General features: G+C 71.7%; 52 protein-coding genes (2 of these 52 cut by a window edge). 23 read left to right on the top strand and 29 right to left on the bottom strand.

Annotated features, from left to right (window positions below; genetic code table 11):
- Together ACT3SP_RS08510 and ACT3SP_RS08515 are read left to right on the top strand one after the other, a co-directional pair.
- A protein-coding gene (locus ACT3SP_RS08510) for an AAA family ATPase (RefSeq protein WP_444586839.1) crosses the window boundary here: on the top strand, positions 1–316 show its 3' portion. Its footprint begins 152 nt before the window's first position; the window shows 316 of its 468 coding nt (coding positions 153–468); its start codon lies beyond the left edge, outside the window; it ends in the stop codon at positions 314–316.
- Positions 317–341: 25 nt separating this feature from the next.
- Positions 342–1109, top strand: coding sequence for an SDR family NAD(P)-dependent oxidoreductase (locus tag ACT3SP_RS08515; protein ID WP_444586840.1), 768 nt, complete (start codon positions 342–344; stop codon positions 1107–1109).
- 87 nt (positions 1110–1196) lie between these two features.
- Here ACT3SP_RS08515 and ACT3SP_RS08520 read toward each other — a convergent pair whose 3' ends face one another.
- Together ACT3SP_RS08520 and ACT3SP_RS08525 are read right to left on the bottom strand one after the other, a co-directional pair.
- A complete protein-coding gene (locus ACT3SP_RS08520; protein WP_444586841.1) occupies positions 1197–1742 on the bottom strand; it encodes a DUF1990 family protein in 546 nt (181 codons plus the stop codon).
- A 72-nt stretch (positions 1743–1814) separates the two neighbouring features.
- A complete protein-coding gene (locus ACT3SP_RS08525; RefSeq protein WP_444586842.1) occupies positions 1815–2102 on the bottom strand; it encodes a DUF5701 family protein in 288 nt (95 codons plus the stop codon).
- Here ACT3SP_RS08525 and ACT3SP_RS08530 point away from each other — a divergent pair.
- The 3 genes from ACT3SP_RS08530 (at position 2044) to ACT3SP_RS08540 (ending at position 3414) form a co-directional block, all read left to right on the top strand.
- Entirely contained in the window at positions 2044–2475 is a 432-nt protein-coding gene (locus ACT3SP_RS08530; RefSeq protein ID WP_444586843.1) for a helix-turn-helix transcriptional regulator, read from the top strand. The genes ACT3SP_RS08525 and ACT3SP_RS08530 overlap by 59 nt on opposite strands.
- Before the next feature lie 160 nt (positions 2476–2635).
- Complete coding sequence (locus tag ACT3SP_RS08535) at positions 2636–3178, top strand: hypothetical protein (protein WP_444586844.1); 543 nt, start codon at positions 2636–2638, stop codon at positions 3176–3178.
- Positions 3179–3222: 44 nt separating this feature from the next.
- Positions 3223–3414: a hypothetical protein gene (locus tag ACT3SP_RS08540; protein ID WP_444586845.1), complete on the top strand. Its 192-nt coding sequence runs from the start codon at positions 3223–3225 to the stop codon at positions 3412–3414.
- An 11-nt stretch (positions 3415–3425) separates the two neighbouring features.
- On the opposite strand, the gene ACT3SP_RS08545 is transcribed toward ACT3SP_RS08540, so the two are convergent.
- Positions 3426–4235 carry a DUF5701 family protein gene (locus tag ACT3SP_RS08545; RefSeq protein ID WP_444586846.1) on the bottom strand — a complete coding sequence of 270 codons (810 nt, stop codon included), beginning with the start codon at positions 4233–4235 and terminating at the stop codon, positions 3426–3428.
- A 102-nt stretch (positions 4236–4337) separates the two neighbouring features.
- On the opposite strand from ACT3SP_RS08545, the gene ACT3SP_RS08550 reads away from it, so the two are divergent.
- Positions 4338–5390 (top strand): phosphotransferase family protein, encoded by a 1053-nt coding sequence (locus ACT3SP_RS08550; RefSeq protein WP_444586847.1) that lies wholly within the window; start codon positions 4338–4340, stop codon positions 5388–5390.
- Positions 5391–5737: 347 nt separating this feature from the next.
- On the opposite strand, the gene ACT3SP_RS08555 is transcribed toward ACT3SP_RS08550, so the two are convergent.
- A complete protein-coding gene (locus tag ACT3SP_RS08555; RefSeq protein ID WP_444586848.1) occupies positions 5738–6835 on the bottom strand; it encodes a 3-deoxy-7-phosphoheptulonate synthase in 1098 nt (365 codons plus the stop codon).
- A 331-nt stretch (positions 6836–7166) separates the two neighbouring features.
- The gene (locus tag ACT3SP_RS08560; RefSeq protein ID WP_444586849.1) at positions 7167–8309 is read right to left on the bottom strand and encodes a methyltransferase; all 1143 of its coding nucleotides are present in this window, start codon (positions 8307–8309) and stop codon (positions 7167–7169) included.
- 276 nt (positions 8310–8585) lie between these two features.
- Between ACT3SP_RS08560 and ACT3SP_RS08565 the strand changes: the two genes are divergently transcribed.
- The 3 genes from ACT3SP_RS08565 to ACT3SP_RS08575 all read left to right on the top strand — a co-directional run bounded on the left by ACT3SP_RS08565 (position 8586) and on the right by ACT3SP_RS08575 (position 11733).
- Positions 8586–10529, top strand: a complete 1944-nt coding sequence (locus tag ACT3SP_RS08565; protein ID WP_444586850.1) for an aconitate hydratase — start codon at positions 8586–8588, stop codon at positions 10527–10529.
- 132 nt (positions 10530–10661) lie between these two features.
- Positions 10662–10874 carry a CsbD family protein gene (locus ACT3SP_RS08570; protein WP_444586851.1) on the top strand — a complete coding sequence of 71 codons (213 nt, stop codon included), beginning with the start codon at positions 10662–10664 and terminating at the stop codon, positions 10872–10874.
- 211 nt (positions 10875–11085) lie between these two features.
- Positions 11086–11733, top strand: coding sequence for a dihydrofolate reductase family protein (locus ACT3SP_RS08575; protein WP_444586852.1), 648 nt, complete (start codon positions 11086–11088; stop codon positions 11731–11733).
- Positions 11734–11824: 91 nt separating this feature from the next.
- Here the strand turns inward: ACT3SP_RS08575 and ACT3SP_RS08580 are convergent, their stop codons facing one another.
- On the bottom strand, positions 11825–12976 hold the full coding sequence (locus ACT3SP_RS08580; protein WP_444586853.1) for an ROK family protein: 1152 nt from the start codon (positions 12974–12976) through the stop codon (positions 11825–11827).
- Positions 12977–13105: 129 nt separating this feature from the next.
- Positions 13106–14275: a PQQ-dependent sugar dehydrogenase gene (locus ACT3SP_RS08585; protein ID WP_444586854.1), complete on the bottom strand. Its 1170-nt coding sequence runs from the start codon at positions 14273–14275 to the stop codon at positions 13106–13108.
- Between the two features lie 222 nt (positions 14276–14497).
- Here ACT3SP_RS08585 and ACT3SP_RS08590 point away from each other — a divergent pair, with 222 nt between their 5' ends.
- The 6 genes from ACT3SP_RS08590 to ACT3SP_RS08615 all read left to right on the top strand — a co-directional run bounded on the left by ACT3SP_RS08590 (position 14498) and on the right by ACT3SP_RS08615 (position 24169).
- Positions 14498–15259, top strand: coding sequence for an SDR family NAD(P)-dependent oxidoreductase (locus tag ACT3SP_RS08590; protein ID WP_444586855.1), 762 nt, complete (start codon positions 14498–14500; stop codon positions 15257–15259).
- Between the two features lie 433 nt (positions 15260–15692).
- Positions 15693–18767, top strand: a complete 3075-nt coding sequence (locus ACT3SP_RS08595) for a GH32 C-terminal domain-containing protein (RefSeq protein WP_444586856.1) — start codon at positions 15693–15695, stop codon at positions 18765–18767.
- Between the two features lie 240 nt (positions 18768–19007).
- Entirely contained in the window at positions 19008–20555 is a 1548-nt protein-coding gene (locus ACT3SP_RS08600; RefSeq protein ID WP_444586857.1) for an ATP-binding cassette domain-containing protein, read from the top strand.
- Positions 20556–20583: 28 nt separating this feature from the next.
- The gene (locus ACT3SP_RS08605) at positions 20584–21855 is read left to right on the top strand and encodes a sugar ABC transporter permease (RefSeq protein WP_444586858.1); all 1272 of its coding nucleotides are present in this window, start codon (positions 20584–20586) and stop codon (positions 21853–21855) included.
- Between the two features lie 120 nt (positions 21856–21975).
- The gene (locus tag ACT3SP_RS08610; protein ID WP_444586859.1) at positions 21976–23073 is read left to right on the top strand and encodes a substrate-binding domain-containing protein; all 1098 of its coding nucleotides are present in this window, start codon (positions 21976–21978) and stop codon (positions 23071–23073) included.
- An 82-nt stretch (positions 23074–23155) separates the two neighbouring features.
- Positions 23156–24169, top strand: coding sequence for a LacI family DNA-binding transcriptional regulator (locus ACT3SP_RS08615; RefSeq protein ID WP_444586860.1), 1014 nt, complete (start codon positions 23156–23158; stop codon positions 24167–24169).
- A gap of 24 nt (positions 24170–24193) precedes the next feature.
- Here ACT3SP_RS08615 and ACT3SP_RS08620 read toward each other — a convergent pair whose 3' ends face one another.
- The 12 genes from ACT3SP_RS08620 to ACT3SP_RS08675 form a co-directional block, all read right to left on the bottom strand.
- Entirely contained in the window at positions 24194–24844 is a 651-nt protein-coding gene (locus ACT3SP_RS08620; RefSeq protein ID WP_444586861.1) for a VOC family protein, read from the bottom strand.
- Positions 24841–25434 carry an alkylhydroperoxidase domain protein gene (locus tag ACT3SP_RS08625; RefSeq protein ID WP_444586862.1) on the bottom strand — a complete coding sequence of 198 codons (594 nt, stop codon included), beginning with the start codon at positions 25432–25434 and terminating at the stop codon, positions 24841–24843. Before ACT3SP_RS08625 ends, ACT3SP_RS08620 begins: the two co-directional genes overlap by 4 nt.
- The gene (locus ACT3SP_RS08630; RefSeq protein ID WP_444586863.1) at positions 25431–26003 is read right to left on the bottom strand and encodes a CMD domain protein; all 573 of its coding nucleotides are present in this window, start codon (positions 26001–26003) and stop codon (positions 25431–25433) included. Before ACT3SP_RS08630 ends, ACT3SP_RS08625 begins: the two co-directional genes overlap by 4 nt.
- Positions 26000–27118, bottom strand: a complete 1119-nt coding sequence (locus ACT3SP_RS08635) for a putative FMN-dependent luciferase-like monooxygenase (protein WP_444586864.1) — start codon at positions 27116–27118, stop codon at positions 26000–26002. The genes ACT3SP_RS08630 and ACT3SP_RS08635 overlap by 4 nt, the downstream gene beginning before the upstream one ends.
- The gene (locus ACT3SP_RS08640) at positions 27115–28962 is read right to left on the bottom strand and encodes a dipeptide ABC transporter ATP-binding protein (RefSeq protein ID WP_444586865.1); all 1848 of its coding nucleotides are present in this window, start codon (positions 28960–28962) and stop codon (positions 27115–27117) included. Before ACT3SP_RS08640 ends, ACT3SP_RS08635 begins: the two co-directional genes overlap by 4 nt.
- A complete protein-coding gene (locus ACT3SP_RS08645; protein WP_444586866.1) occupies positions 28959–29825 on the bottom strand; it encodes an ABC transporter permease in 867 nt (288 codons plus the stop codon). The genes ACT3SP_RS08640 and ACT3SP_RS08645 overlap by 4 nt, the downstream gene beginning before the upstream one ends.
- The gene (locus ACT3SP_RS08650) at positions 29825–30883 is read right to left on the bottom strand and encodes an ABC transporter permease (protein ID WP_444586867.1); all 1059 of its coding nucleotides are present in this window, start codon (positions 30881–30883) and stop codon (positions 29825–29827) included. The genes ACT3SP_RS08645 and ACT3SP_RS08650 overlap by 1 nt, the downstream gene beginning before the upstream one ends.
- Before the next feature lie 10 nt (positions 30884–30893).
- Positions 30894–32549 (bottom strand): TIGR04028 family ABC transporter substrate-binding protein, encoded by a 1656-nt coding sequence (locus ACT3SP_RS08655; RefSeq protein WP_444586868.1) that lies wholly within the window; start codon positions 32547–32549, stop codon positions 30894–30896.
- Positions 32550–32843: 294 nt separating this feature from the next.
- Positions 32844–33680: a carbohydrate ABC transporter permease gene (locus ACT3SP_RS08660; protein WP_444586869.1), complete on the bottom strand. Its 837-nt coding sequence runs from the start codon at positions 33678–33680 to the stop codon at positions 32844–32846.
- Positions 33677–34621 (bottom strand): carbohydrate ABC transporter permease, encoded by a 945-nt coding sequence (locus ACT3SP_RS08665; RefSeq protein WP_444586870.1) that lies wholly within the window; start codon positions 34619–34621, stop codon positions 33677–33679. Before ACT3SP_RS08665 ends, ACT3SP_RS08660 begins: the two co-directional genes overlap by 4 nt.
- Position 34622: 1 nt before the next feature.
- On the bottom strand, positions 34623–35933 hold the full coding sequence (locus ACT3SP_RS08670; protein ID WP_444586871.1) for an ABC transporter substrate-binding protein: 1311 nt from the start codon (positions 35931–35933) through the stop codon (positions 34623–34625).
- Positions 35930–37147 (bottom strand): aminotransferase class V-fold PLP-dependent enzyme, encoded by a 1218-nt coding sequence (locus ACT3SP_RS08675; protein WP_444586872.1) that lies wholly within the window; start codon positions 37145–37147, stop codon positions 35930–35932. The genes ACT3SP_RS08670 and ACT3SP_RS08675 overlap by 4 nt, the downstream gene beginning before the upstream one ends.
- A 158-nt stretch (positions 37148–37305) precedes the next feature.
- Between ACT3SP_RS08675 and ACT3SP_RS08680 the strand changes: the two genes are divergently transcribed.
- On the top strand, positions 37306–38001 hold the full coding sequence (locus tag ACT3SP_RS08680) for a FadR/GntR family transcriptional regulator (protein WP_444586873.1): 696 nt from the start codon (positions 37306–37308) through the stop codon (positions 37999–38001).
- A 214-nt stretch (positions 38002–38215) separates the two neighbouring features.
- Here ACT3SP_RS08680 and ACT3SP_RS08685 read toward each other — a convergent pair whose 3' ends face one another.
- Positions 38216–39400, bottom strand: a complete 1185-nt coding sequence (locus tag ACT3SP_RS08685) for a Fic family protein (RefSeq protein ID WP_444586874.1) — start codon at positions 39398–39400, stop codon at positions 38216–38218.
- A 97-nt stretch (positions 39401–39497) separates the two neighbouring features.
- Here ACT3SP_RS08685 and ACT3SP_RS08690 point away from each other — a divergent pair, with 97 nt between their 5' ends.
- The 4 genes from ACT3SP_RS08690 to ACT3SP_RS08705 all read left to right on the top strand — a co-directional run bounded on the left by ACT3SP_RS08690 (position 39498) and on the right by ACT3SP_RS08705 (position 43122).
- Positions 39498–40058: an RNA polymerase sigma factor gene (locus tag ACT3SP_RS08690; protein WP_444586875.1), complete on the top strand. Its 561-nt coding sequence runs from the start codon at positions 39498–39500 to the stop codon at positions 40056–40058.
- Entirely contained in the window at positions 40058–41263 is a 1206-nt protein-coding gene (locus ACT3SP_RS08695; RefSeq protein ID WP_444586876.1) for a serine/threonine-protein kinase, read from the top strand. The genes ACT3SP_RS08690 and ACT3SP_RS08695 overlap by 1 nt, the downstream gene beginning before the upstream one ends.
- Positions 41264–41346: 83 nt before the next feature.
- Positions 41347–42588, top strand: a complete 1242-nt coding sequence (locus tag ACT3SP_RS08700; RefSeq protein WP_444586877.1) for a hypothetical protein — start codon at positions 41347–41349, stop codon at positions 42586–42588.
- Positions 42589–42669: 81 nt separating this feature from the next.
- Positions 42670–43122 carry a hypothetical protein gene (locus tag ACT3SP_RS08705; protein WP_444586878.1) on the top strand — a complete coding sequence of 151 codons (453 nt, stop codon included), beginning with the start codon at positions 42670–42672 and terminating at the stop codon, positions 43120–43122.
- 16 nt (positions 43123–43138) lie between these two features.
- On the opposite strand, the gene ACT3SP_RS08710 is transcribed toward ACT3SP_RS08705, so the two are convergent.
- The 7 genes from ACT3SP_RS08710 to ACT3SP_RS08740 form a co-directional block, all read right to left on the bottom strand.
- Positions 43139–44320 carry an McrC family protein gene (locus tag ACT3SP_RS08710; RefSeq protein ID WP_444586879.1) on the bottom strand — a complete coding sequence of 394 codons (1182 nt, stop codon included), beginning with the start codon at positions 44318–44320 and terminating at the stop codon, positions 43139–43141.
- Positions 44298–46859 (bottom strand): AAA family ATPase, encoded by a 2562-nt coding sequence (locus ACT3SP_RS08715; RefSeq protein ID WP_444586880.1) that lies wholly within the window; start codon positions 46857–46859, stop codon positions 44298–44300. Before ACT3SP_RS08715 ends, ACT3SP_RS08710 begins: the two co-directional genes overlap by 23 nt.
- A 10-nt stretch (positions 46860–46869) precedes the next feature.
- A complete protein-coding gene (locus ACT3SP_RS08720) occupies positions 46870–47631 on the bottom strand; it encodes a hypothetical protein (protein ID WP_444586881.1) in 762 nt (253 codons plus the stop codon).
- Positions 47632–47764: 133 nt separating this feature from the next.
- Positions 47765–48583 carry an alpha/beta fold hydrolase gene (locus ACT3SP_RS08725; RefSeq protein WP_444586882.1) on the bottom strand — a complete coding sequence of 273 codons (819 nt, stop codon included), beginning with the start codon at positions 48581–48583 and terminating at the stop codon, positions 47765–47767.
- A gap of 40 nt (positions 48584–48623) precedes the next feature.
- On the bottom strand, positions 48624–49328 hold the full coding sequence (locus tag ACT3SP_RS08730; protein WP_444586883.1) for a GNAT family N-acetyltransferase: 705 nt from the start codon (positions 49326–49328) through the stop codon (positions 48624–48626).
- Between the two features lie 46 nt (positions 49329–49374).
- Positions 49375–49704, bottom strand: coding sequence for a DUF2975 domain-containing protein (locus ACT3SP_RS08735; RefSeq protein WP_444586884.1), 330 nt, complete (start codon positions 49702–49704; stop codon positions 49375–49377).
- 82 nt (positions 49705–49786) lie between these two features.
- Positions 49787–51496: an ABC-ATPase domain-containing protein gene (locus ACT3SP_RS08740; RefSeq protein WP_444586885.1), complete on the bottom strand. Its 1710-nt coding sequence runs from the start codon at positions 51494–51496 to the stop codon at positions 49787–49789.
- A 219-nt stretch (positions 51497–51715) separates the two neighbouring features.
- Here ACT3SP_RS08740 and ACT3SP_RS08745 point away from each other — a divergent pair, with 219 nt between their 5' ends.
- The gene (locus tag ACT3SP_RS08745; protein WP_444586886.1) at positions 51716–52330 is read left to right on the top strand and encodes a hypothetical protein; all 615 of its coding nucleotides are present in this window, start codon (positions 51716–51718) and stop codon (positions 52328–52330) included.
- 20 nt (positions 52331–52350) lie between these two features.
- A complete protein-coding gene (locus ACT3SP_RS08750) occupies positions 52351–53097 on the top strand; it encodes a helix-turn-helix domain-containing protein (protein ID WP_444586887.1) in 747 nt (248 codons plus the stop codon).
- A 58-nt stretch (positions 53098–53155) separates the two neighbouring features.
- Here the strand turns inward: ACT3SP_RS08750 and ACT3SP_RS08755 are convergent, their stop codons facing one another.
- Together ACT3SP_RS08755 and ACT3SP_RS08760 are read right to left on the bottom strand one after the other, a co-directional pair.
- Positions 53156–53758: a response regulator transcription factor gene (locus ACT3SP_RS08755; RefSeq protein WP_444586888.1), complete on the bottom strand. Its 603-nt coding sequence runs from the start codon at positions 53756–53758 to the stop codon at positions 53156–53158.
- The gene (locus tag ACT3SP_RS08760) at positions 53755–54987 is read right to left on the bottom strand and encodes a sensor histidine kinase (protein ID WP_444586889.1); all 1233 of its coding nucleotides are present in this window, start codon (positions 54985–54987) and stop codon (positions 53755–53757) included. Before ACT3SP_RS08760 ends, ACT3SP_RS08755 begins: the two co-directional genes overlap by 4 nt.
- Before the next feature lie 146 nt (positions 54988–55133).
- Between ACT3SP_RS08760 and ACT3SP_RS08765 the strand changes: the two genes are divergently transcribed.
- Positions 55134–55348: the 5' portion of an ABC transporter ATP-binding protein gene (locus ACT3SP_RS08765; RefSeq protein WP_444586890.1), read on the top strand. The gene runs 673 nt beyond the window's last position; 215 of the gene's 888 nt are visible here — the first part of the coding sequence; its start codon is at positions 55134–55136; its stop codon lies off the right edge, out of view.

Below are 55348 nucleotides of genomic sequence, written 5' to 3' on the forward strand. Positions count from 1 at the left end.
GACCGCGATCGCCGCCGACCTCGAGCAGCGCCTGCTGGCCTGCGTGGACGAGGGCCGGGACGTCGTGCTCGACCTGTCCTTCTGGTCCCGGGAGATGCGGGACCGGTGGCGGGCGCTGCTCGCCCCGTCGGGCGTCGTGCCGGAGATCGTGCAGGTCGTCGCCGAGAGGTCCACCGCGCTGGCCCGGATCGAGGCGCGGGCCGCGGAGCACGGCGACGACTTCCGCCTGCCGCCGGCGCTCGCGGAGAGGTACTACGACCACTTCCAGGCGCCGACGGAGGACGAGGGCCCCCTGACCGTGGTCCGCACCGGCTGAGGCGAGGGGTCGCTACGCTTCGGCGATGAGCTCCTCGACCACCCTCGACTCCCTGTTCGGTCTGGACGGACGCACCGCCCTGGTCACCGGCGGCAGTTCCGGGATCGGCCGCGGGATCGCCGATGCCCTCGCCGGGGCGGGAGCGCGCGTGCTGGTCGCAGCCCGCACGCCGGGCGCGATCGACGAGGCCGTCGCGGCGATCCGGGCCGACGGCGGCACCGCCGAGGGCCTGCAGGCCGATCTCTCCACCCGCGCCGGCGCCCACGCCCTGGCCGACGCCGCCGGGGCGGTCGACATCCTGGTGAGCTGTGCGGGGATCAACCTGCGGCCGCCGATGCCGGAGCTGGACGAGCCCACCTGGGACGCGACCATGGCCGTGAACCTCGAGGCCCCCTTCGTGCTCGGCCAGCGGCTCGCCCCCGGGATGGCGGAGCGCGGCTTCGGGCGCCTGATCCACATCAGCTCGCAGCAGGCGCACCGACCCTTCGGGGACAGCGGCGCGTACGGCGTCTCGAAGGCCGCCGTGGAAGGACTCGCCCGGGTGCAGGCGGAGGCCTGGTCCTCACAGGGGGTCACGGCGAACGTGCTGATCCCGGGCTTCGTGCCCACGCCCCTGAACCGGCGACTGAGCTCCGATCCCGCACGCGTGGACGCCCTCGCCGCGCGGACCCTCGTCGGCCGGAACGGGCTGCCCGAGGACTTCGCGGGCGCCGCGGTGTTCCTCGCCGGACCGGGCTCGGCCTACGTCACCGGGCAGTCGATCGCGGTGGACGGCGGCTTCTCCGTCCACTGAGCCGGCGCGCGGTCCACGGAGCCGGTGCGCTGAGCCGACGGTGAACGCGCCCCGCGGCCGTGACGTCCGGGCCGAGCTGCGCGTTGGTCACGTCGTCCTCGGCTCGACCTCGGCGGACGAGAGCGCACGGAGATAGCGCCGGGTGAGGACCTCCTGGACGAGTCGTGCGACGGGTCCGCCCAGCCGCGCGTACCAGGTGGCAGGCCTGGAGACCGCGTCGAGGTGGAAGCGCACCGTCCCGTTCCCGCTGCGGGACACAGTGAACTGCTCGATGCCGGACTCGGGGTGTCCGGGCAGGGTGCCGTAGGCGAAGCCGGCACGGTCCGGTTCGTCGACCACCCACAGGACCCGGCAGGGGGCGAGGACCGACAGCGGACCGACACCCAGGCGCAGCCGCACCTCGGTCCCCTCCTCGAGCGGCGTGCGCGTGGCCCGGACCTGCAGACCGGCGCGGCGGTGCACCGCCCAGGACAGCAGCTCCGCCCGCGCGCGCTCGTAGTCCGTGCCCAGGAGGACCGCGCTGCGGTGGAGGCGGCGGTGCCCGACGGGCGGTCTCTCCAGCGCGTCGAGTGGGACGGTGACCATCGCGGACTCGCACTCCTCCCGCCCGGTGGGATCGGAGAGCGAGCACATGACGGGACCGTACCGGGGACGGTCGCGATGCTCCAGGGAGCGGATGCTCCGCGCCGGCGCCGGCCCCTTCGGTCAGGCCCCGCTGCGGGCGGCGGCGGAGGCGATGCCGATCCAGGTGTGGCGGTTGTTCCACCAGCACCAGCCGAGCTTCGGGGCGTCTTTGCGTTCCTTGTCCTCGGGCCATCCGGCGACAGCGGTGTGTCGGGGGTTTCCGGGACAGTTCCCCGCGCCTGTCCCCCTGCCCCCGCTGGCGTTCACGACCCAGGAGGCGACGGCCGTCGCGGCCGGTCCGAGCATCATGATGGGCTCGCCCTTCGCCGAGGACGCCCGCCGTGCGATGGACAAGGTGCTGGTCGCCATGCCGCCCGAGCGGCGGGATCGGGCTCGCTCCCTCGCCGCCCGCGTTGCCACTATGGCCCCGGAGGGGCCGACGGACCCGGATGTCGCCGCGGCGGTGCGCGAGGCGCTCGATGCGCCGCGGGTCCTCGAGCTCGAGTGCTCCTCGCACGAGCCCGGTGAGCACACCCGCCCCGCCGTGGAGCCGCTGGGGCTGATCACGGTGCGCGGCGGCTGGATCCTGGTGGGGTGGTGCCGGCTGCGTGGCGGGGTGCGCGGGTTCCTCACCGACCGGATCCTGTCGCTGCGGATCACCGAGGAGGGCCCTCCTCGGCGCAGACCGGACCCGCTGGAGCAGGACCTCTCGCGCTGGGACTTCCGCGGGCACGAACGCTGAGCGACCCACGGACCCTCCGTGGTCCGCACCGACCGAGGCGTGCGGGACCGCGCGAGGAAGGCGCCGTCGTTCCTCCTGGTTTTGACAGTCGGAGCCGACGGATGTCAGCGTGACGAGGCACACAGGATGATCCGTCAACTCTTCGGAGGGAAACGAGACCATGAAGCGTCGCGCACTGATGACCACACTTCCGGCCGCACTGATCGGGACCGCGCTCGCGGCTCCCGCATCGGCGGAGACCCGTACTTCGGCGACGAGCTCCGGCGCCGACTGCACCGACTGCGCCAACGCAGAGGACAACGGCATCGAGACCGACGAGGATCTCTATGCCGCCATGGACGAGCTGGGGGCGACGTCGGACGCGGATCTCGAGGGCGTCGCGCAGGGCATCCAGAGCGAACGGGACGGCGACACCGTGTCACCGGCCGCCCTCCCGATCGTGGCCATCGGCGTCAAGACCCTGATCGGCTGCGCCTTGTCCGCGGCATGGGTGTTCCGCGACGGGAACGCGACCGCGAACAACGCCGCGTCGCGCCTGGCCGAGGTGATGGTCGGATGCGTCGGCATCCCCGGCGCCCAGTGGGCGGTGACGAAGCTGGCCGTGCTGATCTGGAAGTACCGGACCAAGATCGCGGCGTCGCTCTCGGCAGCGGGCCTGACGGCGGCGCAGCTGGCGCCGCTGCGGAACGCCAAGCACCCGTGATCCCGGAACCGACTCGCGACGACACCAGGTGGGGAGGAGCGGACATGCCTGATCGTGCGAAGTACCTTGCGCTCGTCCTCTCGCTCTACCTGGTGGCGGTCGCCATCGTCGTGACGATCGTGGCGGCGATCTTCCAGCGGCCGTTCGTGGACGTCACCGTGAACCTCGCGCCGGCGATCCTGATCTTCCTGGTCGTGACGATCGTCCACGGCGTGCGGCACGACCTCGACTCCTGACCCGGGGCCCGTCAGGCCCCTGTGCGCGCCGCGGCGGAGGCGATGCCGAGCCAGGTGTGGCGGTTGTTCCACCAGCACCAGCCGAGCTTCGGGGCGTCCTTGCGCTCCTTCCCGTCGCGGCCGGTGCCGTTCGAGATCCACAGCGCCGCGGTGCGGGAGTCCAGCCGCCCGTTCGCCTTCCTGAGGCGGGAGCCGATGGTCATGAAGCAGTGGCCCCGCTCGAGGATCTCCGGCTGCTGCAGCACCCAGTGCAGCCCTTCGGTGAGCAGCAGCGGTGTGCGCTCCCGGCCGGTGATCTGCTCGAGCGCCTCGGCGGGCGAGGCGTTCTCGTGCGCGTCGCCCCTGTCGAGCCCTTCGACCAGGTAGAACGGCCCGTCGGGGACCTCGACCCCGGTGGGCGCGAAGGCGTCCACGTCGGTCATGTCCTCGACCACGAAGCCGAGCATCGGCCCGCGGCGCATCAGCGGCGCGAGGGCCGACGGCGGGGCGAGGGCCGGGCCGATCGCGAGCAGAGCGTCGGTGCGCTCCGCGCCGAAGGTCTCGGCGGCGGTGCGCAGCACGTCCTCCGTGAGTCCGGCGAGTGCAGGGAGGCCGAGGTCGATCAGGCGCTGGGCCTGCTCGGCGAGAGTGGGCAGGGTCGCTGCGGCGGCGGGGCGTGCGGGGATGGTGGGGCGTGCGGGGATGGTGGGGCGTGCGGGGATGGTGGGGCGTGCGGTGATGGCTGCTCCTGGATCGACGGGGCGCGCCGGGCCGGGCGCAGGGCAGAGGTCAACGACGCCGGCCCCGGCTCTATTCCCGCGGACCTCTCGGATCCTCCGCACTCCCTGTCGACCGTATCCGTGGTCCCTGCGATCTGCGCCCATGCTCTCCACCGGCCGTGGAATCCGCTTGAGCCGGGCGCCCGCCCCTGACAGCCTCACCCCATGCCCACCACCGCGGACCCGACCGGCCTGGACCCGGCACTGCTGGCCTGGCTCCGGCCCCTCCTCGGTGAGGTGGCGCTGGTGCGGCCCCTGATCGGCGGCATCACCGGTCAGATGCTGCATGTGCGACGGGCCGACGGCGGGCCCGACGTGGTGGTGCGTCGCTGGTCCGGGGACGAGGACTGGCGGCGCGAGATGGTGCGCCGGGAGGCCGACGGGCTGCGCGCGCTGGCCGGCGCAGACCTCCCGTTGCCTTCCCTGGTGGCCGCGGATCCCGACGGGACCCTGTCGGGGCGACCCACGACGGTGACCACCTTCCTGCCCGGCGCCGTGGAGCTCGACCCGCCGGACCTGCGCGCGTGGGTGCGAGAGCTCGCCGCGATGCTGGCGCGGATCCACGCGGTGCCGGCGCCTCCGCTCGGCCCCTGCGAGCTGTGGGCCTCGAGCGACCTCGGCTGGCTCGCCCCGGGCGACGAGGCGGGCGAGTCCCGGGAGGCCGGGGAGGCCGAGGCGGCCGGGGCGGGGAAGATCGAGGCCGGGGAGTCCGAAGCGGCCGATCCGGGGAAGATCGAGGCCGGGGACGCGAAGGCGGCCGGGCTCCGTCGGGACGCGGCGAGCGTTCACGCCGCTGACGCCGGTCTCGTGCGTGCGTCCCTCGAGCTCGCCGCGCGCGCCCCCGATCCCGCCCGCGCCGTGCTCTGCCACGGCGACTACCAGCACTTCAACGTGCTGTGGCAGGGAGGGGAGATCTCCGCGGTGGTGGACTGGCCCACCGTCGGCCTCGCCGACCGCGGCCTCGACGTGGGCCACTGCCGGCTGAACCTCGCCGTGCTGTTCTCCGCCGACGCCGCGATGCGGTTCCTCGACGACTACGAGCAGCAGTCCGGGGTCACGGTCGATCCCGCACCCGACCTGCAGCGACTGCTGAACTTCGGACCGAACTGGCCTGAGTTCATCCCGCTCCAGGTCGACGGCCGCGCCGCGGTCGACGGCCCCGGCATGGCCGGCCGGGTGCGCGAGACGATCCAGCGCACCCTCCGCCGAGCAGGGTGAGACTCGCGAGGTGAGGTGCGGCTCCCGGGGCGAGGCGAGGCTCGCGGGGTGAGGCGAGGCTCGCGGGGTGAGGTGCCGCTCGCGGGGCGAGGCGAGACCCGCGAGGTGGGCCCGCGTGCCGGAGAACGCGAGCTGAATCGCCCGGCAGCACCACGCCACGTCGTCCGACACCGCGGCCACGTCTTCTGACGTGTCGGAATCCGGCCTCCATTCCGACACATCAGGCGACCTCGACCTAGGAAGGTGCCCGGGCCACCTCGACCCAGGAAGGTGCCCGGGCCACCTCGACCCAGGAAGACGCCCAGGCGACCTCGACGAGGGAACACGCACGGGGAACGCGGTCCCCGTCAGCGCCCGGTCGCGCTCGCGCGGCGGCGACGTGACCCGTCGGCGAGCGCGCGCAGCACCGAGCCGGTGGTCTCCCAGTCCATGCACGCGTCGGTGACCGACTGGCCGCGCACCAGGGAGGCGGGACCGGCGTCGACGTCGAGCGCCTGCGCGCCGCCGACCAGGTTGCTCTCGAGCATGACCCCGGCGATCGCCCCGCCGTCCACCGCGACCTGGGTGCCGAGCATCGCGGCGACCTCGGCCTGACGCACGTGGTCCTTGCCGCTGTTGCCGTGGCTGGCGTCGATCACCAGGCGCGCCGGCAGGCCCTGGGCCGCGAGCCGCTCGGCGGCGGCGCGGACCGGGCCCGGCCCCCAGTTCGGTCCGTCGGCCCCGCCGCGCAGGATCAGCGAGCCGTCGGGGTTGCCGGTGGTCGAGACCAGGCTCGCCCGCCCGTCGGCCCCGATCCCGAGGAAGGACTGCGGGGCGGAGGCGGAGCGGATCGCGTCGAGCGCCACCTGGAGCCCGCCGTCGGTGCCGTTCTTGACCCCGACCGGCATGGACAGGCCGGAGGCGAGCTGGCGATGGATCTGCGACTCGGCCGTGCGGGCCCCGATCGCGCCCCAGCTGATGAGGTCCGCGATGTACTGCGGGCTGATCGGCTCGAGGAACTCGGTGGCGCAGGGCAGGCCGAGCGCGGTGACCTCGCGCAGGAAGGCACGGGCGCGATGCAGGCCGGCCGCGATGTCGTGGGAGCCGTCCAGGTGCGGGTCGTTGATCAGGCCCTTCCAGCCCACGGTGGTGCGCGGCTTCTCGAAGTAGGTGCGCATCACCAGCAGAAGGTCCTCGCCCAGCTCGGCCTGGGCATCGGCGAGCCGGCGCGCGTAGTCGAGCCCTGCGGCGGGGTCGTGGATCGAGCAGGGGCCGACGACGACCAGCAGGCGGTCGTCGGTGCCCCGGAGCACGGCACGGACGGCGTCGCGGGAGCGGCCGACGAGCTCGGCGTGCTCGGGCTCGAGCGGGAGGTCGGCGACCAGCTCCGCGGGGGTGGGCAGCGGCGTGTAGCTCGCGATGTGCCGATCGGGGGCGCTGGTGGGGGCTGCGGCGAGAAGTGTCATGGGTCCTGTCCTCCGGGTGGGGCGGACCCGCTGCAGAGCCCGCCGGGAAATGGCGAAGGGCAGAGCGTGTGCTCTGCCCTTGTCGGCTCTGGAGAGTTGGAGACGCTACACGGTCGCCGGCCCCTCCAGGGCCGACATCGCATAGGTAAACCAACGGTGCTGCATGCCGGAGAGAGTACATGCTGAGGCGCGGGACGCAAGCCGGTGCCCAGGAGTCGGCATCCCGCGGCCCGGCCCCGCGACCCGGCGCCCCGCGTCCCGGCACCCGCAGCCGGGCACCCCGCGACCCGAAATCCCGCGGTCCGGCGCCCCGCGGCCGCACCGCCGCGGGTCAGGTCGCGATCGTCCCGCCCGGCAGCGGGCGCAGCCGCCAGAGCGTGGTGACCTCCTGCGACCGCGCGGCATGCAGCAGGTCGTGCGGGTCCGCGGCCCGCGGGTGGCGCGGAGAGGTCGACTCGGTGCCGATGACCTCGAGCCCGGCCCGACGGATCATGCCCAGCAGCTCCTCACGGCCGCGCAGCCCCAGATGCTCCGCGAGATCGGAGAGCACGAGCCATCCCTCGCCCCCAGGGGTGAGGTGCTCGCCGAGCCCGTCGAGGAAGCGGCGCAGCATGTCGGAACGGTCGTCGTAGATGCCCAGCTCGAGCCGGGAGGTGGGCTCCCCGGGCAGCCACGGCGGATTGCAGACCACCAGATCCGCTCGGCCCGGCGGGAAGAGATCGGCCTCCAGCACGCTGACGCGATCCTCGAGCCCGAGCCGCTGCATGTTCTCCCGGGCGGAGTCGACGGCGCGCGGGTTGATGTCCGTGGCGACCACCCGGACGGCACCGCGGCGGGCGAGGACTGCGGCCAGGACGCCGGTGCCGGTGCCGAGATCCACTGCGTCCACTCCCCCGGCGGTCTCGGGCAGGGCAGCCCGCGCGACGAGGTCGACGTACTCGGACCGCGACGGCGAGAACACGCTGTGACGAGGGTGGATGCGGGCGCCGAGCGCCGGCACGGGCACACCCCGCACATGCCACTGATGGGCGCTGAGCACCCCCTGCAGCTCGGTCAGCGCGACCAGCGTCGGCTCCTGGATCTCTCCGTACGCCTCCCGGCACGCCTCCGCCACGACGGGCGCGCGGCTCAGGGCGAGGCGGGGCCCGGGCTCGATCAGCACGAGGATCCGCCCGAGAACGAGGGCGCGCTCGGCACGCTCGGCACGGTGGGCGCGGAAGAGAGCGGCGATGTCGAGGTTCGCGGGGATGGCGCGGTGGTCGATCCGGCGGGAGACCGCTTTGAGCAGCTGTCGGGCGTTGTGGAAGTCGCCGCGCCACAGCAGCCCGGCCCCTCCGCGCAGGCGCCGCAGCGCGGCGTTCGCGGTGACGGCATCGTCGACGATCTCGATCCGGTCGGGTGCCGGGGCACCGTTCTCGGAACGCCAGGACGCGGTGCGCTCGGAGCCGTTCTCGATCCAGCTGACCATGGACATCGGGGCTCCCAGGGCGTGCGTCGTGCGCGTCCCCGGCACCGGTCGGAGGCGGGGGCCGGAGCGGTCCCGCGACGAGCACCTCTCGTCCCTGCTCGTCCGTGCTCCGTAGTCTCTCATCCCTCCGGGGAGCGCTGCTCCCCCGCGCACGGCGGCGGCGCCGCGCGTCGGCTCGACGAGGAGCCGCTCCCGCTGACGCGCGCCCGGCGAACGCGTACGGTGGAGGCAGGTCCGCCGACGGGCCCCGTCGGTGATCCGCCCCATGAGGAGGACAGCGTCATGCCCCGCAACGTCGCCCAGAAGCTCATCGCCGACCATCTCGTCGAAGGAGCGCTCGACCCGGGCTCCGAGATCGGGCTGCGGGTGGACCAGACCCTCACCCAGGACGCCACCGGCACCATGGTGATGCTCGAGCTGGAAGCGATGGGGCTGGACCGGGTCCGCACCGAGCTGTCGGTGCAGTACGTGGACCACAACCTGCTGCAGACCGACGAGAAGAACCCCGACGACCACCTGTTCCTGCAGTCCGCGGCCGAGCGCTTCGGGCTGTGGTTCTCCAAGGCGGGCAACGGCGTCTCCCACCCGGTCCATCAGGCGCACTTCGGCCGTCCCGGCGCGCTGCTGATCGGGTCCGACTCGCACACCTGCGCGGCCGGGGCGCTGGGGATGCTGGCGATCGGCGTGGGCGGGCTGGAGGTCGCGATGGCGATGGCCGGCCAGCCGCTGTACGTGACGGTGCCGGAGATCTGGGGCGTGGAGCTCACCGGCACGCTGCCGGACTGGGTCAGCGCCAAGGACGTGGTCCTCGAGATGCTGCGTCGTCACGGCGTCAGCGGCGGCGTGGGCCGCATCATCGAGTACCACGGGCCGGGGCTCGCGCAGCTCGATGCGATGGACCGTCACGTCATCGCGAACATGGGCGCCGAGCTGGGAGCGACCGCGACCGTGTTCCCGGCCGACGACGCCGCCCGCGACTACCTCGACGCCGTCGGGCGGGGCGAGCAGTTCGAGCGGTGGGAGGCCGACGAGGGCGCGGACTACGACCTCGCCGAGCACATCGAGCTCTCCGAGCTCGAGCCGCTCATCGCACGTCCCTCCTCCCCCGGCAAGGTGGTGCCGGTGGCCGAGGTCGCCGGGGAGAGCGTGAGCCAGGTGGTCGTCGGCTCCTCGGCGAATCCGGGCCTGCGGGACTTCGCGGTGGTCGCCGAGATCCTCGACGGCCGCCAGTCCGACTCACGGGTGTCGGTGGACATCAATCCCACCTCGCGCGAGGTGCTCGCGGACCTCATCACCGGCGGCTGGCTCGGATCGCTGGTCGCCGCCGGGGCGCGGATCCACCAGTCGGGCTGCATGGGCTGCATCGGGATGGGCCAGGCCCCGGCCAGCGGCCGCAACTCCCTGCGCACCATGCCCCGCAACTTCCCCGGCCGTTCCGGCACCGAGGAGGACGCGGTGTGGCTGTGCTCCCCCGAGACCGCGGCGGCGGCCGCCCTCACCGGGCGGATCACCGATCCGCGACGCCTCGAGGACAGCCACGACCTGGTGTACCCGCGGCCGACGCTGCCCGAGCGCTATGCGCGGATCCAGGACATGCTGGTCCCGCCGCTGCCCGAGGAGGAGGCGCTCTCCGTCGAGCTGGTCAAGGGGCCGAACATCTCCTCCCTGCCGGATTTCACCCCGGTCCCCGACCGCCTCACGGCGCCGGTGCTGCTGGCCATGGAGGACGACGTCTCCACCGACGAGATCCTGCCGGCCGGCTCGCAGGTGCTGCCGTTCCGCTCCAACATCCCGCGGATCGCCGACTTCGCCTTCACCCGCATCGACCCCGAGTACCCGAGGCGGGCCCGGGAGGCCGAGGGTGGGCACGTGGTGGTGGCCGGGAGGAACTACGGCCAGGGCTCCTCGCGCGAACACGCGGTGATCGCGCCGCGCTATCTGGGGCTGCAGGCCGTGATCGCGGTGAGCTTCGCCCGGATCCACTGGCAGAACCTCGCGAACTTCGGGATCCTGCCGCTCGAGTTCGAGGACCCCTCCGATCTCGCCCCGATCGGCGTCGGGGACGAGGTGGTGCTCGAGGGCGTGCACGAGGCGCTGCGGGCAGGCCGCTCGCTCGGCGCCACGATCGGCGGACGCGAGGTGCCGCTCGTGCATCGGCTCTCGACGCGGCAGGTGGACATGGTCCTCGCCGGCGGCCGGATCCCGCTGACGGCGCAGCAGGTCTGAACCGCGCGCCGGCGGTCGTCGAGGCGCGCGTCCGGCGCTCCGACCAGGGGGTCGGGCGCTCCTGATCCGATCGATCTACACTCGATGCACCGCATGGGATCCCCTGCGGACCCTCGACCCAGGAGGTATTCGATGAGCACCGACGAGAAGTTCGAGAACACGAAGGACAAGCTGGGCGGCCAGGCCAAGGAAGGCCTCGGCAAGGTCACCGGCGACAAGCAGACCGAGGCGGAGGGCCGGACCCAGCAGGGCAAGGCCGATGCCAAGGACAAGCTCCAGGATGCCCGCGACTCCGTCAAGGGCGCGGTCGACGGCCTGCTCGGCAACAAGGACAAGCGGGACTGACCTGCGCCGGGCCACGGCCCGACGCTCCTGCCGTTCCCGATGGCGGCTCCACCTGATGGGGCCGCCATCGGTGTGTCCGGCAGCAGCGAGCCCAGCAGCAGAGAGTCCGGCAGCAGTGTCTCCGGCACGTGCGCGTCCGGGCCCCGCAGGGGTGACAGCGCGGGAAGCAGGGCGCACCATGGGCATCCCGACTGCTCCGAGAGGACTCCCCATGACGCAGCGCGTGCGCGTCCAGAACTTCGGCGTCTCCCGCGACGGCATCGCCGCCGGCGAGGACCAGACCCTCGAGAACCCCTTCGGCGGGGACGTCGACCCCGGGGCCCTGTTCTCCTGGGCGGGGGCGACGGCCAGCTGGCCCCAACGCACGGATCCCGGCGGCTCCCGCGGCGTCGAGGACTACCTGACCCGCGACTTCGCCCACGGCATCGGCGCGGAGATCATGGGCCGGAACAAGTTCGGGCCGCAGCGCGGGCCCTGGCCGGAGGACGGATGGCGGGGCTGGTGGGGCGAGGAGCCGCCGTTCCGCACCCCGGTCGTGGTCCTCACCCATCACGAGCGACCGCCGCTCACCGTCGGCGAGACCACCTTCCACTTCCTCGACGCCGCTCCGGCGCAGGCCCTCGCCCGCGCCCTCGACCTGGCCGACGGTCAGGACGTGCGCATCGGAGGCGGCGTCACCACGGTGCGCGAGTTCCTCGACGCCGACCTCGTCGACGAGATGCACGTGGCGATCGCGCCGGTGGAGTACGGCAGCGGCCTGCGGCTGTGGGAACGTCCCGAGGACCTCGCGGACCGCTTCGAGCTCGAGAAGGTCACCGCCGCCAGCGGTGTGGAGCACTGCTTCTTCTGGCGGCGCTGAGGCTCGCGCGGCCCGGTGAGGGCCGGTGAGGGCCGAGCTGTCGGAGACGGCGGAGTGCACAGCGCGCTGGGACTCGCAGGGCAGGCCGAGCTCACAGGGCGCAGTGGGCGAAGAACGCCTCGCGCGTGAAGGGGCGCAGTCCGTCGTGCGAATCGGCGAGCGTGCCGGTGATGCGCCGGATCGCGAGGTGGGCACCGCCGAGGGCGCTGTCGTGCTGGTCCAGCGGGGAGATCCGCACCTCCGGAGCCTCCTGGAAATGTCGGCCCAGGAAGTCGACCAGATCGGGCAGGAAGTAGGGGGCCAGCGCCGAGAGCGCCCCGCTGATCACGAGCACCTCCGGGTCCACGACGCTCGCGGCGAGCGCCAGGGCCGGAGCGAGCTCGAGGACGTAGTCCCGAGCGCCGGAGCGGACGCAGGGGTCGCCCTCGACCGCGGCGCGCACCGCGTCCCCCAGCGGGTCCTCCCGCCCTCGGTACGGCGCGAGCCAGCTCATCTCCTGCTCCGCCGGCAGCAGCGGATTGGCGGAGAGGTCGCCGGCGGCATGGTGGTGTCCGAGCCGCGGCTCCCCTCCGAGGATCAGGCTCAGCGAGGGGCGCCGCCCCAGCCGCACCAGCAGCATGTCCTGCACGTCGGCCGCGGCCCCGACGGTGAACTCGGCCCAGCTCGCGGCGAGGGTGTCGTTGGTGACCAGGGCCGGGCTCGGCAGGTACGGCCCGAACAGCTCGGTGATCCGTTCGCCCTCCCAGCTCGGCATCGACACCGAGCGCTCCACCAGCCCGTCCTCGCCGATCGTCGCGCTCACGCTGATCGTGGTGAGCCAGATGGCCTCCGGACCGAGCCCGCAGCTGGCCATGACCTCGCCGACCGTGCCGAGCACGGACCCCGGGGCGCTGCAGTCGACCCTCCTCGAGGTCTGATGGACCACCCTGCCTTCGAGATCGAGCCGGGCGGCGCGCACCATGTGCGGGCCCACGTCGAGCCCGATCACCCACCCTTCGGGCACCACGGCCCGGTACTGCTGGGGCGGTCGGCCGCGGGCGGCGCGCGGGGACTCTCCCGCCGCGACCCAGCCCTTCTCGATCACGACGCGCAGCACTTCGCTGATGCTCGCGTGGGAGAGCCCGGTCTCGTCCATGAGCTGGGCGATGCGCTGGGGCCCGTGGCTCCGGAGGGCATCGACGATCGTGAACTCGTTCCACTGCCGGACCGACCGCGGGGCGGCGCCGGCACGTCTGCGGTCCATCACGCCCCCTCCGGTCGACGGAGCAGATCCTTCGCCAGATGAAACGAATCATACTCTCCGCGGCGTTCTCGCCGTGCGTCGTCGCGAGCCGATCATCGGCCCGGGCCGTCCATCAGCCCGAACCGACCGTCATCCGTCGGCCATCTCGAGCCGCAGCACGCGGTCGCCGTCCGGAGGCGGGTCTCCGCGGCCGTCGGTGGTGTTCGTGAGCACCCACAGGGAGCCGTCGGGGGCGACCACCGCATCGCGCAGTCGGCCGAACTCCCCCACCAGCAGCTCGGACTGCGTCTCCGGCGCATCGAGCGGGACCACGCGCAGCCGCTCGCCGCGCAGGCACGCGACGTACGCGATCCCGCCCACGATCGCGATGCCGCTGGGGCTCGCATCAGCGGGCGGCCACTGCAGGATCGGGTCCACCGGGCCGTCCTGCCCGTCCTGTTCCTCCTGCTCGCCCTGTTCGGCGATGCCCTCGATGTCGGGCCAGCCGAAGTCCGCCCCGGGGTCGATGAGGTTCAGCTCGTCCCAGGTGTTCTGGCCGAACTCGCTGGCGACCAGCTGCCCGTCCTCGGTCCAGGCGATCCCCTGCGGGTTGCGGTGGCCGTAGCTGACCACGGGCGAGCCGGAGAAGGGACCGTCCGTCGGCACCGATCCGTCGGGCGCGATGCGCAGGATCTTCCCTGCGAGGGAGTCGAGGTCCTGCGCGCTCTGCGGATCCCCGGCATCACCGGTGGTCGCGTACAGCATCTCGTCGGGGCCGATCGCGAGCCGTCCGCCGTTGTGGTTCGAGGCCGACGGGATCGCGTCGAGCAGCACCTGGGGCGGGCCGAGCGAGAGCGCCCCGGCCTCCCCGGACAGCTCCCGGCGCTCGATGCGGTTGCCGCCTGCGGTGGTGGCGCAGGTGAACAGGTGGCCCTCGTGCACGGCGAGGCCCATCAGGCCGCCCTCCCCACCGGGGGTGACGTCCTCGATCACGCCGACCTCCCGGGTGGTGCCGTCGGCGGCGAGCTCGAGGACGCGGGCGCTGTCGCGCTCGCTGATCAGTGCGGTCCCGCCGTGGAAGGCGATCGACCAGGGGGCCTGCAGGCCGGTGGCGAGGGTCTCGATGCCGCTCGGGTCGACGTCGGCGCCGTCGCCGGAACCGCCGTCGGCACCGCCGTCCGATCCTTCGTCGGGGCCGGAGTCGGCACCCTGATCCGCGGTGTCGGCGCCGGGCTCTGTCGGCGAACCGGTGCAGGCGCTGAGCAGCGCGCCCGCCGCGAGAGGGGCGGCGTACAGGAGCGTGCGTCGGGTGGTCGTCACGGCGGATCCTTCCCGTCGGCGGTGCATGTCCCATTCTCCCAGGCGCGCGGACGGACGGGTAGTGCCGCGACGCGGGCCGGGCGCGGCGACGCAGCCGGGTCTGGCGCGTCGGTGGCGCGGGAACGGGCTGCGGCGGGGCGCACGGCGGCGGCGGGGCGCGCACATGCGGGACGATGGCGGTGTCCGCCGCTGGGGCGGACCGGTGAGAGGAGAGGGGACGGCATGCGAGGCGCACTGGTCACGGGGGCATCGCGCGGGATCGGCCGGGCGACGGCGATCGCGCTCAGCGCATGCGGCGAGCGGGTGGCCGTCCACTACGGCAGCCGGCGCGAGAAGGCCGAGCAGACTCTCGCCGCACTGCACGGCGACGGGCACGTGGTGGTGGGCGGGGACCTCTCCCGTCCCGCGACCGCCCAGCGGGTGGTCGAGGAGGCCGAAGCCGGACTCGGCGGGATCGACGTGCTCGTGAACAACGCCGGGATCGCCCCCGGCCCGGGCACGGAGCACGCCGTGGACGAGGTCGACTACGCGACCTGGCAGCAGCGCGTGGCCCGCATGCTCGACGTGGACCTCCGGGCCCCGGCGAACCTCTCCTACCTGGTCGCCCGGTCGCTGATCGCCCGCGGGGCGGAGGGCGTGATCGTGAACGTCGGCTCCCGCGGCGCCTTCCGCGGCGAGCCCACCGCCCCCGCCTATGCGGCGGCGAAGGCAGGGCTGCACGCCCTCGGTCAGTCGCTCGCCGTGGCGCTCGCGCCACACGGGATCGCGGTCGCCTCGGTGGCGCCCGGGTTCGTGGCCACCGAGCGTCAGCGGGACAAGCTCGCGGGCGACGCCGGGGAGGACCTGCGCGCGCAGAGCCCCTTCGGCCGGGTCGGCACGGCCGAGGAGGTCGCCGACGCCATCCTCTACCTCACCTCGCCCGCGGCGCAGTGGGCCTCCGGGACGATCCTGGACCTCAACGGGGCGAGCCACCTGCGCAGCTGACGCCCGCACGGGACGAGCTGCCCGCCCGCGCAGGCAGTCCCGCCGCTGGACCCGCAGCCCGCAGCGCGCACCACCTGTCATCCACATGCCGACGATGCTGGTGGGGGCCGCCGACGACCGCCGTCCGCAGGTGCAGCGCGGGCACCGGGACCGTACGGACGGGTGCGGTGGACCACTGGTCGGCGAGCGACGTCCCTCAGCGCGAGGTCAGGCGGTCCCCCGTGATCGTGACACTCCCGTGATCATCATCGGCACGCACCGATCGCTGAGCCATGCCTATGCTGACAACGTTGTCTACCGTCCGCGAGAGGGCAGGGACGACAGCGACGACAGAGTGATGACAGTGATGTCCGGGTCACCAGGACCTCGCGAGGACCATCCCCTGGAGGATCCCGCGCCGCTCCCCCGACTCCCCGACGAAGAGGAATCGAGCATGCACCGCACCACCACCCGCCGCCGTCTGCCGCGCCTCCTGCGCACCGGCGCCGCCGCGACCCTGATCCTCGGACTGTGCGCGGCCCCTGGACTGGCGGAGGAGACGATCGGCTCCGAGCCGTACCGGCCGGGCTACCACTACACGCCCGAGCAGAACTGGATGAACGACCCCAACGGCCTCGTGCACCACGACGGCCTCTATCACCAGTACTACCAGTACAACCCGGAGGGGAACGACTGGGGGAACATGTCCTGGGGTCATGCGACCAGCCCCGACCTCATGACCTGGACCGAACAGCCGCTGGCCATCGCCCAGACCTTCGACGAGGACGGCGAGAGCATCGAGGACATCTTCTCGGGCTCGGTGGTCGTCGACCACGGCAACACCAGCGGACTCGGGACGGGGGACGAGGACCCTCTGATCGCGCTCTACACCAGCGCTTACACGGATCGTCATCCGGAGCACGCGGGGAAGCAGGCGCAGTCCCTCGCCTACTCCGTCGACGGCGGCTACACCTGGGAGAAGCACGAGGGCAATCCGGTCCTCGACCGCGACTCCCCGGACTTCCGCGATCCGAAGGCCTTCTGGTATGAGGGCGACAGCGCAGAGACTTCCCACTGGGTCATGGTCGCGGTCGAGGCCGTCGACCACCAGGTGGTCGTCTACACCTCCGATGACCTCCTCTCCTGGGAGTTCGCCTCCGACTTCGGGCCCGCGAACGCCGTCGACGGCATCTGGGAGTGCCCGGACCTCTTCGAGCTCCCCGTGGACGGGGATCCCGACGAGACCCGCTGGGTCATGATCGTGAACCTCAACCCCGGATCCGTGGCCGGCGGCAGCGGAGGCCAGTACTTCGTGGGCGACTTCGACGGGGAGACCTTCACCGCAGACAACATCGTCGACGAGGTTCCCGCTCCGGAGGGTGACGTGCTCTGGGACTTCGAGGACGGCACCTACTCCGGATGGGAGGTCACCAACGGGGAGGGCGCCGAGGAGGACGGCCCCTTCGGGGCGGCCCCCGCGACCGGACCCGTCAGCGGGCAGCAGACCGTCACCGGCGTCGAGGGCGACGGCTTCGTCAACTCGTTCCACGGCGGCGACGGCCCGATCGGCACCATGGAGTCCGAGCCGTTCACCGTCGAGCGGGACCACCTCGGCTTCCTCATCGGCGGCGGGAACAACCCGCACCGGGAGGGCACCCGGCCCGACAACGATCCGCCGTCGGGCACCCTGCTCTGGAACGGCTTCGAGGAGGCCGACGGGACCGTCACCCTCGAGGACATGGGCTGGACGGGCACCGGCGACCTCGCCGCGGCGGACAGCCCGTCCTCCGAGGGCGGTGAGTTCGCGATCGGCGACAAGCGCATCAACACCTGGGAGGGCGGCCCCGAAGGGGACGACAACGTGGGGACGCTGACCTCGCCCGCATTCACTATCGACGGCGACCACCTGAACATGCTCGTCGGCGGCGGTGAGCGCTCGCAGGACTCCGAGCAGACCCTCGAGGTGCAGCTCGTGGTCGACGACGAGGTGGTGCGCCGCCAGACCGGCCCTGAGGACGGGGCGCTGAACTGGCGGCACTGGGACCTCTCCGACCTGCAGGGCCGCACCGCTCAGCTCCGCGTGGTCGACGAGGCCACCGGGGGGTGGGGGCACCTGACCCTCGATCACGTCGTCATGGGCGACGAGGTCGCCCTGCCCCGGGGCAACGAGACCACGGTGAACCTCGTGGTCGATGGCGAGGTGGTGCGGACGGCGACCGGCGCCGACAGCGAGGGGCTCGACTGGCGCAGCTGGGACGTGAGCGAGCTCGAGGGCGAGCAGGCTTCGATCCGGATCGTCGACAACGGTCGCGGCGAGTGGGGGCACGTGCTCGCCGACCACTTCGTGGCCACCGATGCACCCGTCGTCTCGGCGCTCGAGAGCTACGACTGGATGGACTGGGGCCGGGACTACTACGCGACCGTCTCCTACTCCGATGCCCCTGACGGCAAGCGCATCACGACCGGCTGGATGAACAACTGGCTCTACGCCGGCGACGTCCCGGCGACCCCGTGGCGGTCGGCGATGACCCTGCCGCGCGAGGTCTCGCTGACCCGCACCGCCGAGGGCGTCGAGCTCCAGCACGCCCCGGTCGAGCAGGCCGCGGGCTTCCTCGTCGAGGAGTCGCGCCAGGACGTGGCCGACCTGTCCGTCGCCGAGGGCACCTTCGCGCTCGAGACCTCCGAGGGCGGCGCCGACGGGGACATGCTGCAGATCGATCTGCGGATCGACCCGGGGACCGCGGAGCGCGCCGGCATCGTGGTGCGCGCCTCCGAGGGCTTCACCGCCGATCCGGCGACGAGCGCCGAGGACGCACAGGGCACCCTCGTGGGCTACGACGCCGGGACGGGGACCGCGTTCGTGGACCGTTCGCGCTCGGGCGAGGTGGACTTCCACGAGGCCTTCCCGGGCCAGGTCGGTGCGCCCGTCACCCCGGAGGAGGACGGCACCGTCACCCTCAGCCTCTGGGTGGACCGCTCCTCCGTCGAGGTCTTCGGCCAGGACGGCACCCGGACGCTGACCGAGCTGATCTTCCCCGAGGCGGACTCCCAGCAGGTGCTCGCGTTCGCCGAGGGCGGGGAGGCCACGATCGTGGAGGCGAGCGTGACCCCGGTGGAGCGGACGGTGTTCGGGGCGGAGCCGGCAGAGCCCACCGAGCCGACAGAGCCGACGGAGCCCACGGGGCCGACCGATGAAACCCCGAGCGACGGCCCGGGCGCGAGCGGACCGGGGTCCGACGACGGGACGGACGGGACCGGGTCGGACGGCGGCGCATCGGACAGCACAGGGTCAGACGACGGGACGAACAGCACCGGATCGGACAGCGCGGCGCCGGGAGCGTCGTCGGGCGGCGGCGACGTCACGGGCGACGAGGACGGCTCCGGCTCCCCGTCGACCCCTCCGCACGCCCGCGAGGGCCTCGCGATGACGGGAGCGGACGTCGCGGCGACGGTGGTGACGGTGATCGCGCTGGTCGCAGCCGGATGGGCGCTGACCGCGATCGCGCGGGCCCGCAGCCGTCGGCTCTGACGCCCGCACCCCAGGGCGGCCGGTCCACCCTGGGACCGGTGCGGCAGGCGCCCCAGTCGCCTGCCGCACAGATCACAGCGCCGTGATCCGACCGTGACCTCCGCAGGGTTGCGCGGGTCGGCGGAGGATTTACGCTGACAACGTTGTCCCCCAGTGAGGGGCGGACACGCCCCCGCCCCGTCACGACGGGGCGAACAGACCACCGCACGGTGGCACTCGATGAGGAGTCGGAGGTTCCCGATGGATGATCCACACGCGATCCTGGAGATGCGTTCCATCACGAAGCTGTTCCCCGGAGTCCGCGCGCTCGACGAGGTCACGATGGCCGTCCGCCGCGGCGACATCCACGCGATCTGCGGGGAGAACGGCGCCGGGAAGTCGACCCTCATGAAGGTCCTCTCCGGCGTCCACCCCCACGGCTCCTACAGCGGGCAGATCGTGTTCGAGGGTGAGGAGATGGAGTTCAAGGACATCAAGTCCTCCGAGAGCGTCGGCATCGTCATCATCCACCAGGAGCTCGCGCTCATCCCCGAGCTCTCGGTCGCGGACAACATCTTCCTGGGCAACGAGATCGTCGCCAAGGGCCTCATCGATCGCCGTGAGCTGCGTCGACGCAGCCTGGACCTGCTCGCCCGGGTGGGCCTCGAGGTCGACCCCGACGTCAAGATCAAGACCCTCGGCGTCGGCCAGCAGCAGCTCGTCGAGATCGCGAAGGCGCTCGCGAAGAACGTCAAGATCCTGATCCTGGACGAGCCCACCTCCGCGCTCAACGAGGACGACTCGGCCAACCTGCTCACCCTCATGAAGGGGCTCAAGGGCAAGGGGATCACCTCGATCATGATCTCCCACAAGCTGAACGAGATCGCCGAGGTCTCCGATGCCGTCACCGTGATCCGCGACGGCCGCACGGTGGAGACCTACGACGTCGAGGCCGGGCAGGTCGACGAGAACCGGATCATCCGCGCGATGGTGGGGCGTTCGCTCGACAACCGGTACCCCGACCACGAGCCGAACACCGGCGGCGAGGTCGTCATCGAGGTGGAGGGCTGGACCGTCGAGCATCCCGACGTCCCCGGCAAGCTCGTGTGCGACGACGAGAGCTTCGTGGCGCGTCGCGGCGAGATCGTCGGCTTCGCCGGGCTGATGGGCGCGGGCCGCACCGAGCTCGCGCGGTCCCTGTTCGGCCGCTCCTACGGGATCCACCGCGCGGGCACCCTGCGCCTGCACGGCGTCCCCGTCGAGCTGCGCACCGTGCGACAGGCCATCCGTCACCGCCTCGCCTACGTCTCCGAGGACCGCAAGCTCCTGGGCCTGAACCTCCTGGACAGCATCAAGGACACGATCGTCTCGGCGAACCTGCCCGCCGTCGTGCGGCGCGGCCTCATCGACGACACGAAGGAGCGCTCGGTCGCCGAGAGATACCGGAAGTCGCTGCGCATCAAGACCCCCGGCATCGACATCGGCGTCGCCACCCTCTCCGGCGGAAACCAGCAGAAGGTCGTCCTGGCGAAGTGGCTGTTCCCGGAGCCTGACGTGCTGATCCTCGACGAGCCCACCCGCGGCATCGACGTCGGCGCGAAGTTCGAGATCTACAAGCTCATCCAGGACCTCGCCGACCAGGGCAAGGCGGTCATCGTCATCTCCTCGGAGCTTCCCGAGGTCCTGGGCATCTGCGATCGCATCTACACCATCTGCGAAGGCCGCATCACCGGGGAGGTGCCTCGCTCCGAGGCCGACCAGGAGACGCTCATGCGCATGATGACCACCACCGTCGGATCCGCTGCCTGACCGGCGCAGGAATGAGAGAGACCACCCCATGAATGTTGTGAAGCAGGTATTCGGGACGGACTTCCGTCAGTTCACGATGGTGTTCGCCCTCGTGGCGCTCCTCCTCGGGTTCCACATCGCCTCCGGGGGCAGCATGCTCACCCCCGGGAACATGCAGAACCTCATCGCCGGCAACGCCTACGTGCTGATCCTCGCGATCGGCATGGTGATGGTGATCGTCATCGGCCACATCGACCTGTCCGTCGGATCGGTCGCCGGCTTCGTCGGCATGTGCGTCGCCCTCTCCGCGCGGGACCTCAGCTTCCCCTGGTGGGCCGCGCTCCTGGCCGGCCTCGTCGTCGGCATCCTCATCGGCTGCTGGCACGGCTTCTGGCTGGCGAAGATCGGCATCCCCGGCTTCATCACCACCCTCGCCGGCATGATGGTCTTCCGCGGCGGCGTCATCTGGCTCAGCGGCTCCGTCAGCGTGCCGGTGCCCCCGGAGCTGAACGTCCTGGGCGCCGGGTACCTCCCGGAATGGGGCCCCGCGTTCACCTACATGAACAACTCGACGCTGCTGCTGGGCATCCTCGCGATCGCGCTGTACGCGTGGAGCCAGATCTCCACCTACCGCCGTCGCGTCGCGGACGGCGAGACCGGCCTGGAGTTCGCCGCCGTCATCCTCCGCGTGGTCCTCGTCGCGGCCGTCATCGGCTACGTGACCTTCCTGTTCGGCACCGGCCGCCCCGGCACCTCGTTCCCGGTGCCCGGCGTGATCCTGGTGGTGCTCGTGATCGTCTACCACGTCATCACCCAGCGCACCACGTTCGGCCGCCACATCTACGCCGTCGGCGGCAACAAGCAGGCCGCAGCCCTCTCCGGCGTGAGCGTGAACCGGGTGTACTTCCTGGTCATGATGAACATGTCGTTCCTCGCGGCGCTCGCGGGCATCCTGTTCGTCGCGCGGGCCACCTCGGCCGGCCCCACGGACGGCAACATGTGGGAGCTCGACGCGATCGCCGCCGTCTTCATCGGCGGCGCGGCGGTCTCCGGCGGGATCGGCACCGTGACCGCGACGATGATCGGCGGCCTGGTCATGGCGACGCTGAACTCGGGCCTGTTCCTCATGGGCGTGGGGCAGGACAAGACCCAGGTGATCAAGGGCCTCGTGCTGCTGGCCGCCGTCGCGTTCGACGTCTACAACAAGCAGCAGGGACGCCCCTCGATCACCGGACGCCTGTTCGGCGACCGGACGAAGTCGGAGAGCACCACCGACACCGTGAAGATCGCCCCCTCCGCCTCGAGCTCGTCCGAGGGCTGAGCCCTCCCCCGCACCTCGCCCGACCACCCATGTCGCCTCCGTTCCCCACATCTCATCCGACCCCTACCACATCCGACCCCGGGACCCGATGACGGGCACCCGACCACACAAGGAGATCCCATGAAGAGAAGGACGTTCACCCTCGGCGGCATCGCCGCTGCCGGCACCATGCTCCTCGCCGCCTGCGGCGGCGGTCGCACCGGCGCCGAGGCCGACGGCGGGGACGAGGCCGGCGGCGGCTTCGACGCCGACGCGACGATCGGCGTGTCCCTCCCCTGGCTCGGCACCCAGAACTGGGCCGAGGCCGAGGACCTGTTCAAGGCGCAGCTGGAGGAGGCGGGCTTCACCGCCCTCATCCAGGCCGCGGACAACAAGGTGCCTCAGCAGCAGCAGCAGATCGAGGCCATGGTCCAGAAGGGCGTCAAGGCGATCGTCGTCGGCCCCATCGACGGCACGCAGCTGGGCAGCGCCCTGAAGGCGGCTCAGGACGCGGACGTGCGGATCATCGGCTACGACCGGCTGATCGAGAACACCGAGGCCGTCGACGCCGTGGTCCAGTTCGGCAGCATCCGCACCGGTGAGCTGCAGGGCCAGTCCCTCCTCGACGGGCTCGCCGATCGCAAGGGCGACGGGCCCTACAACATCGAGCTCTTCGGCGGCGGTCCCGCCGACCCCAACGCCCCGAACTTCTTCGAGGGCGCGATGTCCGTGCTGCAGCCGAAGATCGACGACGGCACCCTCGTGGTCGTCTCCGGGCAGACGGACTTCCAGCAGGCCGCCACCCAGGACTGGGACAACGGCAAGGCGCAGTCCCGGATGGACTCGATCCTCGCGGCGAACTACTCGGACAAGCAGATCGACGGCGTGCTCTCCCCCAACGACGGCATCGCCCGCGCGATCATCACCTCCTGCAAGGCGGCGGGTCAGGACGTGCCCGTCGTGGACGGCCTGGACGCCGAGACCGAGTCGATCAGCTCGATCTGGGCCGGTGAGCAGTACTCCACGGTCCACAAGCCGACGAAGGACCTGGTCGCCAAGACCGTCGAGATCATCTCCGCCTACCAGGCCGGCGAGGAGCCCCCGGCGGCCGACGAGTCGGAGAACAATGGGATGATCGACGTGCCGATCTACGCCCTGGAGCCGGTGGTGGTCACGAAGGACAACGCGGAGGAGGTCTTCGCGGAGGACGAGGCCCGCCTGGCTCTCCTGGAGGACTGATCGCAGCACCTGGACGGACCCCCTGCAGGTGGCCCCATGGTCGTCGGACCATGGGGCCACCCCCTGTCGAGAGGAGCACGCCGTGGCGAGGAAGCGCCCCACGATGAAGGACGTCGCCGCGCGTGCAGGAGTCGGCTTCAAGACGGTCTCCCGCGTGGTCAACGGGGAGCCCGGGGTCTCCGAGCAGACTGCGGAGAGGGTGCATCGGGCTGCTGCCGAGCTCAACTACCGACGGGACATGATCGCCGGGAACCTGCGGCGGGCCGAGGGCCGCACCGACAGCCTGGGGCTGCTCGTCGCGAGCGTCCGCAACGAGTTCGACGCGGTCATGAACAGGGCGGTCGAGGACGCCGCCCAGCGGCACCGCACCAGCGTCTTCACGGGGAGCACCGACGAGGATCCCGAGCGCGAGCGCCAGCACGCCCGTGGCCTGCTGTCCCGCCGCGTGGACGGGCTCGTGCTGATGCCCTCGCACGGCGATCTGTCCTACCTCCAGCCGGAGATCGACCTGGACACCCCGATCGTGGCCGTGGACCGACCGCCGCACGGGATCGAGGTGGACACGGTGATGGCGGACAACGCCCAGGGCGCGCGGGACGCGGTCGCGCACCTCGTCGACCACGGTCATCGTCGCGTCGCGGTGCTCACGCATCTCGGCACCCTGACCACCGCCGCACAGCGCATCGCCGGGGCGCGGAGCGCCTGGGCGGACGCCGGGCTGCCCGAGTGCGATCTCCGGATCGTGGACGGGCTCACGAGCGAGCAGGAGATCGTCCGTGCGGTGCTGGGCCTCCTCGACGGAGAGGCGCCCCCGACCGCGGTGTTCGCCGCGCGCAACCAGATCACCACCGGAGCGGTGCGAGCCCTCCAGACGCGCGGGCTGCAGCGGGAGGTCGCCCTGGTCGGGTTCGACGACTTCGAGCACGCGGATCTGTTCGACCCCGCGATCAGCGTGGTGGGGCAGGACCCGGCACGGCTGGGCCACCTGGCGACGGAGCGGCTGTTCGCACGGCTCGCGGACCCGTCGCTGCCGGTCGAGCATCAGGTTCTCGAGACGAGCCTGATCCTGCGGCGGTCCTGCGGCTGCGAGGGCTGAGAGAGGCCGGTGACCCGCCCCGCCTCAGATCTCGATCTCGCGGCCGTCCTCGGTGCGCAGCCGCAGCACGAACCGGGAGCCGCGGCCCTCGCGGATCTCGGCGACCCCGTCGTCGAGCCCGAGCGCGGCGGTGGCCTGCTGCAGCGGCTCGGGCTTGACCTCGACGCGCTCGAAGGACAGCAGCTCGAGCGCGGGCAGGTCGCCGAGGCCGGGCTGCGGGGTGGTGCCCCAGTCGATGAGGAAGGGCACGCCGTAGTTCGGGGGCGGCGGCGGCTGCGTGAGCCGCCACTGCAGCTCGGTGCCGTCCGGGGTGCGGCGCGAGAGATCCTGCACCGGTCCGAGGTCGACGCCCTGGGCGCGGGCGCGCTCGGCCACCTGGTCGATCCCCTCGGGATGGACGGCGTAGGTGACCACCGTGGGCTTCTTCAGGCGGTGGATGTTGAACTTCTTCGGCAGCTCCTCGCCCTCCCGGTCGGGGTCGGGGCCGATGAGCTCGAGGTAGTACGGGCGCGGCTCACCGCCGACGGTGAGCGCGACCAGCGCGTTGGCGGTGCCGGTGGGGTGGACGCCGCCGGGAGCGGCGGTGACGCCGGTGAGGTCGCGGAACCAGTCCACGGCCTCCTGCAGGTCGGGGCCGGCGATGACGATGTGGTCCAGCAGGTGGGGGACGCTCATGAGCGCTCCTTCGTCCGAGTGGGGACCTCGGGTTCGCCGAGGGAGAGCATCAGACGGTTCGCCCAGTGGAAGAAGGCGGCACCGTTGATGACGTCGACGATATCGGCATCGTCGAGTCCCGCCGCGCGCAGGCGCTCGATCTCACCCGCGCCGAACTCCAGCGGCAGATGGGTGAGCACGTCGGCGGCGTGGGCGATCGCGTTCCAGGTCTCGGAGCCGAGGTCCGCGCCGACGCCCTCGTCGAGCAGGCGCTGCACGTCCTCGAGGCGACCCGATTCGCGGGTCGCCGACGCCGAGTGGACCGAGGCGCAGTAGATGCAGCCGTTGGCCCGTGAGGTCGCGGTGGCGGCGAGCTCGCGCTCGGCCCGCCCGGCGCCGCCGTCGGTGTTGAAGAAGATGTCCTTGTCGGTCAGGGTGCGGGCGAGCAGCGCCTGCGGGTCGCGCACGAGCAGGCGGAAGTAGGGCATGGCGCGGCGGAAGTCGTCCAGGAGCGCCTCGTGCTGCTCCTCGGTGAGGTCCTCGCGTGCGACGGGCTCGATCCACGGGACCCAGCCGAGGCTGTCCTGGGTGAAGGTCTCGGGGCGGGTCATCGTGCCTCCTCGGTCGTCGGCTGCGCGGTCGTCGGCTGCGCGGTCGTGGGGTCCGTGGTGGTCGGGTCCGCGGGGGCGGGGTTCTCGGCGAGCACCCGCAGGCCGTGGGCGACGCGGAGCTGGAAGGTGAGGAAGGAGATCAGCTGGGAGAGGGTGACGATGCCGTCCGCGTCCCAGCCGGCGGCCTCGAGGGCGCGCAGGTGCGAGGGCGAGGCCTCGCTGGGGCGCAGCACCAGCAGGTCGGCGTGGGCGAGGCCGGCGTCGAGGTGGGTCTCCCCCGTGCTCTCACCGGCCTCCAGGAGGTCCGCGAGGTCCGGGTCCTCGTCGCGCAGGTTCTCGAGGTACAGCTCGGCGGCGGGGCCGGGGCCGTGCAGACCCGCCACGTGCGCGGCGACCGCGTACCGCTCGCGCAGCGGCACGGAGCCGGGATCGGCCGGCTCGAGCAGCACCTGGTAGCTGCGCTGGGCCTGCTCGCGGGCCTGGGGTCGCAGGGAGCGCAGGCTGGCGATCGCGCCGCCGTCCCCCTCCCCTGCCAGGTGGTCGATGACGTCCACGTCGTGCTCGCTCATGCGGAGGCTCCTTCGGGGGTGGTCGCGGGGTCGGAGGCGGTCGCGGAGCCGGAATCGGTCGCGGGATCGGCCGCGGGGGCGCGGTGCGCGGCGTGCAGGGCGGCGGCCGCCTCGGGACCGGTCGCGAAGCCGACGCGGGGTGCGACCTCGGTGGCCAGCAGCTCGAGGCTGCGCAGGGTGAGCTCGTGGCCGGCGTCGATCGAGTGGACCTGGAAGGACACGTCGGTCACGCGCGGCAGGGCGGCGTCGGCCGCGAGGGACTCGGCGACCTCCTCGGCGGTGCCCACATGGGTGTCGGTCACCGCGATCAGCTCCTCGATGCTCGCCCGCTCGGCGTCGAATCCGGGCTGCAGCGCCGCCAGCGAGCGCAGGCCGGGCTCGGCCAGCTCGAGGGCGAGCGCACGGTTCTCGGGATCCACCGCGAGCGCGGTGCGGGAGGCGAGGATGCGCGGGCTCACCCCGGTGGGCAGCGCCTCGAGGTAGGCCTCGATGATGGGCAGCTGCAGCTCGTGCAGGGGCCGGGTGTGCTCGCCCTCGGGGCGGGGCTGGGTGCGCGAGAGCAGCAGGCCGTCGCCGTCGGCCCCGGCGCGGGTGCCGCCGCCGACGGAGAAGGTGGCCTGCCAGATCCGCTCCCCGAGATCGCCGGCGGCCGGGTAGATGCGCGAGTCGGTGCCGCGCACCCCGCGGCCGGCGAGCGCGTCGCGCAGCACCTCGAGGTGCTCGGCGAACAGCTCGCGGCGAGCGGCGGGGTCCCGGCCGAAGGCGGGGAAGGAGGAGGGGGTGCCGCCCGCGGCGATGCCGAGCTGGACCCGGCCGCCGGCGAGGGCGTCGAGCACCGCGGCGTCCTCGGCCGCGCGCAGCGGGTCGTCGATCGGGAGGGTGACCACGGCCGTGGCGAGACCGATCCGGGAGGTGCGCTGCGCGGCGGCGGCCAGCAGCACGAAGGGCGAGGGCAGCCCGCCCTCGGCCTCGCCGAAGTGGTGCTGGGCGACCCAGGCGGAGGCGAAGCCGAGCTGCTCGGCATGGCTGATCTGCTCGAGCGCGAAGCGATAGCGGTCCGCGGCCGGCGCGTCCTCCAGCAGGCGGGTGAACAGTCCCAGGCGGGGGCGGGTCATGATGCGGTGATCTCCTCGGGGTCGTGGCGGTGCGGGGTGCTGCTGGTGCCGCCGGTGCTGCCGGTGCTGTCGGGGCTGCTGGGGCTGCTGGGGCTGCTGGCGCTGTCGACGCTGTGGCCGGTGCTGTGACCGGTGCCGGGGATGGCGGCCAGCAGCTGCCGGGTGTAGTCGTGGTGGGGGTCCTCGAGGACCCGGGCGACCTCGCCGTGCTCGACCTGCACCCCGCGGCGCAGCACCGAGACGGTGTCGGCGACCTGCCGCACCACGGCGAGATCGTGCGAGATGAACACGTAGGTCAGCCCCAGTTCGTCCTGCAGCCGGGCCAGCAGGCGCAGGATCTGCGCCTGCACGGTGACGTCCAGCGCGGAGACGGCCTCGTCGAGCACCACCACATCGGGCTGGAGGATCAGGGCGCGCGCGATCGCGACGCGCTGGCGCTGCCCGCCGGAGAGCTCGCGCGGGCGACGGGAGGCGACCTCGGGCGGCAGGGACACCAGCTCGAGGTGGTGCAGGGCGGCGCTGCGGCGCTCGGACCGGTTGCCGCGGCGGGTGTTGCGCAGCGGCTCCTCGAGGATCTGGGCGATGCTCTGGCGGGGGTCCAGGGAGCCGAAGGGGTTCTGGTGGACCAGCTGCACGGTGGAGCGGAACTCCCGCAGCCGCTTCCCGGTCCCCAGCTGCGTGACCTCGGTGCCGCCCACGCGGATGCTGCCGCCGGTGGGGCGGCGGAAGCCGGCGATCGCGCGGCCGGTGGTGGTCTTGCCGGAGCCGGACTCCCCCACCAGGGCGTGGGTGGTGCCGCGCGGGATGTCGAAGGAGAGGTCCTCGACGGCCACGAAGGGCGCGGTGCCGCCGCGGCCGCCGAACTCCTGACGCAGCCCGTGCACCGTCACCAGCGGGGCCTCGTCGGCCGCCGGGGCGCGGGGGCTGCGCTCGACCACCTGACGCAGCGAGGGAGCGTCGGCGAGCAGGGTGCGGGTGTAGGCGGCCGACGGCGCGGCGAGCACCCGCCCGGTGGGCCCGGACTCCTCGACGCGGCCGCCGCGCATCACCACCAGGGCGTCGGCGCGGTCGGCGGCGACGGCGAGGTCGTGGGTGATCAGCAGCACCCCGGCGCCGGTGGCACCGCGCAGCTCGTCGATGAGGTCCAGCACGGTGGCCTGGACGGTGACGTCCAGGGCGCTGGTGGGCTCGTCGGCGATCAGCAGCTCGGGCTCGAGCGCGAGCGCCGCGGCGATCAGCACCCGCTGGCGCATGCCGCCGGAGAGCTCGTGGGGGTACTGGCGGGCGCGGGTGGCGGGGTCGTCGAGGCCCACCTGCTCGAGCAGTTCGAGCACGCGCGCCTCGATCCGGGCGCGGTCGTGCCAGCCGTGGATGCGCAGCGGGTCGGCGACGGAGGCGCCGATGGTCCGCACCGGGTCCAGGGAGCTGGTGGGGTCCTGCGGGATCAGGCCGATGCGGGTGCCGCGCAGCTGCCGCCAGGAGCGCTCCGGCAGACCCACGAGCTCCTGGCGCCGCCCGTCCTCGCCGGCGAGGGCGATGGACCCGCCGGTGACGGCGCCGTTGTCCGCGAGCAGGCCGATCACGGCCTGGGCGGCGCTGGACTTGCCGGAGCCGGATTCGCCCACCAGCGCGGTGACGCCGCCGCGGGCGACGGCGAGGTCGATGCCGCGCACCGCCTCGACGGGCCCGCGGCGGGTGCGGTAGGCGACGCTGAGGTCACGCACCTCGAGCAGCGGCGAGGTCCGGCCGTCGGGCCCGATGGGCGCGTCGGACGCGGTCGCGGTCTGGGCGTCGGGCCCGGTCGCGGTCGGGGTGTCGGGCGAGATCCGGTGCGCGGCGGTCATGAGCGCTCCGCCTTTCCGATGGCGTCGCTGAGACGGTTGGTGGACAGCACCACCGCGGCGACCACGACGCCGGGCAGCAGGGTGAGCCACCAGGCCGTGGCCACGTAGTCGCGGCCCTCGGCGATCAGCAGCCCCCATTCGGGCGTGGGCGGAGGGGCGCCGTAGCCGAGGAAGCCGAGCGTGGAGATCTGCAGGATCGCGGAGCCCAGCTGCAGCGCGGCGAGCGCGATGACCGGGGCGGCGGAGTTGGGCAGGATGTGGCGCCACAGGATCGCCGGCAGCGTCCCGCCGGAGCCGAACGCGGCCTCCACGTACTCGCTGCGCCGCACCTCGAGAACGCGCGAGCGGGACAGGCGCGCGAAGGTCGCGATGGAGGTGATGCCCACGGCGATCGCCGCGTTGGTGGTGCCGAAGCCCAGCAGGATCACCACCGACAGCGACAGCAGCAGCCCGGGGATGGCCAGCAGCACGTCCACCACCCGCATCAGCGCGTCCTCGACCAGCCCGCCGACGCTGCCGGCGACCACTCCGATGGTGGTGCCGACCACGAGGCCGACGGTCACGGCGACCAGCGCCGCGGTGATCGAGTGGGAGGCGCCGTGGACCACGCGGGAGAACACGTCCCGTCCGGTCGCGTCGGTGCCGAACCAGTGGGCGGCGCTGGGCGCCTGCAGGGAGGGGCCGACGGAGGAGGTGGGGCCGTAGGAGGCGAACAGCTCCGGGACCAGGGCCCAGGCGAGGGCGGCCAGCAGCACCAGGGAGGAGAGCACCACGGTGGGCCGCAGGACGGGCCGGCGCCGCGTGCGGGGGCGGGCGGCGTCGGGGCTCGGAGCCTGGTCGCGGGTGAGGGTCTGGAGGCTCATCACGCGCTCACCTCGCGCTGTGCGGCGGGACCCTGCGTGGCGGGGCCCTGGGGGGTGGAGTCGTGCGGGGTGGGATCCTGCGGGGTGGGGGTCGTCCGGGTGGGAGCGGCGGCGTCCGTGCGGCGCAGCCGGGCGTCCAGGACCGGGTACAGCAGGTCCACGATGAGGTTCACCAGGACGAACACGACGGTGGAGAGCACCACCACGGCCATCAGCACGGGGGTGTCGCGGGCGGCGACGGCCTGCGCGGTGAGCTGGCCGACGCCCATCCGACCGAACACCGCCTCGGTGACGACGGCGCCGCCCACCAGCTCGCCGAACAGCAGCCCGGCCATGGTCAGGGTGGGCAGCAGGGCGTTGCGGGCCACGGTGCGCCACAGCAGCCACCAGGTGGAGGCGCCGCGGGCGCGGGCCACCGCCACGAAGGGCTGGGCGGAGACCTCGTCGATCGAACGGATCAGCACCTGGGCCAACGGGGCCGAGATGGGGATCGCGAGGGTCGCGACCGGCAGGATCAGCGACTGCACGGGCCCGGCGTTCAGCACCGGGACCAGGCCCAGCTGGAAGGAGAACACCTGGATCAGCATGATCCCGATCCAGAACACCGGCAGCGAGACCATCAGCGGCGGCAGGCCGCGCAGCGCCCCGCGCAGCCAGGTGGTCAGCCGGGTGCCGTGCAGGCTGCCGTGGGTGGCGGTGAACGCGATGGCGACCGCGAGCACCACGGCCACCAGCAGGCCCAGCGAGGCGAGGGTCAGCGTGGAGGGCAGCGCCTCGGCGAGCAGGGCGGAGACCGCCGCGCCGCTCTGGACGGAGTAGCCCAGGTCCCCCTGCAGGAAGGAGACCGCCGTGTCGAGGTACTGCAGGAGCGCGGGGCGATCGGCGCCGTAGGCGGCGCGGATCTCGGCGAGCTGCTCCGCGGTCAGGCCCAGATCGGGGTTGCCGTAGCGGGCCAGGACCGCGTCGCCCGGCAGCGCGGCGAGCAGGATGTAGGCCGCGGTGAAGGCGAGCACGAGCACCAGCAGTGCTCCGCCGAGGCGGCGCAGGACGTAGTGCATGGGCGGTCCCTCAGCTCGTCAGCCAGGTGTCGTAGAAGGTCGGGCGGCCCACGGACTCGGTGGAGAAGCCCTGCACCGACTCGACGTACCCGAACACCTGCGGCTCCTCGAACAGCGGCAGCACATAGGCGTTCTCGGCGAGGTGCGCCTGCGCGGCGGCGGAGGCCTCGGCGCGGCCCTCCTCCTCGGGCGTCGAGGCGACCTTCGCGAGCAGCTCGTCGAGCTCCTCGTCGCCGACGCTGTCGTCGGGGTGGCCGTTCAGCAGGGCGTTGCGGTTGTCGGAGGAGAGCTGCGACTTCAGCACGTCGTAGTCCGCGCGGCCCACCATCGAGTGGTACACCTGCACGGTGCCGGGCTCGGCTCGGGCGGCGTCCTGGGCGGCCTGGTCGCCGGGCAGCAGCTCCACGGCGATGCCGAGCTCGGCCAGCTGCTCCTGGATCAGGGTGACCACCTCGCGGGAGCGGGGCTGGGGCAGCGCCTCGTTGAAGGTGAGGGTGAGCGCCTCGCCGTCCTTGGTGCGGGTGCCGTCGGATCCTGCCTCCCAGCCGGCCTCGTCCAGCAGCGAGGCCGCCTGCTCGAGGTCGTGGGTGTAGTTCTCCGAGGTGTCCGCGTAGCCGAGCGCCGTGGTGGCGAGGATGCCGGTGGCCAGCGGGTAGCTGTCGGTGAACAGGGTGTCCACGATCGCCTGGCGGTCGATCGCGGCGATGAGCGCCTGCCGGGTGCGGATGTCGTCCAGGGCCGGGTCGCGGAAGCGGAAGCTGAGGCTGTTGTTGACGCCGTTGGTGGCGGCGGCGTGCAGCGCCAGCCCGTCGGCCTCGAACTGCGGCTCGTCGGGCGCCTCGATCTGGCGGGCGAGGTGGGCCTGCTGGGAGGTCACCGTGCCCACGCGGACGCTGTCCTCCGCGGCGACCACGATGTCGATCTCGTCGAGGTGCGCGCGGCCGGTGTGCTGGAGGGAGGCCGGCGCCCAGTCGTAGTCCTCGCGCACGGAGAGCTTGAGGCGGGTGCCGATCTCCTCCTCGGCGATCACGAAGGGTCCCGAGGCGATGATGTCGGTCGCGTTGCCGGGGCCGAACTCCTCGTTCGTGCGGTCCAGGGTGTCATTGGAGAGCAGGCCGGAGTTGATGGTGGAGACGGCCTGGGCGAAGCCCGGCGCGGGGGCCGAGAAGTGGAACTTCACGGTGGTGGCGTCGACGACCTCGCCGTGGTCGTAGTTGTTGATGGCCTCGGAGACGGTCAGCGCGCGCTCGGCGTCGCCCGTGCCGAACAGGTCGAAGTTCTTCACCACGTTCTCGGCGTCGATCGGGGTGCCGTCGGAGTAGGTGGCGTCCTCGCGCAGGGTGAAGGTGTACTCGGTGGCGTCGTCGTTGACCTCGGGCAGCTCGGTGGCGATCCAGGGCTCCAGCTCGAGGGTCTCGGGGTTCTGGTAGAGCAGGCGGTCGGTGAGGTTGTTGACCACGCCGCCGTTGGGGTAGAAGCCGGCCGCCGGCGGGTACAGGGTCGCCCAGGTCTGCGGCTCGAGGTAGGTCAGGGTGCCGCCCTGCTGGGGCTCGCCGCCGGCCTCGCCGGATCCGCTGCCTCCGTCACCGCCGCAGGCGGCCATCGCCACGGCGGCGGGAACGGCGAGACCGAGTGCGAGAGCGGTGCGGCGGGAGAGAGCGGACATGAAGGGACTCCTCGGGGAGCAGAGGGCATGAGCCCGGGACAGGATGCGCCGGGTGGATCAAGTGCACCACCACGGCCCAAGTGACACTAATGATCGTTCATAGTCCGTAACATGCATAGGTGGGAGGCCGTTTCGTGACATGACGCCGATCACGCCGGGGCACGCGGGAGCGCGGGGACGGCGGAGGGTCCGGTGGCGGGAGTGCGAGCCGGCCGCCAGGGTCTCGGGGTCCCCGGACGCGGTGGCCGCGCAGGAGCAGTGCTCCCGTGTCCGTTCGCGACAGCGGCGGGCCCCTCACCCCTTCGTCGCACCGGCCGTCAGGCCGGCCACGATCCACTTCGAGGCGATGCCGAACAGCACCATCGTCGGGATCACCGTCAGCACGGCAGCCGCGGAGAGCGGCCCCCACTCGACGTTGAAGCTGGTGATGAAGCCGTTGAGCGCCGTGGGGATGGTGCGCTTGTCGCTGCTGTTGAGGAGGGTGACGGAGAGGAACAGCTCGTTCCAGCAGTTGACGAAGTTGAAGATGAACGTGGCGGCGAGGCCGGGCAGCATCACCGGGAGGATGATCCGCACCAGCGCCACCAGGCGGCTGCAGCCGTCGATCATGGCGGCCTCGTCGAGCTCGTCGGGCACGTTGTCGAAGAAGCCCTTGAGCATGATCGACGAGAACGGGATGCACATGGCGACGTACACCAGTGCCAGTCCCCCGCGGTTGTCGACCAGGCCGAACGCCACCATCATCTGGTAGAGCGGGCCCAGCGCGATGAACGCCGGGATCATCTGGGTGACCAGGAAGGCGAGCACCACGAGACTGCGCGCCTTGAACGTGAAGCGGGAGAGCACGTACGCGGAGAGGGTCGCGATGGCGGTGGCGGCGAGGCCGGCGACGGTCGCGACGACGAGGCTCGAGAGCATGTTCTGCGCGAACGACGAGTTCTCGAACAGCGAGACGTAGTTCTGCAGGGTGGGCCGCAGCGGGAGGTACTGCACCGGGTAGGTGGCGATGTCCGCCGGGGTCTTCAGGGAGCTGATGAGGATCCAGTACAGCGGGAAGATCGTGATCAGCAGCCACAGGGTGAGGCCGCCGATGCGCACGAGCTTCACGGGCAGGGAGTCGCGGAGGATCATCGGGTGTTGTCCTTCGAGAGCATGGCCAGGTAGACCGCGGCGAAGACCATCAGCAGGCCGACGATCGTGAGCCCCAGGGCGCTCGCCTCGCCGTAGTTCCCCTGCTGGGTCAGCTGGATCATCCAGGTGGTGGCGATGTGGGTCTGGTCCGCCGGGCCGCCGCCGGTCATCGCCCAGATGACGTCGGGGAAGTTGAAGATCCAGATCACGCGCAGCAGGATCGTGAGGACCAGGGTGGAGCGGATCGCCGGGATCATCACGGAGAAGAGCGTGCGGGCGCGGCCGGCGCCGTCGATCGCGGAGGCCTCGAGGAGCTCGTCGGGCACGGACTGGAGCGCCGCGAGGATCATCATCGCGAAGAAGGTGACGCCGTACCAGATGTTCGCGACCACCACGGCGACCATCGCCAGGTCCGGATCGGACAGCCACGGCACCGGGGAGTCGATGAGTCCCGCGCGGGTGAGCAGGTCGTTGACGACCCCGAACTCGGAGTTGAACATCCAGCGGAACAGCAGACCGATGAGGAATCCGGAGACTGCCCAGGGGTAGAAGATGAACGCCTGGTAGAAGCCGCGGAAGCGGAACGCCTTGCGCAGCCACAGGGCGATGGTGAAGCCGATGACCACCTGCGGGACGATCGAGCAGACCACCCAGAGCACGGTGTTCAGCAGGATCCGCGGGAAGGCGTCCGCGCTGATGATCGTCTCGAAGTTCTGCAGGCCCACCCACGGGGTGTTCGTGAGGTCGAAGAGGTTCCACTGCTTGAAGGCCATCTGGCTGCCGCGCAGCATCGGGTAGTACGTGAACACCGTGACGAACACGAACGCGGGCGCGAGGAACGCGGCGATCAGGAGTGCGGTGCGGCCGGTGAAGGTACGGCGCCGGGGCGGATGCCCGGTCGCCGCACCGTCGACCGACGTCAGCGGGGTGGGTACCGCCACCTCAGCCCTCCCACTTCTCGGTCCAGAACTCGTCCCAGCCGGAGAGCGCGTCCGCGGTGGACAGCGATCCGGTGAGGATCTTCTGCAGGTCGGAGTCCGAGCGCTGACCCCACTCGGTCCACCAGGCGACGCCGCGGGGCTCCTGGCAGGCCAGATAGGTGTCCGGGTCCTCGGTCATGGTGACGTAGGCGGCCCAGGGGCCGGACGTGAAGAACTCGTCCTCCCCCGCGCTCTGCAGGATGGGAACCAGGCTGTTCTCCTTCGCGAAGGTGGTCGACGCGTCACCGGCGAGCCACTGGACGAGCTTCACCGCGGCCTCCTTGTTCTGGGAGGACTCGGCGACGCCCCAGCCGGCGGTGGCCATCGGCCAGGTGGCCTTCCCGCCCGGTCCGGTGACGAGCGGGGCGACGTCCCACTGGTCCTCGGACAGGGAGGACTGCTCGACGGCGGCGATGACCTCGGGGTCCTGCAGCAGGAAGGCGGTGGAGCCGTTGGTGAACGCCTCGACGACCTCCGGGTACCCCCAGGAGATGGAGGACTCCGGGGATCCCTCGCGGTACAGCTGGATGTAGACGTCCAGGGCTTCCTGGGAGGCGGGCGCGGAGAAGATCGACTCCCCGGAGGCGAGCTTGTAGACGTTCTCGAGGTCGAGGTCGTCGGCGCTGTACGCCTCGAGCGCGGCGAGGGCCTGCCCAATCGCGTTGGACGATCCTCGGAAGGCATAGCCGTAGCGGCCGTTGCCCGGATCCTGGATCGCGCTCGCCTGCTCGACGAGGTCCTCCCAGGTCTCCGGCGCGCTGTCGAAGCCCGCCTCCTCGAGGAGGTCGGGTCGGTAGAACAGGCTGAGGCCGTAGAAGCCGTAGGGGATCGCGAAGGTCTTGTCGTCCACGGAGTTGGCGAAGGCCTGTGCCTGGTCGGTGAGCTCCTCGAAGCCGGACCACTCGTTCGTCTCGGCGCTCATGTCGTAGAGCCAGCCGTTGTTGGTGAACGGTCCGATGGTGAGGTCGCGGACCTCGAGCACGTCGATGCCGGATCCGGCCTGCAGCATCTGCTGCAGCTTCTGATCGGCCTGTTCCGTGGGCGGGGAGACGAGCTCGACGACGATGTCGGGGTTCTCCTCCTGGAACTGGTCCAGCAGGCCGCGCAGCAGCTCGGTGCGGGCGGAGCTGGTGATCGACTCGACCATCTGGAGGGTGACGGAGCCGTCGGAGGAGCCGGAGCCGCCGCAGGCTGCGAGGGTCATGGCGGTGCCGGCGGCGGCAGCGCCGGCGAGGACGGCACGGCGGCCGACGGGGAGCGGTCCAAGATTCATGATGCGGTCCTTTCGAGGGGGCGGCCGGTCATGTCGGCCAGGGTGGGGATTCCGTGGGAGGCCATCTCGGCGATGTCCTCAGCGGTGGTGTAGGGGGCGGCGGAGACCCTCAGGAAACCGTCGCCGTGGAGCTCGGTGAAGGCGGCGATGCAGGCGGTGGCGTTCATGAAGGGGACGCGCAGGGCGTCCACGGCGTCGTGGTCCCACACGCGATCCCCCGGGAGGCGGAACAGGCGCATGGGGGCGAAGGGGTGGCCGACGTCCGCCACCGGGTCCTCGACGCCGGCGGCGCTGAGCGCCGCGCCGATCTCCTCCTCCGCGAGCTGCATGACCTCTCCGGCGTGCTCGCGGATGCGGTCCCAGCCGAGCTCCTGCTCGAGGTGGTCGAAGGCGGCGGCCGCGGCGAACCAGGCGGTGACGTCGGCGGTGCCCTGGTGGTCGAAGCGGTCGGGGAAGGCGAGCTGCCCGCCCCAGGAGTCGACCAGAGGGTGCAGGTCGAGATCGGGATTGTTGCGCACCAGGACGGCGCTGCCGCGGGGCGCGCACCAGAACTTGTGGAGGTTGCCGATCCACACGTCGGCCTCGCGCACCACGGGGTCGGCGAGCGCTCCAGGGGCGTGGGCGCCGTCGACGAGGACCACGGCGCCGTGCTCATGGGCGAGGCGGGAGGCCTCGACGACGGGGAAGCGGCGGGCGGTGGCGGAGGTGACCTGATCGATGACGAGCAGATCTGTCCGATGGGTCGCCAGATGGCGTGCGAGCAGGTCCAGGACCTCGTCGTCCCGCGCGACCAGCGGGACCGGGATCTCGCGGCAGCTGCCGGCGGTCTCGCGGGCCAGGCGCTCGGCCCCCATGGACACGGCCCCGTAGCCGTGGTCGGTGACGGCGACGTGCACGGGGCCGGGTCGCTGGGCGAGGTGACGGTAGAGCACGGAGGCGCCGGCGCTCGCGTTCGCGACCATGACCAGGTCCGACGGGCGCACCGCCAGGCGGTCGGCGAGATCGCTGCGCACGCCCGGGAGGTGCTCGGCGAGCGTGCTGAACCAGCGCACGGGATTGGTCTCCATGTCGCGGCGGTACTGCGCCTGCACCGCGAGCACGGCGCGGGGCACGGCACCGAAGGATCCGTGGTTGAGGTGCAGGAACTCGGGATCGAGGTCCCACAGCTCCCGGGCGGCGCGTCCGTCCCGGGCCCTCAGTGCTGTGCCTGGCATGGCGCTCCTTCTCGGTCGCGGGCCGTTCCCACCGCGCCGTGGGGCTCCCCGCCGTATGATCTGTCTGACAGATCATGCACCCTGGCGTCACGCTCCGCACATCACAGCAGGATCCGTTACCGTAACGACACCGATCCGTCTGACAGCTTGGAGGGCACATGGCCAGAATGTCGCAGGCCGAGAAGGCTTTCGAGGGCTTGCGCCGCATGATCTCCTCGGGGGCGATCACGCCCGGGCAGCGGCTCCCCAGCGAGCAGGAGCTCTGCACCGAGCTCGATGTCTCCCGCAGCTCGCTGCGCGAGGCGCAGAAGATGCTCGCCTTCGCGGGAGTGCTGACCTCCCGGACGGGAGCCGGCACCTTCGTCTCCGCCCTGACCGCGGAGACGGTCATGTCCGGCCTGTCCACGACCATCCCCCTGATCCCGCTGGAGGAGTACCTGGGGCTGTTCGACATCCGCCAGCTGCTCGAGGGGTACGCCGCCGCCGAAGCCGCGGCCCGCTTCACCGACGAGCAGAGGGAGCGCCTGGCCTCGATCGCCGCCGAGCTCGCCGCCCGCTCGTGGGAGGACGAAGGGGCCGCTCTCGATGACGCCTTCCACGACCTCCTCATCTCCGGCGCGGAGAACCCGGCGATCGCCGCGCTGCTGCGAGCGATGCGCCAGCGCGGTCGCCACTACCGGGTCTTCGAGCACGAGGACGCCGCCGAGCTCAAGCGCACCAGCGACCTCGAGCACCGTCGCATCGCTCAGGCCGTCATCGACCGCGACCCCGTGCGCGCCCAGCTCGAGGCCATGGCACACATCCGCACCACGAGAGGGTGGCTCGAAGGGCTGCGGCCGGTGCCGGAGCCGTAGCCGCAGCCGCAGCCGCAGGGCGAAGCCGTAGGGCGAACGCTTCTCCCGCCTGAAGCGTCTCCAGGCTCGTGTGCACGTCGCGGTCCGCCCCGTGCGGAGAACTCCGCGCGGGCCTTCCTCCGCGAGGTGCGGCAGCGATGGCGGGGCGTCGGGGTCGACCTGAACGCGGTCGACAAGCAGGCGTCAGGCGTGCGTTTCCCGTCGCCCGAAGCGCTCAGCTCTCCCTGTCCACCAGCTGCAGGACGTCCTCCGCCTGGAAGGTCTCGGAGCGGCGGTACTTCCCGGTGCCCGGGGTGAGGATCCCGCGGGACACCAGTGAGTCCACGGCCCGGTGGGCCGCGACGCGGGAGACCCCCAGGCGGTCTGCGACGAAGGCTGCGGTGACCACGGGCTGCTCTCGCAGCACAGGCAGCAGCCGGCGCGCCGAGGAGTCGGCGCGCAGGCCGGCGGCCTTCTCGGCGAGAGCGGCATCGAGGGTCCGCACCTCCTCCTGGATGTGCTGCAGCGTGCTGCCGGCCTCTTCTGCGACTTCGACGAAGAAGCGCACCCAGGCGTTCAGGGCCTCGATGGCTCGGTCGGGGTCCTCAGTACGGACGGCGCCGAGGCGCTGGATGTACTCCCGCTCCCGTGACCGGATCACGGTCGAGACGGGCAACAGACCCGACCGCACCACGCCCCCTCGCTCGAGGACTGCATGGACCAGCGCCCGACCGGCGCGCCCGTTCCCGTCCTCGAAAGGGTGGATGGATTCGAACTGCGCATGCGCGATCGCGGCGAGGAGCAGGGGATGCTCACCCGAACTATCGAGGTAGTGCAGCAGATCCTCGACCAGGTGGCGGACCTCACCGGAGGGCGGTGCCACATAGTCGGCACGCACTCTTTCCCGACCACCGATCCACACGTCGACCTCGCGCAGACCGACGGTGGCGCCCACGACGCCGAGCGCCGCGTGGACCCTCTCGACGTCCCCGACCGTCCACTCATCACGTACGGCAAGCTGCTCGATCGCGGCGCGCGTGGCCGCGACGTTGCGGCTCACGCTCAGGGCCTCATGATTGCGCAGGTGGGCGAGCTGCTCGCCGAGCTGGGCGTAGGAGACGTCGCGCGAGGACGCCTTGACCCGCTCGATCCGCGAGGACGCGATCGATTCCGAGCGCAGCAGCAAGGGGTAGATGCCCTGCCGGGTGGCCTCGTCCACCTGTGCCGACAGCGTGGTGACGTGACCGGACACCTCAAGGGCCGCCTCGCGCACACCCCGCTCGAGCCACGTCCCCGCGTCCTGGTCGGCAAGACGTGCCGGCAGGTAGTACGAGAAGGAGCCCCCTCGCCGCGCCGCCGCAGTGACACCACGGAAGTCGGGCTCCTGACGCCCGGCGAGCCATGTCCCGTGAACACCCATCACAGCTCCTCAGTTAACTCTATGCCCCTAAGGTTAACTGACGAGGCGTGACAGTGACGTCTGTGATCGCCGCTCCTCGCCTCGGTACCATCGACCCATGCCAGGGGGAGACGCAGGACTTTCGGGGACGCACGAGGAGGCGGCGCTCTCGCGCGTCGCCGCACGCGCCGCAGCGGGCGACGCCACCGCGCTCGACGAGCTCATCGAAGCCCTGGACCGCTCCCGGACCGTGCACCGCATGGTGGGGTCGATGCTCCTGGACCAGAATGCCGTCGATGACGTCTCCCAGGAGGTGCTCATCTCGATCATGGGGTCGATCGGGCAGTACCGGGGCGTCGGCAAAGTCTCCAGCTGGGTGCACCCGATCGTGAAGCGCCGCGTCGCCGACCATCTCCGCAAGCAGCGAGACTCCACCACGCTCGACGAGGCCGCGCTGCCCGCGCAGCGGATCAGTTCGATGGTCGCCTCCCGCGCCGCGATCCGCACGGCCGTGGCACAGCTGCCAGAGAAATATCAGGCGCCGCTGATCCTGCGCGATCTCGAACAGCTGCCGGTCGCGGAGATCGCCGCGCGCCTCGATCTGCCCGAGGGCACTGTGAAGGCGCAGATCAGCCGTGGCCGGGCGAAGCTCGAGACGATCCTCGGAGCGGTCAACTGATGCAGCGCATCGGACGGTACGAGGTGACCGGCCGCCTCGGCGCGGGCTCCTTCGCCACCGTGCATCGCGCCCACGATCTCCGCCTCGACGACGAGGTCGCCGTGAAGGTCCTCGCGGAGAATCACACCCTGAACCCGGACATGCTGGAGCGCTTCATCGGCGAGGGTCGGGCTCTGCGGCGTGCGCGCGGCCCGCACGTGGCGGCGGTCCACGACATCGGCGAGCTGCCCCACAACCAGCCGTACCTGGTGCTCGAGCTGGCCGATCGCGGCACCCTGGGCGATCGCGTGGAGACGCTGCGCGCCCAGGGATGGACGGCCGATAGAGGCGACGTGCTCGTGGTCGCGAGGTCGCTGGCGGCGGCCCTCGGCGCTGTGCACCGGGCGCAGCTGGTCCACCGGGATCTGAGCCCCAGGAACCTTCTGCTCACTTCACACGCCGAAGCGAACGCTGCGAGCGGAGCGGTCCGGGGCGGCGGCACTCTGATCGCCGAGGACGAGCGACTCCTGCTGGCGGATCTCGGCATGTGCAAGGACCTGGCTCGCAGCTCCGGAATGACGGTCGCCGCCGGGACCTCCGGCTTCCGGCCGCCGGAGCAGGAGCGCCACGGGCGCGTCGACGCGCGGGCCGACATCTGGGCGATCTCGGCGCTGCTGGCGTGGCTCACCGAGGGCGCCCGGATGCCCACCACCTTCGATCGAGCCCTCGCCCGCGGCACGGCCGAGAACCCGCGCCGCCGCCCCGCCGATGCCGAGGCCTGGCTGGCGAGCATCGAGGAGGCGCTCGCGGAACCGGCCGCCGCGCCAGCCCCGGAGCCCGCGGAGCAGGCCAGCACCTCGACGGCGACGCCCCGGCGCCGCCCACGGCTCGTCCTGGCGGCCGTGCTCGTCGCCGTGGGTCTCGCCGCCGGCCTCGGACTCGGCGAACAGATCTGGCACGACCCGCCGGTCGCCGTCGCCGGCGGCGCCTCCCTCGCGATCAGCGGGCCCGACGGCGTCTCCGTGGGCGAAACCGCGACGTTCACCGCAGACGTCGAGGGAGTGGACTCATGGGCCTGGGAGCTGCCGGACGGCCGGTTCCTCACCGACGAGAGCACCATCTCGATGACCGCGGCCAGCGCAGGCAGCGCCGAGGTGGTGCTGCGCGCACGCGCAGCAGACGGCACCGAGCTCGAGACCCGCCACCGCTTGCGCGTCGATGGTTGAGACGAATCTTCGGATCCGATGCAACCGAATCGCGATCCGCTGCGACTCATAGGGGACAGCACATTCCGAGGAAGGGGAACATCATGCACAGCACCACGACGGCACGCTTCGGCCGTCGCGCCTTCGGCCTTGCAGCCGTCGGCGCTCTCGCACTCGCCGCGTGCGGCTCCGAGGATGCCGCCGAGTTCGAGGACGCCGGAGGGTCCGGCGCGAGCGACGGCGGTGGGAGCGACGCGAGTGACGGAGGTGGCGCGGCGGCCGACGCCACAGCAGGCCTTCCCCGGCTCGATGCGGGCTTCATCCTCGAGGACTTCACCAAGGACGTCACCGTCTCGGACACCCTCCAGCCGGAGAAGAACACCGTCATCACTCCGACGGGAACACTCACCATCGACGGCCTCCAGGCGCTCGCCTCGGTGTCGGCAGAGGCGGTCGAACTGGACCCGGAGACGGGCGAGGCCGGCGAGGAGGCCGAGTTCGCGGCCGCCGACGGTGAGGTGCTGCGCGCCATCGACCTCTCCTTCACCCACGACGGCGAGGACGACTGGGGAGCGGAGGACGGACTGCCGCCGACCGACATCTCGATCCGCGCAGGGGGCTCACAGAGCCACCTCGCCGAGATCACCAGCGACTACAGCAGCCGGATCCTGGTCTCCGTGCCGGAGGACGGCTCCGCCGCCCTCGTCGTCTCCAGCGAGGGTCACGACCAGGTGGTCGATCTGCTCACCGGGGAGCGGCAGGAGGATGACATCGCTGCCGCCTATTACCGGGAGGATCGCGTGCAGGAGCCGCACCACACGTTCCCGGTCTCTATCGAACCCATCCCCGTGCTGTACGGCGGCGACGCGGACAGCGAGATCGACGCGACCGTCTCCTTCCAGGCCACGACCCTCACGCTCACGGCCTGGACGGAGGGGAACGGCTGGGCAGAGCCCGGTGGTGCATGGCTCGAGATGGCCTGGAAGTGCGAGACCACGATCGAGACCTCGCTCCCCGGGCTCGTGAAAGCCGGCTCGTTCTCCGCGACCGCGTCGCTGACCGTCGCCGATGAGACCACCACCGACGAGGTGCACGCCGACAAGCTGAACCTCAGCCCGAGCAGCAACACGCAAGAGCGCACCCTCATCGCCGCGGTCTCCGCGGACACCAGCGCGGCGACGGTCAGCATGAGCGGGACGTTCACGGTGGAGGTCGACGCGCCCCGGGACACCCATGAGATGGACGGATCCGGCGACCGCGAGTTCAGCTTGGAGGAGCTGACCGTCGAGTTCCCCCTGGATGACGCGGCCCCGAGCGCACAGCCCTCCGACGGCGGCGGCGGCTGAATGACGCCGCAGACCACCGCACCACCTCTCTCCCGCCACAGCTCCTCCCCCACTCGCACTCCCCACGAACAGGAGAACCCCATGAAGACCCGCTACGCCCTCACCACCGCCCTCGCAGCAGGCGCCGCACTCACCCTCGCCAGCTGCGGCAGCTCCTACGACGACTCCCGCGACCTCTACGAGGAGCTCCGTGTGGAGATCGGCTGCGACACCGTGGACTCCGACGACTTCCAGTCCTACATGGACGGGGAGGTCACCGATGGCTTCCCGGCCTTCGACGCCGTGGAGGGCGACTGCCAGCTGGGTGACGACAGCTTCTCCGTCGCCGCAGTGGTGCCCCACGACGTGAAGGGCTCGGAGTTCCTCGAGGCCCTGGGCGAGGAAGGCACCGAGGCGTACGCCGTGCAGTCCGGGAAGTGGGTGCTCCTGGTGGAAGGCACGGACGAGGAGGACCACGAGTTCGCCGAGGCCGTGCAGGACGAGCTGGGCGGGACGGTCGTCGAGGTCTCCGAGAGCGGCGTGGAGAAGGTCTGACCCGCCCGGCTCCGCGTCAGCTGCCGATCGGCAACGAGGCGATCCGGTGTGCCAGTGAGCGCACCTGACCGAGCAGCGTGGAGGGCGCCTGGTCGAGATCCACGGTGTGGCAATGGATGACGATGTCCGTTTCCCGAATCTCGTGGGTCAGCTCGGATTCGTTCCCCTTGGCGTAGACCAGGTGCCCTTCGCGCAGGCCCAGCACGGTGCAGTAGGCGAGCAGCTGGTAGAGGTCCGCCTGCGGATACCCGGCAGGCTTCTCTGCCTTGTACTTCGCGTCGACGACGACCTGGTCGCCCGAGTGGGATGTCCAGAGGAAGTCGGGCCGCAGATCGACACGCCGGGCGCGGTCCAGGTGCATCCGGTGCTGCAGCGTGGCGGAGCCCCGAGAGGCCAGCGCCTCCTTCAGGGCGACGCCGACGAAGTCCTCGTAGATCTTCCACATGTCGAAGACGAAACCGTCGACACGCAGGTGCCCCCGTCGCTGCTCGAAGGACTCTCCCGCGAGGATGCGTTCGGCGAGCCGGAGCGATGGCTGGTACCGCGCGTTGAGCCGCGTCGGCTGCCATCGTGGCAGCTCATCGCCCCGCCTGACCTCGGAGACACCGGACAGTTGGAGCCGCAGACGCTGCAGCCCTTGCCGGGTGCGCACGTCGAGCCCCGGCAGCCGCAGCAGCCTCGTCGAGGCAGCCCGCAGGAGGCGGTTCTCGGCGATGTCGACGGTGAAGTCGTCGTAGGAGACCTCCAGCGGGAGATCGGCACCGAAACGTCGCGAGATCTGGTCGGTGACCCGGATCCGTCCGCGCAGCACCGGCAGGCTGTCCTCGACGCGCTGGTATCCCTGCAAGAGGCCCTGTTCGATCGCCGTCGTCGCCAGCCGCACGAAAGTGCGGGCCAGAGCCTGGGGAAGATCCGCTTCGGTGTCGAGGCGGACGGAGTGGTCCCGCCAGAACGTCGGCGCCGAGGCGTAGCCCATGAGGAACACGAGCCGCTCCACCGGGATCTTCGGTCGCACGATGACCTGCAGCTCGCCGGCCTGGACGACGCCGACCTTCCGACCGGCGGCGACCGACCACGCGGCCGCGCCGGGAGCGCGCGTGATGACGGCGAGGTCCGCGAGGGCCAGAGCCTCCGCCTCCCCGTCGGAGAGCTCGATCGTCTGCGCCGGATCGCCCTCAGTGAGTTCGAGTCGACGCATCGGTGGGATCCTCGGTCCTGTCCACAGTGGCGGAGACCGCCTCCAGTCCGTACCTGGATCTGACGGCTCTCGCATCCAGCTCGCCGAAGTGATGCTCCTCGAGCAGCGGCAGGATCGATGTTCTCCAGGTGCGCTCGAGACCACCTTCACGGTGCACCGCAGACCGCATGAAGTACGAGGGGCCGATCTTGAAATCGGGGTCGTCGATCCGGCGATTGAGCTCATCGAGCAGATCAGCAACCCTGCGCGGACGCCCCTCCGCACTCAGCCATGAACGAAGGATCCCGTTGGTCGGCTCCTCCGACGGGTGCAGCGGCAGGAACGAGAAGCGCCGTCTCATCGCCGCGTCCACGAGCGCGATCGAGCGGTCCGCGGTGTTCATCGTGCCGATGATGAAGACGTTCTCCGGGAGGTTGAACTCCTCGTCGGCATAGAGCAGCTCGACGTTCTCGGTGCGGTACTCGAGGAGGAAGTAGAGCTCACCGAACACCTTGGCGAGATTCCCGCGATTGATCTCGTCGATGATCAGGACGTGGGCGTCGTGGGGGTTCTCCTTGGCCTGCGAGACCACCTTCCGCAGCGGGCCCGGCTTGAGCGCGAACCCGCCGCCCTCCTGCGGTCGGTAGCCCTCGAAGAAGTCCTCGTACGAGTAGGCCGGGTGGAACTGCACGAGCCGCACGTTCTCGCCGGCGATGTGCTTGGCGACGGCCTGTGCGAGGAAGGTCTTCCCGGTGCCGGGCGGCCCGTAGAAGATGAGCTGGGGCCTGTCCTCGAGCAGGTCGATGCACTCCTGGAGCCAGGTCTGCGGGACGTGGAGCTCCTGAGCGAGCTCAGGACTGGCATCGCGGAGAGTCAGCTCCTCCACGACGGGAGGTGGGGTCTTCTCCTCCTCGGCGTCGAGAAGACCCTCGATCGTCTCGAGCTGCTGGGTCAGGTCGACGACGTCCCGCTGGACCTTGAGGCGAGTGGCGAGCGATGGCGGGACGTCGTCGAGGTCGAGTCCGTCCGCATCCGCCCAGGACACTCCCCGCACCAGGACGGAACCGCCTGCCGATGCCTGGCTCCGCCGGAAGTCCTCGGTGAGCGTCCCGAGGAACAGCTTTCCGCCGTCGACCGTGACCACGAGGTGGCCGTCCTGCATGCGGGTGAGGAAGGCGTGGAAGTCGTCGAGCTTCTCGACTCTCACGTCGTAGGTCGCGTGCGCGTAGTCCTCCTCGACGATCAGCTTGAGATCGTCGCGGGTGGCTCCGGGGGACACGGTGCGGAGGTTCGTCGCTGGCAGGGACACCTGACCTCCCTCGATCCACCCCGGAACCAGATCCTTACCGCTCACACTGCTGCCGCGCACCATCCATGCCCGCCGCGGCACTGCCGGCAGCAGGGCGAGCTGATCCATCTCCTCGCGCAGGTCCTCGGCACGAACCTGCTGGCGCGGGTCCGGTCGGCCCTTCGCGTCGAACTGCACTCCCTCGGCCTGGAGAGCGTCGCGGGACTCCGGGCGGGACGGCGGTTGACCGGCAGGAACGACACGGTGGCTCCCCTCGAGACCGATGGCCTCGCTGTGCAGGTACTCGCCGACTGCTGACGCGTTCGATCCGACGACGGCAGCGACATCGCTGTAGGTGATCCACTGCCCTTCGGTGATCAGACTGACCGCAGCATCGATCAGCGGATACCTGTCGGTCCTGAAGCGTCCTGTCTTCTCACGTCTTGCTTCCTGGACCTGCTGATATATCGCGCTCGAGGTGCGCGAGAGGTCGACGTTCTCCGGGGTCTTCTCCAGCACCCGGCGACCTTCCTCGGTCAGTCTCCACCCCTCGGATGTCTTCTCGATCCACTGCGCCGCCACCAAGTTGACGGATTCCCAGCCGATCGCCGTCTGGTACCGAGGTCTGCCGTTCTTCGTCTTCTCGAGCTCGAAGCCGGTGAGCTCGACGCGACGGGGGACCTCCTCGAGAACTTCACGACGAGGCACCACCTCATGGTCACGGAGGATCTCGAGGATCGTGCGCGCGATCAGCCCGTAGCGCATCCGTGTCTGCGCGGCCGATGCAGGTGGGAGTGCTGGCATCCCCTCCGCGACGGCACGCTCGAACTCCTCGGCGTGGTTCGACACCTGGAAGAGGGTCATCGCCGACCCCAGCTCGTAGAGAGCTCCTTGCGTGAACGCGGGGCGCGGTGCGTCGAGGACGACCCATTCGACGGGCCGGCGGTGCTGGTGCTCGGGCTGCTCCGGGTGGTGCTCGTAAGGTCCGGCGACGCGACCGATGTTGAAGACCGGCTTCTGCTTGCTGGGGGCCACGACGAGATCGCCGTCCGCCATCTCGAACGCGAACCGTCGCAGCACACCCGCCCAGACGGGGAGCGCCCCGGGCTTGGCGTCAGGGTTCTGCTCCGCCAGAGCTGCTTTGAGCGCCGCTCGGTCGTTCCCGATCTCTCGGATGTCGGGGATCTCGTCCCAGCCGATGGAGATGAATCCACCGGCGACGAGGTCCGAGGCCGGGATCTGGTCGTTGTGGATGCCCCAGGTGGTGCTCAACTGCGCTCCTTCATTCGCCCTGGCCTCCCAGGGCGTCGTTGATCATGTCGTCATCGTCGTGCACCTCGGCTACTGCGGAGGGCGTTTCGGCGAGATCGGCTCTGCCGTCCTCGGGCCACTGCTGCGGGGGCGGCCCGAGGATCTTCCGGGCGGACTTGATGACGAACCAGCCGAAAGTTCCGTTCCCGGCGGCGCCGATGCCGACGCCGATGAGCATCGGCATCTGCTTGCCGAGCACGAGGACCCCCTGCTTCGTGCCGTACTTCGTGATGAAGCGCGGGCCGAGCACTTTGTTGGCGCGATTGATCGCGGTCATCGGAATGCTGTTCACGATGGCCTTGCCCCAGTACGGGACACTCCGGCCCAGGAGGGGCTCCACCGCCTTCTTGACGGCCGCGTCTCCCACGAGCACGGACATGACGAGGAGCCGCCGACGCTCGACATCTTCTGCGTGCACGCCGTGGATCTCCGCGACGGACAGCGCGTAGAGAACGGAAGCCTCGAGGAAGGCAGCCAGCTCCACTGCAGCGACGGGCAGCTGCACCCAGCCGTTCGGAACGATCGCCGCAGCGCCCGCTCCGGCACCCGTGGTCGTGACGGTCCCGAGGTAGACCTTGTTCAGGTAGCTGACGAGCTCGCCGGGGGTCTTGTCCGGGTGCACCCGGCGAAGCCTCGCCACGTTCTCGGCCGCCAAGGGGTACTGCTTCTCGACGGCACTCGAGAAGGCATTGCTCACGACTGCCTTCGCGTCGAGCTTCTTCGGGCTCTCCATAGGCTGAGTGTGCCATCGGAGGCCGACAATTCTTACCGGCGGCCGAGTCCTGCGCGAGGGCGGTCCCGGCTCGCAGGAGCTGCGCCTCGCACGTCGGCGAACGTCCTCTCCCTCGAGCATCTCGGGCGTGCCGCTACCCGTTCGCCCGTCCGCGGACCCACCCCTCGAGGATCGCGAGCAGGAGCTGCGAGGTCCTCTCCGGGGCGTCCCAGGTGACGATGTGCCCCGCGCCCGGGATCACGTGCTCGGTGACGCCCTCGGCCTCGGCCCAGCGCGGCATGGCGGCGGCGATGTTGCCGGTGCGGTCCTCCGCGCCGCGGAGGAGGGCGAGCGGCACCGGCGAGCGATGTCCGGGATCGGGGTCGAGGATCGAGACCGTCGCGCGCCACACGTCGAGGAACCGGGTCTTGGGCATGCGGGCGAAGACCGCCTCGGTCCGCGCGATCGCCTCCGGGGTCACGGCGGAGGCGCGGGCCATGAGGCGGGGGAGCCTCGTCGACGGGATGAGCGCCAGCATCGGGGCGGCGAGTCGGAGCGCGAACCGCTCGAGCATCGAGAGCGGTCCGGCGTTCCAGGTCGCGTCGAGCACGATCAGGCCGCTCACGCGCTGCGGGTGCTCGCGCGCGAAGGCCTGCACGAGGTTCCCGCCCAGGGAGTGCCCGACCAGCACCGCCTCACGGACACCGCACTGGTCGAGCAGCGCCTCGAGGTCGGCGAGCGCATCGGCCGCGGCGAAGCGGACGCCGTCGGCGAGAGTCGAGGCGCCGTGCCCGCGCAGATCCCAGACGATGACCCGGTACCCCTCGGCGGTGAGCGCGACGGCCTGCTCGTCGAACATCGTGTGGTCCATGCCCGCACCGTGCGTGAGCAGGACGGCGACGCCGTCACCGCCGGAGTCCGCGACAGCGATCTGGGCCGACGGTCGCTGCAGCCGACGATCCCGGGTCACCATGCGTCGACGCCAGCAGCGGGGGCGCTCCCGGAAGGGCCGGTCATACCGAGAGATCCACGGTGACCTGGTCGCCGAGGGGCACGGCGCCGAGCCGCTCGCCGAGCCGGCGGGACGCGAGGTTGCGGACGCCGCTGCGCCACTGGACGACGAGCCCGCTGCCCAGGGCATGTGCGACGGCGGCAGAGGCCGCGGCAGCCCCGTTCCCCCTCCCCCGTGCCTCGGGCACGACGGCGACTCCGACATGGGCGATCGCGCCGTTCCAGGTCTCGTAGCCGGCGGCTGCCCTCGACGTGCCGTCGGGCCCGTTCACGACCCACCATCGCTCCATCTCCGCCAACCCCGATTCGTCACGGTCCGCACTCGGCAGCGCCGCGAGCACGCGCTCGAGATCCTTCCGCTCCGCGACGTCCACCTGCATCGAGAGCGACGGGGTGAAGGTCCGGGCATCGAGATAGGAGAGCGTGGCCGCGCCGAACAGGGTGGGGCCGAGACCGTCCAGGGCGCTCACCAGCTGTGCAGGATCGAGCAGCGATGTGGAGGAGAGGTCGGCGAGCTTCTCCGCGGCAGGGGCTGGAGCACCGACGACGGTCGCACCTGCGATCCTCACGACGGACGCGGCAGGTATCGCCTCCCAGGTGACGCTCGAGCGACCCCCGCGCGCCAGCACGGCGTCCGTCGTTCCCCATCGCTCGGCCCAGACACGGCGTATCGCGTGCAGAGATGCGGGAGCGAGGGTCGTGGACACAGATCGAGAGTAGACGAAGCAGGTGCTTCCGCCGCGCCCTCACGACTCAGCCCACGCCGGGGACCAGCTGGATCACGAGTCCGAGCAGGGCGATGGCCATCCCGCCGAAGCGCACGCCGAGGACGAGACGCTTCCTGCCGGGGTCCAGGAGCTCGGCGACACCCATGAAGAACATCAGGCCCGCGAACACCAGGGTGGCACCGGGATTCGGGGAGACCGGCGTGACGGCATCGATCACCAGCGAGGCGATCATCAGCACCCCGAAGGCGATCACGCTGACGTGTGCTCTCCCGCTCGGGCGGGGAGGGCCGATCAGCTCCTCGCGCACCGTCGGCCGCGAGGATGGGGTGGCGCGGGTGGTGGATCGGTCCTGCATGGTTCCTCTCCTCCAGATCGGGGCGAACCAGTCTACGCAGATGTCCGCGCGGGCCGCGCGGGGCCCGCCCGCTCGTCGCCGGTCAGCCCTCGAGGTGGAGTCCGCGGTAGCGGTTCACTGCGGCGTGGACCTCGAGGGGCCGCGGCCGCGCGAGGTGACCGGGGTGCCCGCGGTGAGGGGAGAGCGCGTCGAGGCCCTCGGCGTCGAGACGGTCGAACAGCGCGCTGATCGCGGCGTCGAGGGCGAGCGGGCCCACCTGCCCCGTCTGCCTCGTCTGCCCCGTCTGCTCCGTCAGCTCGGCCAACCGGTCGAGCGCGTGGGCGATGGCCTGGGTCTGCGCGGCGTCGACCAGCTGCGACACGGCGGCGAGGTCGATGTTCTCGTGCCCGAGGCGGATGGTCTCCCCGCCCTTCGCCGTGGCGGGCTTCCGCTTCCCCGGCGGGCGCAGGGTCCCGAGCGCCGGGATCCGGGCACGCGGCTCGCCGAACACGGCGGCGTCGGGCCGCGGCGCCACCTCGGCGAGCGCGCGGGCCTGCTCGGTGACGTCGCGGGGCACGTACTCGTCCAGCGCGATCACGTGGTCGGCGACGTCGAAGAACGCCCCGGACCCGCCTGCGACCAGCACGGTCGAGACCCCTCGCTCGGCATACAGCGGCCGGATGCGGTCCACGAACGGGGTGATGGGCTCGCGTTCGGCCGGGATCAGGGCCCGCATGCGCTGGTCGCGGATCATGAAGTTGGTCGCCGAGGTGTCCTCGTCGATCAGCAGCGCCGAGGTGCCGGCGTCGACGGCCTCGACGAGGGAGGCGGCCTGCGAGGTCGAGCCCGAGGCGTTGGTGGTCGAGAAGCGGCGGGTGTCGGTGCCCGAGGGCAGGCCGCTGATGAACGGCGAGATGTCGACCCCGGCCACGGAGCGGCCGTCCTCGGCGCGGACTGCGGCGACGTCGCGCCGGGCGATCACCCAGTCGCGGCCGTCGCCCTCGCAGTGCGGGTACACGCCCCGCTCGATCGCGCGCAGCAGCGTGGACTTGCCGTGGTACCCGCCGCCGACGATGACGGTGACCCCGTCGGGGACGCCCATCCCGCTCACGCGCCGGCCGCTCGGCAGGTCGACGGTGGTGCGCAGCGACGCGGGACTCTCGAAGGGGACGGCACCCTCGGTCAGCGGCAGGTCGGAGTCGCCGGCACGGCGCGGCAGGATCGCACCGTCGCCCACGAAGGCCACCAGGCCCCGCCCGGCCAGCTGGTCGCGCAGCGCCTCCTGGTCGCGGTGCAGGGTGACGTGCGCGCGGAGGGCCTCCGCGTCGAGGCGGTGATGGAACAGGGCGGCCTCGGCGAGGCGGGGCAGGTCCTCGGTGAGCAGTCGGCTCGCCTGCCGGCCGCGGATGCGGCGACCGGAGGCGGGCAGCTCGGCCGCGAGGCGCGCCTCGATCCCCTGGTCGGTCACGGCGACGGTGGAGCGCTCGAGGATCTCCTGGCCTGGGCGGCCGATGCTGATCTTCCCGTCGATCGACGATGCGGCCTCGGCCAGGACGCGGGCGAGGAAGTCGGTGGTCGCGACCATGCCGCGACGGTCTGCGAGGTGATCCTGCGGGATGGCGGCGGCGTCCCAGTCGACCACCAGACGCATCAGGGACGGCGGGGCGAAGGGGTCGACCTGCACGTGGTCGATGATCAGGCGGCACGGCCCCAGGTCGTAGGAGCCCTTCAGCTGCTTGTACGAGCCGTAGCCGCGGCCGTCGATCGCGGTGAGGATCCGGGTCAGGGTGGCAGTGTCAGTCTCAGTGGTCATCGTCGCGCCCATGCTAGGGGCCACGGCCGCGGTCGTCGGCACCAGACGGCGCTGGGCGTGCGGCCGCCGGACTGTGCAGCGGTGGCGCGGCCTGTGCGCGACGCTCCGACGTGACCGGCGCGACAGCGTCGGCACAGGTGCTTGACCCTGCTCCAGGAGCAGGGTCTGTGATCGAGGACCTCGGCCCGGAGAGCCCGAGCCCCGCCCCAGGAGCACCTGATGCCCGTCGTCCGCAGCACCCTGCAGATCCTCCGCACCCACCTGCGCGCCTACCTCCTCGCCAATCTCCTCATGTACGGACTCGTGCTGGGGGGCTTCGCCCTCGGCCTCGCCGTGCCCGAGCTCGCCGCGGGCAGGGCGACCGCCCTCGAGGAGGACGGCACCGCCGATCTCGTCGGGCGGCTGCTGTCGAACGTGTGGCTGTTCGCCGTGACGATCCTCGGCGTCAACGCGATCACCGTGGGGCTGTTCTCGATCGTGCTGCCCTCGCTCGTGATCCCGTTCGCGGGGATCGTGATCTTCGCCTGCCGTGCGGTGGTCATCGGGGTCACCCTCGCCCCCACCGACCCGAGCACCTGGATCGTCCTGATCCCGCACTCCCTCACGCTGGTGATCGAGTTCCAGGCGTACATCCTGCTGGTCCTCGGCGTATACCTGCTGGGCCGCGCCTGGATCACCCCGGCGTTCGTGGGCGAGACCTCTCGCGTCCGGGCTTACGGCCAGGGCCTGCGCCTGCTGGGTCGGCTGGGCCTGGCCGCGCTCGTGCTCCTGGTCGTCGGCGCCCTCTACGAGGCCTTCACCCTGCGCTATCTCGTGCCCGTTATGCTGCGGTGACGCGAAGGACGGAGGGCGCGATGTCCTGGAGCACCAGCGAGCTGGCGCGCCTGGCGAGCACCACCACCGCGACCGTGCGTCACTACCACCGGATGGGACTGCTCGAGGAGCCGGAGCGCCGCTCGAACGGGTACAAGGAGTACACGGCCGTGCACCTGGTGCGCCTGCTGCAGATCCGCCGCCTCGCCGACCGCGGGGTGCGGCTCACCCGGATCGAGGCGATCCTGCGCGACGACGCGCACTCCGCGGCCGTGCTCGAGGAGGTCGACGCCGAGCTGGAGGCCTCGATGCGCGATCTCGCGCGGGCACGGGCGGAGCTCGCCCTCCTCCGCGAGCACCGCGCCCGTGCCGACACCCCCTCGGGCTTCGAGGCGCTCTCCCGCGGCCTCTCCGAACGGCAGCGCTCCCTGCTCACGCTGTTCTCGACGGTGATGGACCCGGACGCTCTGACGGCGTTCCGGGAGGGACTCACGGCAGGCAATGACGTCGACGAGGAGTTCGAGGCGCTCCCGGCGACGGCCGACGCGGAGACCGTCGACGCGCTCGCCCGACGGATGGCCGCCACGGTCGCCGAGGCCGACCGGGAACGGCCGCGCCTGCGGGACCCGGTCGCCGGCTCCCCCGTGGGCGAGGACGAGGCGCGCAAGGTCCTCGGCCATGCGTTCGCGGAGCTGTTCAATCCCGCGCAGCTGCGTGCGTTGCAGCGGGTCGACGAGATCCGCCGGGACGGGACCGTCGACACACCCCGAGCTCCCGAGAGCCCGTGAGCTCCCGACACCCTTGAGCTCCCGGCACCCACGGGCTCTGGGCCGCGGGCGGAGCCGTTCACAGCCATTCCCTGGCGCGGGCGTAGCGTGCGGCCTCCCTCCGGTTCCGGGTCTGCGTCTTGTGCATCGCGTTGGAGAGGTAGTTGCGCACGGTGCCCTCGGCCAGATGGAGGCGGGCCGCGATCTCGGCCACGGAGCAGCCGGCGAGGGTCTCGCGCAGCACGTCGAGCTCCCGGTCCGTCAGCGGGGAGTCGTCGAGCACCGCGAGCGCGGAGATCTCGGGGTCGATCCAGCGCTTGCCCGCATGGAGGGTCTCGATCACCGCGGCGATCGCGGCCGGATGCGCGGACTTGCTCACGAAACCGCGCACTCCCAGCTTGAGGGCGCGGCGCAGCACACCGGGCCGCGCGTGCCGGGTGAGCATGAGGATCGCCTGCTCGGGGCGGTCCGCGCGGATCCGCTCCACGGCCGCGAGCCCGTCGGTGCCGGGCATCTCGAGGTCGATGACGAGCACGTCGGGCCGGTGCTCGCGCACGGCCTCGACGGCCTCCGCCCCGTCGGCCGCCTCGGCGATCACCTCGATGTCGGCCTTCATCGGCAGCAGGGCGGACAGCGCCGAGCGCAGCAGGGCCTCGTCGTCGGCGAGCACGATCCTGATCATCGTCGTCCCCGGCTGGGCGGGTCCTCGCCGGTCGGCGCGGCGCCGCTGCCAGCAGGCGCGGCGTCGCTGCTGGTCGGTGCGGCATCGCCGAGGCGAGCGGCCGTGCGGAACTCGCCGTCGGCCTGCTCGACGGTGAGCACTCCGCCCTCGGCCGCGATCCGCTCGCGCAGGGTCCCCAGGCCCCGCAGCGTCGGCAGCTCCCCGTCGGCCGCGCCGTCGTTGAGGATCTCCACCCCGGACGCGTCGAGGGTGATCGCGACGCGGGAGGCCTGCGCATGGCGCAGGATGTTCGTGGTCGCCTCGCGCACCACCTGGCCCAGCAGCTCCCCGCGCCCCTCCCCCGCCTCGCCGCGGCGGGAGATCCGCACCGCGGCCCCGGCTGCCTCGAGGAGGTTCCGGGCGTTCTCCAGCTCGGCGCGCACGTTGAGGCGACGCTGGGCGTAGGCGAGGTCCCGGGTCTCCCGGATGGTCTGCTCGACCTGGGCGTGGATCTCGCGCAGCTCGGCGACCGCCCGCTCGGGATCGCGCTGCACGAGCTCCTCGGCGAGCGCGACCTTCAGGTTCACCACGTGCAGGGTGTGCCCCTGGATGTCGTGGAGATCGCTCGCGAAGCGCATCCGCTCGCGCAGGATGCCCAGCTCCGCCTCCGCCTCCTGGGCGACCTCGAGATCGTCGATGATGCTGCGGTAGCCCTGGATCAGCAGGATCACCGCAGCGACGAACACGCTCAGCCCGCCGGGCATCACCACATAGCGCACGGCATTCTCCCAGGTCACGGGCACAGTGAGGAAGTACAGGCCGCCGATCGCGGCGATCACGGCGCCCATCGCGAGGATCCACGGCAGGTACCGGCCGCGCAGCTGCGGGAGCAGCACGCCGCTGAGGATCGCGGCGCCGAAGAAGGCCATCGGATTGAAGGCCAGCACGGCGCAGACCACCCAGATCAGGTAGGAGAACGCGACGGCGAGGGCCGTGGAGACGGGATGCCGGGCGGCGTCGAACTCCAGCAGCACCAGGAACGTGACCAGCACCCCCATCCCGAAGAGGAGGGTCTCGCGCCAGCTCCCCGAGGTCAGCGCGAGAACCGCGAGGGTCACCGGGGCGATCGCGACGACAGTGGTGAGCACCGTGGTGCGGTGCAGCCGCCGCCGCGCGTCGATGGAGACCGACGTGGAGCTCTGCATCGCGGCAGGGGTGGGCGCGGACTTGGCGGTCGAGGTCGAGGGCATCCGCTGACCTCCCTGCTCCGGTTCGACGACAGGCCCGTCGATCCATCATCGCGGACGCCCGCCCGCACCGGTAGTGACGGAATGTCACCACCGCTGCTGACACTCCACGACTGCCGCCGACGCCCGCGGAGGACTGGAATGGCGACATGAACTCATCCACTGTCATCGACGTCGACCGACTCACCATCGACTACGGAACCTTCCGCGCGGTCGAGGACCTCAGCCTCGAGGTGCGACGCGGGGAGCTGTACGCCCTGCTGGGCACCAACGGCGCGGGCAAGACCTCGACCCTGGAGGTCATCGAGGGGCACCGTGCCCCGACCTCTGGCACCGTGCGGATCCTCGGCGAGGATCCCCGCCA

It is taken from the genome of Brachybacterium sp. AOP43-C2-M15 (assembly GCF_052446295.1).
Lineage (GTDB): Bacteria > Actinomycetota > Actinomycetes > Actinomycetales > Dermabacteraceae > Brachybacterium.

Coding starts and splice junctions, on each gene's coding strand:
- ACT3SP_RS08695 (WP_444586876.1), top strand. CDS start 40,058: ATGCAGCGCATCGGACGGTACGAGGTGACCGGCCGCCTCGGCGCGGGC.
- ACT3SP_RS08670 (WP_444586871.1), bottom strand. CDS start 35,933: ATGAATCTTGGACCGCTCCCCGTCGGCCGCCGTGCCGTCCTCGCCGGC.
- ACT3SP_RS08725 (WP_444586882.1), bottom strand. CDS start 48,583: ATGGTGACCCGGGATCGTCGGCTGCAGCGACCGTCGGCCCAGATCGCT.
- ACT3SP_RS08605 (WP_444586858.1), top strand. CDS start 20,584: ATGAATGTTGTGAAGCAGGTATTCGGGACGGACTTCCGTCAGTTCACG.
- ACT3SP_RS08645 (WP_444586866.1), bottom strand. CDS start 29,825: ATGAGCCTCCAGACCCTCACCCGCGACCAGGCTCCGAGCCCCGACGCC.
- ACT3SP_RS08710 (WP_444586879.1), bottom strand. CDS start 44,320: ATGCGTCGACTCGAACTCACTGAGGGCGATCCGGCGCAGACGATCGAG.
- ACT3SP_RS08550 (WP_444586847.1), top strand. CDS start 4,338: ATGCCCACCACCGCGGACCCGACCGGCCTGGACCCGGCACTGCTGGCC.
- ACT3SP_RS08735 (WP_444586884.1), bottom strand. CDS start 49,704: ATGCAGGACCGATCCACCACCCGCGCCACCCCATCCTCGCGGCCGACG.
- ACT3SP_RS08755 (WP_444586888.1), bottom strand. CDS start 53,758: ATGATCAGGATCGTGCTCGCCGACGACGAGGCCCTGCTGCGCTCGGCG.
- ACT3SP_RS08530 (WP_444586843.1), top strand. CDS start 2,044: ATGGGCTCGCCCTTCGCCGAGGACGCCCGCCGTGCGATGGACAAGGTG.
- ACT3SP_RS08700 (WP_444586877.1), top strand. CDS start 41,347: ATGCACAGCACCACGACGGCACGCTTCGGCCGTCGCGCCTTCGGCCTT.
- ACT3SP_RS08555 (WP_444586848.1), bottom strand. CDS start 6,835: ATGACACTTCTCGCCGCAGCCCCCACCAGCGCCCCCGATCGGCACATC.
- ACT3SP_RS08575 (WP_444586852.1), top strand. CDS start 11,086: ATGACGCAGCGCGTGCGCGTCCAGAACTTCGGCGTCTCCCGCGACGGC.
- ACT3SP_RS08570 (WP_444586851.1), top strand. CDS start 10,662: ATGAGCACCGACGAGAAGTTCGAGAACACGAAGGACAAGCTGGGCGGC.
- ACT3SP_RS08520 (WP_444586841.1), bottom strand. CDS start 1,742: ATGTGCTCGCTCTCCGATCCCACCGGGCGGGAGGAGTGCGAGTCCGCG.
- ACT3SP_RS08660 (WP_444586869.1), bottom strand. CDS start 33,680: ATGATCCTCCGCGACTCCCTGCCCGTGAAGCTCGTGCGCATCGGCGGC.
- ACT3SP_RS08620 (WP_444586861.1), bottom strand. CDS start 24,844: ATGAGCGTCCCCCACCTGCTGGACCACATCGTCATCGCCGGCCCCGAC.
- ACT3SP_RS08630 (WP_444586863.1), bottom strand. CDS start 26,003: ATGAGCGAGCACGACGTGGACGTCATCGACCACCTGGCAGGGGAGGGG.
- ACT3SP_RS08560 (WP_444586849.1), bottom strand. CDS start 8,309: ATGTCCATGGTCAGCTGGATCGAGAACGGCTCCGAGCGCACCGCGTCC.
- ACT3SP_RS08750 (WP_444586887.1), top strand. CDS start 52,351: ATGTCCTGGAGCACCAGCGAGCTGGCGCGCCTGGCGAGCACCACCACC.
- ACT3SP_RS08705 (WP_444586878.1), top strand. CDS start 42,670: ATGAAGACCCGCTACGCCCTCACCACCGCCCTCGCAGCAGGCGCCGCA.
- ACT3SP_RS08690 (WP_444586875.1), top strand. CDS start 39,498: ATGCCAGGGGGAGACGCAGGACTTTCGGGGACGCACGAGGAGGCGGCG.
- ACT3SP_RS08625 (WP_444586862.1), bottom strand. CDS start 25,434: ATGACCCGCCCCGAGACCTTCACCCAGGACAGCCTCGGCTGGGTCCCG.
- ACT3SP_RS08610 (WP_444586859.1), top strand. CDS start 21,976: ATGAAGAGAAGGACGTTCACCCTCGGCGGCATCGCCGCTGCCGGCACC.
- ACT3SP_RS08515 (WP_444586840.1), top strand. CDS start 342: ATGAGCTCCTCGACCACCCTCGACTCCCTGTTCGGTCTGGACGGACGC.
- ACT3SP_RS08720 (WP_444586881.1), bottom strand. CDS start 47,631: ATGGAGAGCCCGAAGAAGCTCGACGCGAAGGCAGTCGTGAGCAATGCC.
- ACT3SP_RS08595 (WP_444586856.1), top strand. CDS start 15,693: ATGCACCGCACCACCACCCGCCGCCGTCTGCCGCGCCTCCTGCGCACC.
- ACT3SP_RS08655 (WP_444586868.1), bottom strand. CDS start 32,549: ATGTCCGCTCTCTCCCGCCGCACCGCTCTCGCACTCGGTCTCGCCGTT.
- ACT3SP_RS08675 (WP_444586872.1), bottom strand. CDS start 37,147: ATGCCAGGCACAGCACTGAGGGCCCGGGACGGACGCGCCGCCCGGGAG.
- ACT3SP_RS08650 (WP_444586867.1), bottom strand. CDS start 30,883: ATGCACTACGTCCTGCGCCGCCTCGGCGGAGCACTGCTGGTGCTCGTG.
- ACT3SP_RS08680 (WP_444586873.1), top strand. CDS start 37,306: ATGGCCAGAATGTCGCAGGCCGAGAAGGCTTTCGAGGGCTTGCGCCGC.
- ACT3SP_RS08590 (WP_444586855.1), top strand. CDS start 14,498: ATGCGAGGCGCACTGGTCACGGGGGCATCGCGCGGGATCGGCCGGGCG.
- ACT3SP_RS08635 (WP_444586864.1), bottom strand. CDS start 27,118: ATGACCCGCCCCCGCCTGGGACTGTTCACCCGCCTGCTGGAGGACGCG.
- ACT3SP_RS08525 (WP_444586842.1), bottom strand. CDS start 2,102: ATGGCGACCAGCACCTTGTCCATCGCACGGCGGGCGTCCTCGGCGAAG.
- ACT3SP_RS08685 (WP_444586874.1), bottom strand. CDS start 39,400: ATGGGTGTTCACGGGACATGGCTCGCCGGGCGTCAGGAGCCCGACTTC.
- ACT3SP_RS08600 (WP_444586857.1), top strand. CDS start 19,008: ATGGATGATCCACACGCGATCCTGGAGATGCGTTCCATCACGAAGCTG.
- ACT3SP_RS08740 (WP_444586885.1), bottom strand. CDS start 51,496: ATGACCACTGAGACTGACACTGCCACCCTGACCCGGATCCTCACCGCG.
- ACT3SP_RS08640 (WP_444586865.1), bottom strand. CDS start 28,962: ATGACCGCCGCGCACCGGATCTCGCCCGACACCCCGACCGCGACCGGG.
- ACT3SP_RS08535 (WP_444586844.1), top strand. CDS start 2,636: ATGAAGCGTCGCGCACTGATGACCACACTTCCGGCCGCACTGATCGGG.
- ACT3SP_RS08565 (WP_444586850.1), top strand. CDS start 8,586: ATGCCCCGCAACGTCGCCCAGAAGCTCATCGCCGACCATCTCGTCGAA.
- ACT3SP_RS08760 (WP_444586889.1), bottom strand. CDS start 54,987: ATGCCCTCGACCTCGACCGCCAAGTCCGCGCCCACCCCTGCCGCGATG.
- ACT3SP_RS08540 (WP_444586845.1), top strand. CDS start 3,223: ATGCCTGATCGTGCGAAGTACCTTGCGCTCGTCCTCTCGCTCTACCTG.
- ACT3SP_RS08745 (WP_444586886.1), top strand. CDS start 51,716: ATGCCCGTCGTCCGCAGCACCCTGCAGATCCTCCGCACCCACCTGCGC.
- ACT3SP_RS08580 (WP_444586853.1), bottom strand. CDS start 12,976: ATGGACCGCAGACGTGCCGGCGCCGCCCCGCGGTCGGTCCGGCAGTGG.